The sequence below is a fragment of the Burkholderiales bacterium genome (assembly GCA_036262035.1).
GTDB lineage: Bacteria > Pseudomonadota > Gammaproteobacteria > Burkholderiales > SG8-41 > JAQGMV01.
The window spans coordinates 1-56563 of sequence record DATAJS010000012.1; the positions used below are offsets into that span (position 1 = coordinate 1).

The 56563-nt window shown below is 65.8% G+C and carries 54 protein-coding genes (1 of these 54 cut by a window edge); 30 read left to right on the forward strand and 24 right to left on the reverse strand.

All coding sequences use genetic code 11. The annotated features are described in order from the left end of the window. Positions 1–670 precede the first annotated feature (670 nt). Positions 671–907, forward strand: coding sequence for a hypothetical protein (locus tag VHP37_15170; GenBank protein HEX2827692.1), 237 nt, complete (start codon positions 671–673; stop codon positions 905–907). 136 nt (positions 908–1043) lie between these two features. After that, complete coding sequence (locus VHP37_15175; GenBank protein HEX2827693.1) at positions 1044–1373, forward strand: low molecular weight protein tyrosine phosphatase family protein; 330 nt, start codon at positions 1044–1046, stop codon at positions 1371–1373. Positions 1374–1858: 485 nt separating this feature from the next. Here the strand turns inward: VHP37_15175 and VHP37_15180 are convergent, their stop codons facing one another. Next, a complete protein-coding gene (locus tag VHP37_15180; protein ID HEX2827694.1) occupies positions 1859–3091 on the reverse strand; it encodes an MFS transporter in 1233 nt (410 codons plus the stop codon). Position 3092: 1 nt separating this feature from the next. Beyond that, positions 3093–4001: a LysR family transcriptional regulator gene (locus tag VHP37_15185; protein HEX2827695.1), complete on the reverse strand. Its 909-nt coding sequence runs from the start codon at positions 3999–4001 to the stop codon at positions 3093–3095. Positions 4002–4085: 84 nt separating this feature from the next. Between VHP37_15185 and VHP37_15190 the strand changes: the two genes are divergently transcribed. The 4 genes from VHP37_15190 (at position 4086) to VHP37_15205 (ending at position 8829) form a co-directional block, all read left to right on the forward strand. Next, entirely contained in the window at positions 4086–4634 is a 549-nt protein-coding gene (locus VHP37_15190; protein ID HEX2827696.1) for a carboxymuconolactone decarboxylase family protein, read from the forward strand. Positions 4635–4670: 36 nt separating this feature from the next. Beyond that, entirely contained in the window at positions 4671–6983 is a 2313-nt protein-coding gene (locus tag VHP37_15195) for an amidase family protein (protein HEX2827697.1), read from the forward strand. Positions 6984–7156: 173 nt separating this feature from the next. Beyond that, on the forward strand, positions 7157–7990 hold the full coding sequence (locus VHP37_15200) for a phosphate/phosphite/phosphonate ABC transporter substrate-binding protein (GenBank protein HEX2827698.1): 834 nt from the start codon (positions 7157–7159) through the stop codon (positions 7988–7990). Positions 7991–8187: 197 nt separating this feature from the next. Then, the gene (locus VHP37_15205) at positions 8188–8829 is read left to right on the forward strand and encodes a hypothetical protein (protein ID HEX2827699.1); all 642 of its coding nucleotides are present in this window, start codon (positions 8188–8190) and stop codon (positions 8827–8829) included. Positions 8830–8882: 53 nt separating this feature from the next. Here VHP37_15205 and VHP37_15210 read toward each other — a convergent pair whose 3' ends face one another. Further along, entirely contained in the window at positions 8883–10061 is a 1179-nt protein-coding gene (locus tag VHP37_15210; GenBank protein HEX2827700.1) for a nitronate monooxygenase family protein, read from the reverse strand. Positions 10062–10138: 77 nt separating this feature from the next. Between VHP37_15210 and mnmC the strand changes: the two genes are divergently transcribed. Both mnmC and VHP37_15220 read left to right on the forward strand, forming a co-directional pair. Further along, the gene (gene mnmC / locus VHP37_15215) at positions 10139–12055 is read left to right on the forward strand and encodes a bifunctional tRNA (5-methylaminomethyl-2-thiouridine)(34)-methyltransferase MnmD/FAD-dependent 5-carboxymethylaminomethyl-2-thiouridine(34) oxidoreductase MnmC (protein HEX2827701.1); all 1917 of its coding nucleotides are present in this window, start codon (positions 10139–10141) and stop codon (positions 12053–12055) included. Positions 12056–12376: 321 nt separating this feature from the next. Next, a complete protein-coding gene (locus VHP37_15220; protein HEX2827702.1) occupies positions 12377–12529 on the forward strand; it encodes a hypothetical protein in 153 nt (50 codons plus the stop codon). Between the two features lie 145 nt (positions 12530–12674). On the opposite strand, the gene VHP37_15225 is transcribed toward VHP37_15220, so the two are convergent. Continuing rightward, positions 12675–13136, reverse strand: coding sequence for a hypothetical protein (locus VHP37_15225; GenBank protein ID HEX2827703.1), 462 nt, complete (start codon positions 13134–13136; stop codon positions 12675–12677). On the opposite strand from VHP37_15225, the gene VHP37_15230 reads away from it, so the two are divergent. Next, positions 13135–13404 carry a hypothetical protein gene (locus VHP37_15230; protein HEX2827704.1) on the forward strand — a complete coding sequence of 90 codons (270 nt, stop codon included), beginning with the start codon at positions 13135–13137 and terminating at the stop codon, positions 13402–13404. The two genes, VHP37_15225 and VHP37_15230, sit on opposite strands and share 2 nt — an antisense overlap. A 45-nt stretch (positions 13405–13449) precedes the next feature. On the opposite strand, the gene VHP37_15235 is transcribed toward VHP37_15230, so the two are convergent. Then, positions 13450–14313: a hypothetical protein gene (locus VHP37_15235; protein ID HEX2827705.1), complete on the reverse strand. Its 864-nt coding sequence runs from the start codon at positions 14311–14313 to the stop codon at positions 13450–13452. Positions 14314–14659: 346 nt separating this feature from the next. Here VHP37_15235 and VHP37_15240 point away from each other — a divergent pair, with 346 nt between their 5' ends. Beyond that, the gene (locus VHP37_15240; GenBank protein ID HEX2827706.1) at positions 14660–15823 is read left to right on the forward strand and encodes a helix-turn-helix transcriptional regulator; all 1164 of its coding nucleotides are present in this window, start codon (positions 14660–14662) and stop codon (positions 15821–15823) included. 145 nt (positions 15824–15968) lie between these two features. Here the strand turns inward: VHP37_15240 and xth are convergent, their stop codons facing one another. The 4 genes from xth to VHP37_15260 form a co-directional block, all read right to left on the reverse strand. Then, positions 15969–16739 (reverse strand): exodeoxyribonuclease III, encoded by a 771-nt coding sequence (gene xth, locus VHP37_15245; GenBank protein ID HEX2827707.1) that lies wholly within the window; start codon positions 16737–16739, stop codon positions 15969–15971. 51 nt (positions 16740–16790) lie between these two features. Beyond that, positions 16791–17003, reverse strand: a complete 213-nt coding sequence (locus VHP37_15250) for a hypothetical protein (GenBank protein HEX2827708.1) — start codon at positions 17001–17003, stop codon at positions 16791–16793. A gap of 87 nt (positions 17004–17090) precedes the next feature. Next, entirely contained in the window at positions 17091–18050 is a 960-nt protein-coding gene (locus VHP37_15255; protein HEX2827709.1) for a tripartite tricarboxylate transporter substrate binding protein, read from the reverse strand. Continuing rightward, the gene (locus VHP37_15260; protein HEX2827710.1) at positions 18047–18280 is read right to left on the reverse strand and encodes a hypothetical protein; all 234 of its coding nucleotides are present in this window, start codon (positions 18278–18280) and stop codon (positions 18047–18049) included. The genes VHP37_15255 and VHP37_15260 overlap by 4 nt, the downstream gene beginning before the upstream one ends. 121 nt (positions 18281–18401) lie before the next feature. On the opposite strand from VHP37_15260, the gene VHP37_15265 reads away from it, so the two are divergent. The 3 genes from VHP37_15265 to VHP37_15275 all read left to right on the forward strand — a co-directional run bounded on the left by VHP37_15265 (position 18402) and on the right by VHP37_15275 (position 22467). After that, on the forward strand, positions 18402–19406 hold the full coding sequence (locus VHP37_15265; protein HEX2827711.1) for a tripartite tricarboxylate transporter substrate binding protein: 1005 nt from the start codon (positions 18402–18404) through the stop codon (positions 19404–19406). A gap of 44 nt (positions 19407–19450) precedes the next feature. Then, entirely contained in the window at positions 19451–21187 is a 1737-nt protein-coding gene (locus VHP37_15270; GenBank protein HEX2827712.1) for a carboxypeptidase regulatory-like domain-containing protein, read from the forward strand. 809 nt (positions 21188–21996) lie between these two features. Further along, positions 21997–22467, forward strand: coding sequence for a hypothetical protein (locus VHP37_15275; protein HEX2827713.1), 471 nt, complete (start codon positions 21997–21999; stop codon positions 22465–22467). A 143-nt stretch (positions 22468–22610) separates the two neighbouring features. Here VHP37_15275 and VHP37_15280 read toward each other — a convergent pair whose 3' ends face one another. The 3 genes from VHP37_15280 to VHP37_15290 all read right to left on the reverse strand — a co-directional run bounded on the left by VHP37_15280 (position 22611) and on the right by VHP37_15290 (position 26257). Continuing rightward, positions 22611–23126 (reverse strand): hypothetical protein, encoded by a 516-nt coding sequence (locus VHP37_15280; GenBank protein ID HEX2827714.1) that lies wholly within the window; start codon positions 23124–23126, stop codon positions 22611–22613. A gap of 75 nt (positions 23127–23201) precedes the next feature. Continuing rightward, positions 23202–23660: a hypothetical protein gene (locus VHP37_15285; protein HEX2827715.1), complete on the reverse strand. Its 459-nt coding sequence runs from the start codon at positions 23658–23660 to the stop codon at positions 23202–23204. A gap of 1292 nt (positions 23661–24952) precedes the next feature. Beyond that, a complete protein-coding gene (locus VHP37_15290) occupies positions 24953–26257 on the reverse strand; it encodes an ATP-binding protein (GenBank protein ID HEX2827716.1) in 1305 nt (434 codons plus the stop codon). A 666-nt stretch (positions 26258–26923) separates the two neighbouring features. Between VHP37_15290 and VHP37_15295 the strand changes: the two genes are divergently transcribed. Continuing rightward, the gene (locus VHP37_15295; protein HEX2827717.1) at positions 26924–27118 is read left to right on the forward strand and encodes a hypothetical protein; all 195 of its coding nucleotides are present in this window, start codon (positions 26924–26926) and stop codon (positions 27116–27118) included. A gap of 65 nt (positions 27119–27183) precedes the next feature. On the opposite strand, the gene VHP37_15300 is transcribed toward VHP37_15295, so the two are convergent. Continuing rightward, positions 27184–27768, reverse strand: a complete 585-nt coding sequence (locus VHP37_15300; protein ID HEX2827718.1) for a hypothetical protein — start codon at positions 27766–27768, stop codon at positions 27184–27186. 478 nt (positions 27769–28246) lie between these two features. Beyond that, positions 28247–29239, reverse strand: a complete 993-nt coding sequence (locus tag VHP37_15305; GenBank protein HEX2827719.1) for a cytochrome D1 domain-containing protein — start codon at positions 29237–29239, stop codon at positions 28247–28249. A 75-nt stretch (positions 29240–29314) separates the two neighbouring features. On the opposite strand from VHP37_15305, the gene VHP37_15310 reads away from it, so the two are divergent. The 7 genes from VHP37_15310 to VHP37_15340 all read left to right on the forward strand — a co-directional run bounded on the left by VHP37_15310 (position 29315) and on the right by VHP37_15340 (position 36702). Continuing rightward, the gene (locus tag VHP37_15310; GenBank protein ID HEX2827720.1) at positions 29315–29965 is read left to right on the forward strand and encodes a dihydrofolate reductase family protein; all 651 of its coding nucleotides are present in this window, start codon (positions 29315–29317) and stop codon (positions 29963–29965) included. A gap of 9 nt (positions 29966–29974) precedes the next feature. Beyond that, positions 29975–31213 (forward strand): erythromycin esterase family protein, encoded by a 1239-nt coding sequence (locus VHP37_15315; protein ID HEX2827721.1) that lies wholly within the window; start codon positions 29975–29977, stop codon positions 31211–31213. Between the two features lie 148 nt (positions 31214–31361). Further along, positions 31362–32327, forward strand: a complete 966-nt coding sequence (locus VHP37_15320; protein ID HEX2827722.1) for a tripartite tricarboxylate transporter substrate binding protein — start codon at positions 31362–31364, stop codon at positions 32325–32327. A 39-nt stretch (positions 32328–32366) separates the two neighbouring features. After that, positions 32367–33332 carry a tripartite tricarboxylate transporter substrate binding protein gene (locus VHP37_15325; protein HEX2827723.1) on the forward strand — a complete coding sequence of 322 codons (966 nt, stop codon included), beginning with the start codon at positions 32367–32369 and terminating at the stop codon, positions 33330–33332. Between the two features lie 110 nt (positions 33333–33442). Beyond that, a complete protein-coding gene (locus VHP37_15330; GenBank protein HEX2827724.1) occupies positions 33443–34411 on the forward strand; it encodes a tripartite tricarboxylate transporter substrate binding protein in 969 nt (322 codons plus the stop codon). 48 nt (positions 34412–34459) lie between these two features. Further along, positions 34460–35428 (forward strand): tripartite tricarboxylate transporter substrate binding protein, encoded by a 969-nt coding sequence (locus VHP37_15335; GenBank protein HEX2827725.1) that lies wholly within the window; start codon positions 34460–34462, stop codon positions 35426–35428. Between the two features lie 65 nt (positions 35429–35493). After that, the gene (locus VHP37_15340) at positions 35494–36702 is read left to right on the forward strand and encodes a PLP-dependent aminotransferase family protein (protein ID HEX2827726.1); all 1209 of its coding nucleotides are present in this window, start codon (positions 35494–35496) and stop codon (positions 36700–36702) included. Here the strand turns inward: VHP37_15340 and VHP37_15345 are convergent. Next, a complete protein-coding gene (locus VHP37_15345) occupies positions 36699–38006 on the reverse strand; it encodes a hypothetical protein (protein ID HEX2827727.1) in 1308 nt (435 codons plus the stop codon). The genes VHP37_15340 and VHP37_15345 overlap by 4 nt on opposite strands. 190 nt (positions 38007–38196) lie before the next feature. On the opposite strand from VHP37_15345, the gene VHP37_15350 reads away from it, so the two are divergent. The 5 genes from VHP37_15350 to VHP37_15370 all read left to right on the forward strand — a co-directional run bounded on the left by VHP37_15350 (position 38197) and on the right by VHP37_15370 (position 44685). Next, positions 38197–39909 (forward strand): amidohydrolase family protein, encoded by a 1713-nt coding sequence (locus VHP37_15350; protein HEX2827728.1) that lies wholly within the window; start codon positions 38197–38199, stop codon positions 39907–39909. Positions 39910–40219: 310 nt separating this feature from the next. Further along, a complete protein-coding gene (locus VHP37_15355; GenBank protein HEX2827729.1) occupies positions 40220–40522 on the forward strand; it encodes a Rieske (2Fe-2S) protein in 303 nt (100 codons plus the stop codon). A gap of 63 nt (positions 40523–40585) precedes the next feature. Next, complete coding sequence (locus VHP37_15360) at positions 40586–42301, forward strand: PQQ-dependent dehydrogenase, methanol/ethanol family (GenBank protein HEX2827730.1); 1716 nt, start codon at positions 40586–40588, stop codon at positions 42299–42301. Positions 42302–42319: 18 nt separating this feature from the next. Further along, on the forward strand, positions 42320–43123 hold the full coding sequence (locus VHP37_15365) for an aldolase/citrate lyase family protein (protein ID HEX2827731.1): 804 nt from the start codon (positions 42320–42322) through the stop codon (positions 43121–43123). A gap of 8 nt (positions 43124–43131) precedes the next feature. Continuing rightward, on the forward strand, positions 43132–44685 hold the full coding sequence (locus VHP37_15370; GenBank protein ID HEX2827732.1) for a DHA2 family efflux MFS transporter permease subunit: 1554 nt from the start codon (positions 43132–43134) through the stop codon (positions 44683–44685). Positions 44686–44732: 47 nt separating this feature from the next. On the opposite strand, the gene VHP37_15375 is transcribed toward VHP37_15370, so the two are convergent. The 3 genes from VHP37_15375 to VHP37_15385 form a co-directional block, all read right to left on the reverse strand. Then, positions 44733–45764 (reverse strand): pyridoxal-phosphate dependent enzyme, encoded by a 1032-nt coding sequence (locus VHP37_15375; GenBank protein ID HEX2827733.1) that lies wholly within the window; start codon positions 45762–45764, stop codon positions 44733–44735. A gap of 76 nt (positions 45765–45840) precedes the next feature. Beyond that, entirely contained in the window at positions 45841–46308 is a 468-nt protein-coding gene (locus VHP37_15380) for a cupin domain-containing protein (GenBank protein ID HEX2827734.1), read from the reverse strand. Between the two features lie 12 nt (positions 46309–46320). Further along, positions 46321–47169 (reverse strand): class I SAM-dependent methyltransferase, encoded by an 849-nt coding sequence (locus tag VHP37_15385; protein ID HEX2827735.1) that lies wholly within the window; start codon positions 47167–47169, stop codon positions 46321–46323. Between the two features lie 72 nt (positions 47170–47241). Here VHP37_15385 and VHP37_15390 point away from each other — a divergent pair, with 72 nt between their 5' ends. Next, positions 47242–49209, forward strand: coding sequence for a BTAD domain-containing putative transcriptional regulator (locus tag VHP37_15390; GenBank protein HEX2827736.1), 1968 nt, complete (start codon positions 47242–47244; stop codon positions 49207–49209). 185 nt (positions 49210–49394) lie between these two features. Further along, positions 49395–49706 (forward strand): hypothetical protein, encoded by a 312-nt coding sequence (locus tag VHP37_15395; GenBank protein ID HEX2827737.1) that lies wholly within the window; start codon positions 49395–49397, stop codon positions 49704–49706. Here VHP37_15395 and VHP37_15400 read toward each other — a convergent pair whose 3' ends face one another. Continuing rightward, the gene (locus tag VHP37_15400) at positions 49707–50912 is read right to left on the reverse strand and encodes a vanadium-dependent haloperoxidase (GenBank protein ID HEX2827738.1); all 1206 of its coding nucleotides are present in this window, start codon (positions 50910–50912) and stop codon (positions 49707–49709) included. A gap of 121 nt (positions 50913–51033) precedes the next feature. Here VHP37_15400 and VHP37_15405 point away from each other — a divergent pair, with 121 nt between their 5' ends. Further along, complete coding sequence (locus VHP37_15405) at positions 51034–51930, forward strand: LysR family transcriptional regulator (protein HEX2827739.1); 897 nt, start codon at positions 51034–51036, stop codon at positions 51928–51930. Here the strand turns inward: VHP37_15405 and VHP37_15410 are convergent. The 5 genes from VHP37_15410 to VHP37_15430 form a co-directional block, all read right to left on the reverse strand. Further along, entirely contained in the window at positions 51927–52349 is a 423-nt protein-coding gene (locus tag VHP37_15410) for a pyridoxamine 5'-phosphate oxidase family protein (GenBank protein HEX2827740.1), read from the reverse strand. The genes VHP37_15405 and VHP37_15410 overlap by 4 nt on opposite strands. Then, on the reverse strand, positions 52346–52810 hold the full coding sequence (locus VHP37_15415) for a cupin domain-containing protein (GenBank protein ID HEX2827741.1): 465 nt from the start codon (positions 52808–52810) through the stop codon (positions 52346–52348). The genes VHP37_15410 and VHP37_15415 overlap by 4 nt, the downstream gene beginning before the upstream one ends. Before the next feature lie 102 nt (positions 52811–52912). After that, positions 52913–53875, reverse strand: coding sequence for a tripartite tricarboxylate transporter substrate binding protein (locus VHP37_15420; protein ID HEX2827742.1), 963 nt, complete (start codon positions 53873–53875; stop codon positions 52913–52915). Positions 53876–53991: 116 nt separating this feature from the next. Continuing rightward, positions 53992–54930: a tripartite tricarboxylate transporter substrate binding protein gene (locus VHP37_15425; protein HEX2827743.1), complete on the reverse strand. Its 939-nt coding sequence runs from the start codon at positions 54928–54930 to the stop codon at positions 53992–53994. Positions 54931–55028: 98 nt separating this feature from the next. Then, positions 55029–55985, reverse strand: coding sequence for a dihydrodipicolinate synthase family protein (locus VHP37_15430; protein HEX2827744.1), 957 nt, complete (start codon positions 55983–55985; stop codon positions 55029–55031). An 82-nt stretch (positions 55986–56067) separates the two neighbouring features. Here VHP37_15430 and VHP37_15435 point away from each other — a divergent pair, with 82 nt between their 5' ends. Further along, positions 56068–56563: the 5' portion of a tripartite tricarboxylate transporter substrate binding protein gene (locus tag VHP37_15435; GenBank protein ID HEX2827745.1), read on the forward strand. It continues 464 nt past the right edge of the window; only the first 496 of its 960 coding nucleotides appear in the window; its start codon is at positions 56068–56070; the stop codon falls past the right edge of the window.

Sequence of the window (56563 nt, forward strand, 5' to 3'; positions counted from 1 at the left end):
GTCGTCTGTGCGTCAACGCGGTGTGGCTCGCGCTGCCGTGCGCCGTAGAAATTCCAGGCAGTCTCTCACTGACACAGCGGTTCAGTTCAACGGGTTTTATCCACCATGCTGCCGCATGGCGGATCAAAACCTTCTTCGTTAGACGCGCATGCGAGTTCTGCTATTGCTCCTGCTAGCGCTGACGGGCCTCGCGCCTGCTCTGGCGCACGAGGGCACAAATGACGGGCTCTTGGCACAGCAGGTTGCCGGATGCTACTCGGTTACATTTCACGAGAAGCTCGATACACTCCTTGTCCCTCCGCCGGTGGTGGAGCTTCGCCTTGAGCGAGGCACGGAGATACTTGAACGAGGCCGGTACCTCGCACGCACCAATGGTGAACCCGGCCGTGGCTTCAAACGGGCGTGGTGGGAGCCCACGGAGAGCGGGGGCATATCGCTGGTGTGGACCACAGGATTTACGGGCATTTTCGTGGATCTTGTCAGAGTGGACGAAAATTTGCGCGGCGACGCGTACGTCAAAGGGGACGTTGTTCCACGGCCAGATGCGCCACCACGTCGCCGAGTGTCAGTGGACTTACGACGGGTGCGATGTTCTTGAGTGCATCGGTGTCTAACTCACGTTGCAGCCGACGCGCTGAAGCGCGCGGCTGAACATCGCGTTAGAACGCATATGGACTCACGTGTCGAGCGCGGCAAGGTAAACGTCGAGATTGACGGAGTGCCCCTTTCTCTTGGATACGAGATTTCGAATTTCCGGGAGCACGAATTTGACCTCGTTGTGTGGTACCGCGGCGCCGCGCTCAAGGACCGCGTGCGTTGGGAAATACTGGATCCCCATGAGCAAATCGAGGTATTCGCTCAGATGTTGGTCGAGCAGCATCTCAAGGCCAACGCCAGCTCGAGCTAGTCGTTCGAGTCGGAGCCCGAGGCATATGCGTTCTATTTAGTTCGAGCCGACGCGACGAAGCGTGAGTGGTTTGCCTGTAACGGTGTTGGTATGCGGGCGGCGTCGCGCGCGCGGCTCAACAAGGCGTTAAGTGTCAGTGAAGCGCGTTCTGTTCATCTGTAGCCAGAATAGACTTCGCAGCCCGACGGCAGAGCAAGTCTTTGCCAATCGGCCAGGCTTTGAGGTGGCATCCGCGGGCCTAAACAACGACGCGGAGACTCCCGTGTCGGCCGATCTGCTGGAATGGGCCGATGTGATCTTTGTGATGGAGCGAGCCCACCGTAATAAGTTATCGAAGCGCTTTCGACCTCACCTGAAAGACAAACGAATCATTTGCCTCGATATACCGGATGAGTTTGAGTACATGGATCAGGCGCTTGTTCGGCTACTGGAGACGAAAGTTGGTCCGTTCTTCACGCGCACATGAACTGACACTTAACCATCCGTTGCAGCGGACGCGCCGCAAGCGGCGCGTCGCTGAACGCAATCGTTAAGCAGCCGCGAACTACCGCTTCTGGCCCGACAGCCGCACTTCACTACAAGCGCCTCGGAAGCCGGCGAGCATCCCCTCCCCACTAGGGCAGTCGCCGTATTCCCCACACCCTTCCCGCCCAATCAAGACGAGCGCCCTGCGACGCACGGCAAGGACGGGGTTTCGCCGAGGACTGTCGAGCCGCTCCGGTGGTTCCACGCGTGGCGCTGCCCGCTCGTGACGGGCGGTTGAACGAAGTCGAGTCAGTGCGGCGAGTTCGCAGGCGCCGTCCTTGTCGGGCGTCGCAGGGTTCCGATGCCGCAGCGGCAGCGCAGGCAGCGGCGCGAGGAGGGCGGGAAGGGTGTGGGGGATGCGGCGCGCAGTCCGGTGAGCACGCGGAGCGTTCAGGCGGTGCATCCCCGAGTCCCCGTGATCCGCTGCTACCGCCCCCGCCCCGCCGCCAATGCAGCGATGGCCAGGCACTGCACGAACGCGGCAGCCGCGAAGACCGTCGGCGCTTCGCCCGAGTGCATGCTGACAGGGGGCATCGACTCCCGGAGCAATCCGAACAACGCGGGCGCCAGCGCACCGGCACCCTGCGCGAGCCCGACCATCAGTGCCGCGACGCGCGGCACGTCCTCCTCCGCGAACTCGACCTGTGCGATGAGCGGCGGAAGCGAAGTGGCGTTCCCGAATCCAAGACCGAACAACACGATGCCGGCGAGCAGCAGCGGAACGTTGTTCCCTGCCGCCGCCATGAGAACGAGAGAGCCCGCGGCCTGCATCGCGTAGCCGCCGTAGCCGACCACCCGCCGGTCTGCATGAGCCGGCATCAGCGAGCCCAACAGCGTGCGGCCCGCTATCGCCATGACTGTAATGAGAGCCATTGCGAGCCCGGCGTTCCCTGCGCCGAGCGCCGGCACCAGCAGCGAGTAGAGATGAGCCATCAAGCCGATCTGGGCGAAGAGACCCAGCGCCATCGCGGCCGCCAGCGTGCGGAACCTGCGGTCGCGCCACAGAGCTGCTCCAGGTAATGGCCGCGCGGCGGATGATTTGATCAAGACGGTTTCGATGCCGGGCTCATCGCCATCCGGCCGGACGCCCATGGTCTCGGGTGTCTTCGAGAACACCGCGTGGGCGAGGATCCACACGATGGTCACGGTCACGACCGCGATGAGCGACGTCGCCAGCGGAAAGCCGAGCGCGGTGATGGCCGCCACCCACAGCGGCGAGAAGACGATGCCGCCGACGCTGCCGCCGTTATAGGCGAAACCGAGCGCCGCGGGCCGGCGACGCGCGAACCATGGCGCAACGATGCAGTTGAGCGCGGCCGCGCTCATCGTCCCCCATCCCATGCCGCTGAGCGACGCTGCGGCGAACAGCTGCAACGGCGAGATCGCCATCGCCCATCCGCAGATGCCCGCCGCCATCGCCAGGGCGCCTGCCTGGGTGATCGCGCGCGCGCCGAAGCGCCGATGCAGCGCCGGCAGGTTCGCTCCGGTGAGCGATCCCACCAGGAAATGGAGAGTGATCGCCGACGAGATGAGCGCGATCGACCATCCGCGGGTTTCACGGATGACGCTCAGAAAAACCGGTGGAGCGTAGAAACCGAGCCCCCAGCCGAAGAGGGCGAGAACGAAGCCCGCCTGAGCCACGCGCCATCCGTAGAACATGCTAGCCCGCGAGCTCCTGCGCGAGCTGCTCGCGCATCGCCTCGGCGAAGCGCGCGGCGATCGCGCTGCGCGGGCGATGCTTGGGAAACAGAAGCACCGCGGAATACGGCACCGAGGGCCTGAACGGCCGCACCACGATGCCGGCGTGAAGGACGTCGCGCGCCACCAGCGGGTTGACGATGCTGACACCCAGCCCCAGCGCCACCAGCGAGCAGATGATCGAGCCGTGGGGCGTCTCCATCGTGATCGCGCGCTGCACTTTCGCGTCGGCGAACACCTTGTCGACCTTGCTGCGCGTCACCGCCTCTTCGGCGAACGAGATGAACGGCTCGCCGGCGAGGTCGGCGGGCCGTATGGTCTTGCGCGACGCGAGCCGATGGCCGGGCGGCAGCGCGCACACGCCGTCGATCTCGTACAACGGCTCCACGCGCGTGCCCTCCACGCGACGGCCGCTCATGACGATCCCGATATCGCAGAACTGCGAAGCGGTCCATTGCGCGACCATCGGCGAGGACGCGGTGTGGATGGACAGCGAGACCTGCGGGTGCTGGTCCTTGAAGCGCTTCACCACGCGCGGCAGGAACCCCGTCGCGAGGTTCGCCATGACCGCGATGCGCAGCCGCCCGCTGCCGAAGTGGCGGATGCTCTCCGCCGCCGTCGCCAGGCTTTGCAGCCCGACGAACGCGCGCTGCACCTCGTGGAGGAAAACCGTGCCGTCGTCGGTGGGCACGAGCCGGCCCGGGCCGCGCTCGAAAAGCTGCAACCCCGTCGCGCGCTCGAGCTGAGCGATCAGCCGGCTCACGTTCGGCTGCGAGGTGTGCAGATCGCGCGCCGCGGCGGTCATCGAGCCCGCAAGCATGACCGCGCGAAACGTTTCGATCTGGCTCGAGGTGATGCCGCGTCGTGCCATCCCGCGATGCTCGCACAAATCGTGTAACGCCGCGCCGCGCCCGTTTATCATGAGCGCACAACCCGACGACCCATGGAGGCAGCGATGGCACGCGTACCGTACGTGAACTACGACGAGCTGGATGCCGCAGGCCGCGAGATCTACGACCGCATCCGGCGCGACCGCAACGCCAAAGAGGTCGGCTTCCAGTTCCGCGCGATGCTCCACAGCCCGCAGGCGGCGAGCCACCTCACGTCGATGGGCGCCGAGCTGCGCTTCAAGAGCGCGATCCCCGACGATCTCAAGGAGCTCGCGATCATCGTCGTCGCGCGCGAATGGAGCAGCGACATCGAGTGGACCGCGCACGCGGCGCTCGCCGCCAAGGCGGGCGTGAGCGCCGAGATCATCGAAGCGATACGCACCGGGAAATCCGACGTCGCCCTGAGCGAGCCGCAGCGCGTGGTGGTCACGTTCGTGCACCAGCTCATGCGCGAGAAGACGCTCTCGAACGAGAACTTCGCGGCCGCGCAGAAGCTCCTGGGCACGCGCGGCGTGGTGGACCTCACGCTCACGTGCGGCTATTACACTGCGATCAACATGACGCAGCAGGCGCTGAAGCCGGAGATGGAGGCGGGGAAGGCGTCGACGCTCTGAGAAAACCGGGGTCAGACCCCAGGCGGAGGAGGAAGGATGGACCAGGCAGAGAAGAAGACGTTCGTGCTGGAAGAAGCCGGCATCGCGGACCTGCACGAAGCGATCAAAGACGGGCGCACCACGTGCGTCGACGTCGTGAAGCACTACCTCGCGCGCGCCCGCGCCTATAACGGGGTGGCGAGCATGCTGGTCACGCAGGACGGCAAGGACATTCCGAAAGCGCCTGGCACCCTGCGCGCGCAGGCGCCGATCGACTTTCCGACGCGCACCCTGAAGGCCTCGACGCTCCTGCCCGACCTCGACCGCTACGACGGTCCGCCGCTCGAATTCGGACGCATGGAAGCGACGGCCTCCGATCCGGGCGTGCAACAGCAGTACGGCATGATCGTCGGCATCCCCGACGCGGGGCAGCTCAACGCGCTCGCGACGCTCAACATCCGCGGCGAGCGCTCGGTCACGTGCCGCGGCGATTACGACCGCCATCCGTCCGAAGGTCCGCTGCCGCCCGGCGCGCCGCCGGTGTGCGACGAGTTCCGCCGCCAGCCCGATGCGCTGGAGCAAGCCGCCGCGCTGGACGCGAAGTACGGCCGCAATCCTCCGCTCGACGAGCTGCCGATGTACGGCGTCGTGTTCTCGTTCAAGGACCCGTTCGACACGAAGGACATGCGGACCACCGGCGGCGGCGACGCGCGCTACGACATCGATTTCCCGGCGCGCGATCACGTCACGGTCGAGCAGCTGCGCAACAAGGGCGCGATCATCTACGCCAAAGCGGTGAACACCGAGTACAACGGCCGGCCCGGCGAGTACGCGGCCGGCCATCGTCCTTTGAGCGTGCTGCCTTCGGTGCTCGGCTACCAGCGCAGCTCGTGGGGCGGCAACCCGTCGAACGTCTACGACACCACGCGCGCCGCCTCGCTCGGATCGAGCTCGGGCTCGGGCGTGTCGGTGAGCGCGAACTTGGTGATGGCGAGCCTCGGCGAAGAGACGCGAGCGTCGTGCCGCGGGCCTTCCAATCACAATTCCTGCGCGCTCATCCTGCCGCACAAGGCGATGATCGGCTTCGACGGCGGCGCGATCGGCGCCGACATCTATTGCGACCGCACCGGCATCCTCGCGCGCTCGCTCGCCGACTGCGCGAAAGTGCTCGACGCGCTGAAGGACCCCGAGAACGGCTACTACGACCCGCGCGATCCGTACACCACGGTGCCGCGCTCCTCGGTGCTCGACAGCGGATACGCGCCGCACGTGAAGGCGAACGGCGCGCCGGGCGCGCTCAAAGGCGTGCGCATCGGCATCGTGCGCGAATCGATGCTCAATCCCGGCGTGAAAGCCGCGGAGCCGATCACGACGGCGGCGGCGCAAGAGATCAAGGCGATGCTGGGCCGGCACCTCGGCGCGACGCTGGTCGAATCGACCGACCCGTTATGGAAGCCCGATCCCGACGTCGAGACGATGAGCGTCGATTTTCGCCGCGCGCTCGCGCGCCTGATTCCGGTGTTCATGCCCGACATCCTCTTCAGGCTGGGCGCCGACGGCACGCCGCTCTTCAAGGAATTCGCCGCCGCGATACGCCCCACCGAGTTCGAGCCCGGCAAGGTGTTCGGGACCGGCACGATGCAGCCGATCGACTACTGCGTCGCGCTCGCCGACGGGCTCATCGAGCCGCCGGTCAACCTCGACGTGTCGACGGTGCAGCAGCAGGCGCTCGCGCCGACGTTCCGCTTCCACATCTCTCAATATCTCTCGCGCCGCGCCGCCGACTGGAAAGCGCGCGGGTACGAAGAGACGCTGACCGGCTGGGCGCAGCTCAACGCGCGCTCGAAATTCTGGGGCGACGACCAGCGCGCCGCGTGGAAGAACTGGGAAGAGGTCGCCGATCCGCGCAATCCGCTCGCCGCCCGCCAGGGCGTCAACGAGCGCATCATGCTGCGCGAGCTGCTCCGGCGAGTCGACATGATGGTGATCATCGAGAACAAGCTCGACGCGCTGGTGCGGCTGCACACGCCGCTGCCGCCGGCGAAGATCGGCGGCCCCGAGGTGCCCGGCGTGCTCGGGCGGCTGCGCAACGAGTCCCAGTACGGCCCCAACGCCGGATTGACCGAGGTGCTCGTGCCGGCGGGCTACGTGAGGACCGCGTACGACCCGAAGTTCGCGCTGAGTGCCGACCGCAAGAAGTACGTGGGCGTCGCGAGCGACGAACCGACCGACATCCCCGCGCCGGGACTGCCTTTTTCGCTGGTGTTCCGCGCCGAACCCGGCAAGGAGGACGTGCTCCTGCGCATCGCCTCGGCCTACGAGGCGGCCTCCCGCCGCCGCGTGCCGCCCCCGTCCTTCGGCCCTCTCTAAAAGGAAGGGAGGTTCAAGGAAGGAAACCTTGGTTTCCCTCCTTGGCGTTCTCCGCCCGAGGGTCCCGCAGGGACCCTTTAGAGTTTCCGGTTCGTGCCGTTAATCCGCCCATAAGCAGCATTCCCCGCCCGCCCGCGAGAACCGCGGGCGCCTTTTTTGTCCCGGAGCGCCGGTTGTCCAGGTTCGTCACATCGCTCGTTTGCGCCTTCGCCGCCGTGCTGAGCCCCGCGCTCGCGCACGCGGAGACGTATTCGTTCAACGTGCTCAACCACCGGTCGGTCGCGCTGACGCTCCAGTACTGGAATCCGATCCTCACCTACGTGCGCGAGAAGACCGGCGTCACGCTCGAGCTCAAGCTGAACAAGACCGCGCAGGAGAACACGGCGAAAGCCGAGACCGGGGTCTACGACTTCCTCTACACCAATCACTTCTTCACGCCCGAGCGCGAGCGCCTCGGCTACCGGGTGATCGCCCGACCGGCGGGTCCGGGCATACGCAGCGAGATCGTGGTGAACGCCGACTCGCCGATCCGCGACCTGCACGAGCTCGAAGGCAAGGAAGTCGTGTTCCCCACGCCGGACGGCTTCACCGGCTACTGGCTGCCGATGGATGCCCTGCTCAACGCGGGCGTGCACGTGAAACCCGTCATCTCGGGGAACCAGGAAGCCTCGATCGGACGGCTGCGGCAGGGCGAAGTGCACGCCGCGGGCGTGAACAGCAGCGTGCTGGAAAATTTCGCGCGGCGCACGCATTACTCCTACCGGATCCTGTGGAGCTCGCCGCTCTATAACGATCTCGCCGTCATGGCGAGCCCGCGGGTGCCGAAAGCGACGGTCGCCGCCGTCCGCTCCGCGTTCGTCGGCATGGCCAAAGACCCCAAAGGCCGCGAGATCCTCGCGGCCGGCGCCGATCTGCTGAAGACCGGCGAGCCGACCGGCTTCGTCGCCGCGGACAACCGCGACTACGACAACTACCGCGCGTTCTACCGCCAGACGCGCGTCAAATAGCGCCGCGTCACCCGCGGCACTTCTTCCCCGCCCCGCTTCGATTCTCCTGTTGTCTCGCGCATCGCGCACAGCTATGCTGCATCGTTCATATTTCAAATCCCTTCCAGGGAGGTGAGGCCGGACACAGCGCATACCCACAGTCGACCTTAAGAAGCGTTCGCTCGAGATCCAATACCAAGCTTGCAGAGGAGATCGTCATGACAAGGCCTTTCCGCTTCGCAACGCTCGCATCGATTCCGGCAGCCGTCTTCGCTATCGCGGCGGTATGTCCGGCGTATGCCGCCGATAACGACAACGACAAATTCAAGGTCGACCCCGGCGTGTTCATCGGCAAAGCCGGTGACTGCGGGCCCACACCCGGCAGCAGGATCGTGGGAGCTGCGTGGGTGAAGGACATGGGGCTGCCCGATACGCACGGCATCGACAGCGAAGCGCTGATCCTCTCGAAGAACGGAGCGACGGCGGACTGCTCGGCGGCCGGCGCGAGTCTCAAGGGCGTGAAGGGAATCACGCTCACCGAGATCGGCTTCGACATCCGCAACGGCGGTCATTGCGGCGCCGGCGCACCGCGCTTCAACGTGCAGGCGACCGACGGGTTCCACTTCCTCGGCGGCTGCGCGAACGCGACGCAGACACCGAACACGCCGCAGGCAGGCTGGACCCGCGTGCGCATCGATCCGAGCAATCCCGCGCAGGCCTTCCCGCCGATCGCACCCGGCGCGAAGATCATCAGCATCGACATCGTGTTCGATGAAGGCGTCGACACCGGTCCCGACTTCTCGGGTATCGCGGTCCTCGACAACATCGACGTGAACGGCGTCCTCGTCGGTCGCAGATAAGTCGTAGCGCCGGGAGGCGCATAAGCACGCCGTTGCACGGGGAGGTGCGGCCTTCAGGCCGCACCGACCAGCGGCGTGGATCTTTCCGCGCCCCACATCAGGTAGTCGATCAACTCCTTCACCGGCCGTATGGCGTCGCCGAACGGCAGCGGCTCCGAGCCGCGGAAGAACAGACCTTTCTTCACGTCTCCCCTGAGCGCGTAGCCGAGCCTCGTCAGGATGCAGAACTGGCCTGCGCTCCCGAGGCCGTCGCGCAGACCGCAAACCGTGAGGCAGCCCGCGCCGGGCACGCAACGCCGCGGGTCGGCTTTGGCGTTACGCTGGAGCGCCGCCTCGCGCTTCAGATAGCTGGACAGCCACGGCGTTCGCACCGCTCGTGCCGGCAGTCCGGCGACGCTCATGAACGTCACGAGATCTTCCGCCCTGGCATTCGCGAGCACGCGCTTGAAGTCGAGCGCCGCGTCACCCTCCTCGGTCACGGCGAACGCGGTGCCCACCTGCACCGCCGCAGCGCCGGCTGCGAGCGCCGCACGCAGCTTTTCGTGCGTGCCGATGCCGCCGCCCACGATCACCGGTATGCGCTCGCGCTCGACACCGAGGTCCTTCAGCAGCGCGAAGATGCCTTCGAGCGCCGGCACGAAATCGAAACGCGGATCGTCTAACTCGGAAAGACGCGTCGCGCCGAGGTGTCCGCCGGCGTACCGCGGATGCTCGATCACGATCGCGTCGGGCAGACGCTTCTTGCGCATCCACTTCCTGATCACGACCCCGGCGCCGCGCGCGTCGGAAAGGATGGGAATCAGCGCGACGTCGGGAAAATCGGCGGCGAGATCGGGCAGGTCGAGCGGCAGCCCCGCGCCCATCACGATCGCGTGCGCTCCGCTTTCGCACGCCTGGCGCACGTACCCGGCGTACAGCCCGACCGCTTTCATCACGTTCACCGCGACCGCGCCGCGGCCCTGCGCGAGCGCGAGCGCGGCGGCGACTTCACGGTCGAGCGCGATCAGGTTGACCGCGTCGATCGTCGCCTTGTCGCGAGTGCCTTCCGATCGCTCGAGCAGGTCCGGATGATGCTGTCGCAGATCCACGCTCGAGATCGTGCCCATCGCACCGAGCGCGGCCACGCTCCCGGCAAGCCGATGTGCCGAGATGCCGATGCCCATGCCGCCCTGAACGACGGGCAGCAGGGTACGCCCCCTGAGCTTCCAATGGGAAAGGTTCGAGATACTGATGGCGTGTCCTTTGCTGGATAATCGGTGAGTGTGGCCGCACGCTCGCGCCGCGTCTTTGATAAGCATCAACCGTTGCAATGAGCATCGAACCCGCCGATCTCGCGTACGACGCGAGCGGCACGCCCTACTCGACGCGGTACGGCGACGTCTATCACAGCAGCGATTCCGGCCCCGGGCAGGCTCGGCATGTCTTCATCGACGGCAACGATCTGCCGCGACGCTGGGCCGGCGCGCGGGTGTTCACCATCGTCGAGACCGGTTTCGGCATCGGACTGAACTTCCTGTCGACGTGGCGCGCGTGGCTGGACGATCCGCAGCGCTGCGAGCATCTCCATTTCGTGTCGGTCGAGAAACATCCGCCGGCGCGCGATGCGCTCGCTCGCGTGCACGCGAGCTATGCCGAGCTCGAGCCGCTCGCGCGTGAATTGCGGGATGCGTGGCCGCTGCTCGTGCCGGGCCTGCACCGGCTGCACTTCGAGCGCGGGCGCGTGACGCTCACGCTCGCGTTCGGCGACGCGTCGGAGATCGTGCCGAAGCTCGCCGCACGCGCCGATGCGATCTATCTCGACGGCTTCGCGCCGCTGCGCAATCCGGAGATGTGGTCGGCGCAGCTCATGAAAGCGCTCGGCCGCCTCTCGCAGCCGGGCACCACCCTCGCGACGTACTCCACCGCCGCCGCCGTGCGCGAGCATCTCGAAGCGGCGGGCTTCGCGATCGAGAAGCGGCCGGGATTCGCACGCAAGCGCGAGATGCTCGCGGGACGGTACGCGCCGCGCTGGCCGGCGGCGCGCAAGGCGCTCACCGCGCCTGCACGGCACGCCATCGTGATCGGTGCGGGCCTCGCCGGCGCGGCGGTCTGCGAGCGCCTGTCGGCGCGCGGCTGGCGCGTGGACCTGCTCGAAGCCAGGCCTCCCGCTTCGGATCCTGCGCAGCTCAGATTCGCCGGCGCTTTCCATCCGCACATCTCGGCCGACGACGCGCTGCGCTCGCGCGCGTCACGCGGGGGCTTCCTCTATTCGCTCGCGCGCTGGGATACGCTGGAGAGCGGACTCGAGTGGGGCCGCTGCGGGCTCATCCACGTCGGGTCCGATCGCGATCAGGACAGGCGCTTCGCCGAAGCCAGCGCGGCGCTCGCTTACCCGGCCGAGTACGCACGCTACGTCACGCTCGACGAGGCCGAAGCGCTGGCCGGATGCCGGCTGCGCAGCGGCGGCTGGTGGCTGCCGCTCGGCGGCTGGATGCGCGTTCAGTCGCTCGTCGATGCGCAGCTCGCGGCGTGCGGCGATGGCGTCACGGCGCGCTACGGCGTCGCCGTCGAATCGATACGCGCGGCCGACGACGGCTGGCGCGCCCTGGCCGAAGACGGCTCGGTCCTCGCGAGCGCGCCGGTGATGGTGCTCGCGAACTCTTCGGACGCGCAACGCCTCGCGTCGTTCGGTGACGCGCTCGCGCGCGTGCGCGGCCAGATCACGTACGTGCCCTCGGATCGCACCGTGGCGCCGCACACGGTGGTGACGGGGCGCGGCTACGTGCTTCCCGCGAGCGGCGGCATCGTGGTTGCCGGCAGCACCTACGACGGCAGTGCATCCGATCCGCGGCCGCGGGCGAGCGGGCATGCCACCAATCTCGCGCATCTCACGCGCCTCCTGCCCGATGCGCCCCACGATCTCGATCCCGCGACGCTGGAAGGCGCCGTCGGCTTTCGCTGCGCGGCGCCCGATCGCATGCCGGTGATCGGCGCGTTGCCCGATATGGATGCAGCACGCGCCATGAAAGCGGAGGCCGGCTCGCTACGGCTCGGAGACATCCCTCGGCTGCCGGGGCTTTACAGCGTCACCGGCTTCGCCTCGCGCGGGCTCACGTGGGCGTCGCTCGCGGCGGAGACGCTCGCGAGCCGGCTCGAAGGCGAGCCGCTGCCGGTGGAATCGGATATCGCCGACGCGCTCGATCCGGCGCGCTTCGTGCTGCGGCGGTTGCGCCGCGGCAGGCTGTGACCTTTAAAAGCAGGAGAAGCCGAGTAGGGTGCGTTAGGCGCAGCGCGCCGTAACGCACCGCCGAGACCTCACGGACGATGACCGCACATTTCATCATCGCATCGACGCGTTTGTTGCTCAAAGCAGCGTGATCACCAGCCCGATCGTTGCCATGAAGCTTGCCAACGCCAACGCGCCCACTACGCGTAGGATCCGGGTGTTCATCCGAGTGTCGTCAAGGCTAAGCTGCAGGCGCGTGTCCATACGAAGTCGACTCCGCCGGTTCTCGAACTATTAACGGCGGCAACGGCGAACGCTTGAGCTGTGCACTGATGGCTCGAAATGAAGGACCGTCTGACGATCTACGGCCACGAAAAAGCGGGTAGCGCCCGACTCCAGACCGACGAGCCGCGCCGCCAGTCGATCGGGACTTCGTGGCCGGCGGCGAACTCGTTGTGCTCGATGAGCAAGGCCGGCCGATTTGGGAGCGTCTAAAGGCGCGGTACGCGGTGAAGAGCACGGCACGGGCGCGGCGGCCTGCCGCGGGGCGATCCGGCGGCGCTCTTTGCCTTTGATCTGCTGTGGCCCGACGGACGGACTTCCGGATGCGGCCGCTTCTCGAGCGCAAGGCTGCGCTCTATCACGAATCCCCGACGTTAAAACTTGGGCCAGAGGCTTGTGCTTCTTGCGCAATAGCCGAAGCCGCAAATATCAATTCGCTTATGAGCGTGCTATAGATGTGCACGAACAGCTTCAGCGGCCCCGGTTCGAACTCAATGATCTGAACGTAGACCGTATTCACGTACGGCCCGCTCGACACGGCGACGGACTTGTAGGACTGGTCCTTAGATCCGCGATCGAGCACGCGGAACTCGTTCCAACCTTGGCTACGCCTCAGATCAAATCGAGGGCCGACGATCTCGCCGGTTTCTCTGCTAACCACGAACTTGGCCCCCACGTAATTCGATTTCGCACCAGTCGAGGCCTCGGACGCCGTAACCCATTGGGCCTGCTTTACCTCGCATTCGTACTGGAAGGTTCCGGCAATAGCCGCCGGACAGACGAGTGCCGTCGGCTTTCGCTGCGCGGCGCCCGACCGCATGCCGGTGATCGGCGCGATGCCGGACGTTCATGCGGCGCGCGAAATGGAAGCGAATGGCGGATCGCTGCAGCCGGACGATATCCCGCGGCTGCCGGGTATTTACAGCGTCACCGGTTTCGCGTCACGCGGCCTGACTTGGGCATCGCTGGCGGCGGAGACGCTCGCCAGCATGTTGGAAGACGAGCCCCTGCCGGTGGAGTCGGACATCGTGGAAGCGCTCGATCCCGCACGTTTCGTCTTGCGACGGTTGCGGCGCGGGCGAGCGTGACTCGACGGCGACAGCGGCACATTCGGAGCCCGACTGAGCCGCAGCTCAATGCGCGAGGCGGGCGCCTACCCGCGCCCGAACTGCGCCCAGTCCCAGAAAAGCAATGCTGACAAGCATCAGCGACGTCGGTTCCGGAATCGTGGTCGGCAACGCAGAGGCCTCTGGGTAGTCCGTCCCAGATCCGGCCAGGACGCTAAAGTTCTCCTGATGCGTACCGCCCGGATCGCTGTAAACGAACAATTGCGTCAAGTCGATGGTGCTTCCGAAATCAGCCGTTCCGCTGAAGTCGTAGGCATACAGGCCGCCGATGTCCGACGGGCTGACGAATGCGGAGCTCGTGAGCGTCAAGCCAAATGCCACGCCATACTGGAACGGAATCAATGCTGACGTGAGCGTAGTCGGGCCCGTGAAACCCCAACTGCTCACAGGAGACCCGAGCGGCGTCTCCTCGGGAAAGGCCTTGGCGAATACGGCGAGGGTCCCCTGTGCAACAGGCCCGTCGAGAAGCGCGAGGTCCCCGGACAGTGACGTGGATCCCGTGACATCGAAGACGAGCTTCAGATATCCCGTGCCCGCGCCGCCGGTGATCGTGAGATAGTCGCTTACGGTGCTGTCGGCGCGGGCGGCGTCGTCAAAACCGTATGTACCGCTGTTGTAACCGCTTAACGTGGCGGTAGCAAAGTTCTTCAGCATGCCGAAGTCCGTGACGGCTCTGGCGGAGCCGCTGAAGCCCGGGCCGGTCGCCGTCACAAGTCCGCTATCAGTCGGACCTGCGGTGGCCTGCTGAAAATTGGAGTTCTGCGCGCTGGTTTTAGGGTCTACTGCTGCGGAGGAAAGCAGATACGGCGCCGCTCCGACGAAGTCGCTCGCGAACAGGAGGATGACGATGGCCGCGGGTTTGATGTTCATGCAGAGTCCCTTTGTGTTGTTTTGATGTGCGTATGAACCGTCGTTGACCGCAAGAACCACGCCAGCAACGAGGAACCCGACTGCTTCACTGCGGCGACAGACATGCTGCTCGTCTCGCGGTCTGCGGTGCGTGTAAATGCCACCGACTGCCGGAAAATGGCATGTGCTGGCGAAGTCATCGCGCTCGGCGCAACGCGTATGCTTTTTTGCGAGCTAAAACAGTGGATGGGCGTTGTTTGATGCGATGCCGGACACGATAGGCCGCCATGTCGAGGCGTTTGCCGGCCGTTAAACATGCCGTCTCTCTCAAATGGTAGAAGTCCCACGGTGCCCGAACGGAGCAGTTATGACGCGTGCCTGGAATTCACAGCTCGACCCATTGATAAATCGGCTGTATGACGCCGCGATCGACGAATCCTTATGGACCGGGATGGCGGCAGAGATTGCCACGGCGTTCCGTTCTACCAGCGCGGTTCTAAAAGCGCACGGAGCCGGGAATCACATCGAGCTTGTGGAGGTGACCGAAAATCTCGCCGTCCCGCAAAAAGACACTGCCTGGGCCGATCATTGGCACAAGAATGACCTATGGGTGGAACGGTCGGCCGCTTTCGGGCTGAACCGCGTGGTTACGAGTGACCATTTGCTCCCGGATGCGGAATTCGCAAAGACGGGGTTCTACCAAGATTGGGTGCGCCGGCTGGGCATCTATCACATGATCGGCGCCGTGTTCCCCTTGGCGCGCGACACCATGGGTGTCATCGGTATTCATCGGCCGCAAAGCGGCGGCGCATACACAGGCGATGATGAAATCTTGATGGAACGATTTCTTCCGCACGTCAGGCGCGCGCTTCGCCTGCGCAGCCAACTGGCGGAGGCGTCATTGGTCCGCACGGCATCCCTCGAGGCGCTCGATCGCATCGACACCGCTGTGCTCGTGTTAAACACCAGCGGACACGTGTTATACGCGAACGGATTGGCGGAGGAGATTTTGCGCGCATCATCGGCAGTAAGCGTGTGCAACGGCAAGCTGACCTGCTCCACTTCCAAGCTGCAGGCGGAACTCATGAGGCAGGTAGAAGAAGCCTGCACAGAACGTGACCGCGTTTCGCAGGCACCGCGCGCGGCCATGTTGATTCATCGCTATCCGCGTTTACCGCTGACCTTGCTGGTCAGCCCTCTATCCGGGCGATGGCAGCGTTCGGACACAATCGGTCCTGCCGCGATCGTATTCATCAAGGATCCGGAGCAGGCCGGGCTTGCTCTGGAAACGCTGCGCGAGCTGTTCGGCCTTACTCGGACGGAGGCGGCTATCGCAGCCGCTTTGGCGGAAGGAAAGGACCTGACAGAAATTGCCGCAACGTTTCAGATCGGCATCGGCACCGTACGGTCGCACTTGAAAAAGATGCTCACGAAGACCGGAACCCATCGCCAAGCGCAGATTGTCGCGCTGTTTGCACGCAGCGTGGCAACCGTGGTGCGAACAGCGAAGCATCCAGCGCCTCAGCGGTAGAGGTGGAAGTTGCGCGGATGGCCGCCGCTCGCGGACCGCAAAGCGATCGGCAGCGGAGCAAGGGAGCGTCCGGAGCTTCGACGCATCGTTTGCCCTCGTGTGCCTTCTTTTGTATGCGTCCTTGTTTTGCCCCGCTTTTGAAGCCTCACACATCGAGACGGATCCACACCGGCGCATGATCGCTCGCCTTCTCGCGGCCGCGGAACTCGACATCGACCTCCGCCGCTTCGAGCCGCGGCGCGAGCGCCGGATTCACGAGCAGGAAGTCCATGCGAAAGCCCGCGTTGCGCGCGAAATACGCGTGATTCACCCAGAACGTATAGATGCGCGTCTTCGGGTGCAGGCGCCGCGTGGAATCGATCCAGCCTTGCGCGAGCAGCCGCTCGTACGCCGCGCGCGATTCCGGCTGCATCACCGCGTCCTCGCGCCACGCCCAGGCGTTGTAGATGTCGGAGTTGGTCGGCACCACGTTGAAATCGCCGGCGAGCACGGCCGGCACGTCGGCGTCAACCAGCGTTTGCGCGTGCGCGATCAACCGCTCGAACCACGCGAGCTTGTAATCGAACTTCGGTCCCGGCTGCGGGTTGCCGTTCGGCAGGTAGATCGAGGCGACGCGCAAGCCCTGCACGCCGGCTTCGAGATAGCGCGACTGCCCGTCGCTCGAATCGCCCGGCAGGCCGCGGCGCACTTCGACGGGCCTTTCGCCTTTCGCGAGTATCGCGACGCCGTGGTGCGAGCGCTGCCCATGCCAGATCGCGCCGTAGCCGGCGGCCTCGAAGGCGAGCGCGGGAAACTTCTCGTCGCTGGTCTTGATCTCCTGCAGGCAGACGACGTCCGGAGCGGTCTCCGCAAGCCAGTCGAGGATGCGCGGCAGCCGGCCGTTGACGCCGTTGACGTTGTACGTCGCGACTTTCAACTCGGGATCGGTCGCGGATTGCCGCCCGGGAATTTCGGCACGCGCGGCGCGTCAGCCCGAGCGATCCCAGGCCGCCGGCGCGGAAAGAATGGCGTCGAGCGACGCGATCTGCCGGGTCATCTCGTCGACCGCTTCCAGCAGGCGCAGCTCGCCGTCTCCATCGCCTTTGCCCGCTGCGACCGCAGCCTCGTCCAGTAAACCGAGCCGACGCCTGACCAGCCGGGTCCGTGCGTTCCGGATTGCACTGCGCTTAGCCAGAGTCATCGATCCCCGTCGTGCACTGTGAAAAATTTACAGCGCGCGATTGTCGCAAAAACAATGCCGACGGGATATAGCTTGCGCGCGGGCCGACTACTGCAGCGGTATCCCCGCTGCCTTGATGACGCGCGCCCAGCGCTGCGTCTCCGCGCGTATGAACTGCGCGAACTGCTCGCGGCTCGTCGGCGCGGCTTCGACGACCATGTCGCGCAGGCGCTGCTGGATCTCGGGCGTACGCAGCACGCCGACCAGATCGTCGTGCACCTTATCGACCACCGCGTTCGGCGTGCCGGTCGGCGCGCACAGCCCGTACCACGAGTTCACCTCGAAGCCGGTGACCCCGGACTCGTCCATCGTCGGCACCTTGGGCAGCTGCGGGATGCGCCTGAGGCTCGTCACCGCGAGCGCGCGCACGCGGCCCGCGTCGATCGACGAGATCGCCGCGGGCGCAGTCTGCATGCTCGAAGGGATCTGGCCGGCGACGGTATCGGTGAGCGCCTGCGGCCCGCCTTTGTACCCGACGTGCACCACTTCGATCTTCGCCGTGAGCTTGAGAAGCTCCATCGCGAGCTGCGGCGACGTGCCCGCGGCGGAGGTGCCGTAGGAGAGCTTGCCGCGGTTCGCGCGCGCGTAGGCGATGAACTCTTTCACCGATTTCGCCGGCAGCGACGGGTGCACGACCAGCACGCTCGCGGTCGTCCCGATACGCGTGATCGGCGCGAAATCGCGCTGCTGGTCGTACGGCAGCTTCGCATACAGCGATTCGGCGATCGCGCTGGAGGCGATGTTGCACTGGAAGAGCGCGTAGCCGTCCGCCGGCAGCTTGGCCGCGTATGCCGCCCCGACCGTGCCGCCTGCGCCCGAGCGGTTGTCGACGATGATTTGCTGGCCCCAGCCGCGGCTCAGGCGCTCGGTGAGCACGCGCGCGACGAGGTCCGGCGAAGCGCCCGCGGGAAACGGCACGACGTAACGCACCGGCTTGGTAGGCCATGTCTGCGCCCACGCCGCCGTGCTGACGGCGAGACACGCACCGAGCATCCATCTTGCGATCACGATTTCTGCCGCTCCTCTGGAGACGTTCCCTGCGGGCGCCGCTGCACCGGCCCTGCCTTGTCCATCTGCGCGGCGCGCGCGTAGCACATGACGAGGAACAGCACCGACCACGCGGCGGCCGCGCTCCAGCGCAACGCCGCGTCGCCGAAGTCCAGGAAGGCTCCGACGATCATGCACATCAGCAGGTTCACCCACGCGACGAACCGCAGCTTGTCCGCGCGGCGCCGCATGCCTCTTTGTTGTTCGCGCTCCGTCATCACGAGCGGCAGGGTAACATCTCGCAGTGGCCCGAAACAGGTGGCGGCCGCGCAAGGAGGCATTCGGTAAAGCTCGTTGAATCGAAATAACGCGGTGGAAAGCCGTGCTCTCGAGGAGATCGTGACGATGATCGGACGCTCGATTCGCTGTATCGCGTGTGCTTCACTGATATCGGCCGGCGGTGCAATCGCCCAGGACAAACCCGCCAACTATCCGACCCGGCCGGTGCGCCTGATCGTCTCGGTGCAGCCGGGCGCGGGAGCCGACGCGATGGCGCGCGCCGCCGCGCAGATGCTCACCGACGCGCTCGGCCAGAACGTCGTCGTCGACAACCGTCCCGGCGGTTCCGGCGTCATCGCCGCGGAGACCGTCGCACGTGCCGCGCCGGACGGCTACACCCTGCTCACGCACGGCGAGACGCTGATGATCCTGTCGGCGCTCAAGAAAGTCCCCGAGCTTCTGAAGACGTTCGATCCCATCGTCAGCACCTCGACGCAGCCGTACGTGATGCTCGTGCAGCCCGGACTGCCGGTGAAGTCGATCAAGGAGCTCGTCGCGTATTCGAACACCCAGCGCCTCACCTATTCGGGCAGCGCGGGCGTGGGCAGCGCGGTGCATCTGGGCATGGAGCGCTTCACGCAGCTCTCAGGCGCGAAGCTGCTGTTCGTGCCGTACAAAGGCAGCGCGCCCGCGATCATCGCTCTCATGGGCGGCGAGATACAGGTCGCGCTCGGCAGCGCCATCGCGGCGAGCAACGCGATGCGCACCGGCAAGGTCCGCGCGCTGGCGACGCTGGGACCGGCGCGCATCCCGTCGATGCCCGACATACCGACCGTCGCCGAGCAGGGTTTCCCCGGCTTCAAGATCACCAACCGCTACAACGTGTTCACGCCGGCCGGCACGGCGAAGCCGATCATCAACGTGATCAATCGCGTCATCGGCGAAGGGATGCACTCGCCGCAGATGGCGCAGCGTCTCGCGGCAGACGGCGCCCAACCGGCCGAGCGCATGTCGCCCGCGCAATTGCGCGAGACCATCGCGCACGAGTACGCGGAGATTCAGCAGCAGGTGAAGCAGATGGGCAGCAAGATCCAGTAACGGGAGTGTGGGGCCAGGTCTTCGTCTTTCCAGGGAGGATTCCCATGAAACGACTCGAAGCATGTCTCGTCACCGCAGCGCTCGCGCTGATCCCAACCGGCCCCGCTTTCGCACAACCCTCGGGCTCGCCGAGCGCCGGGATGGCGGGCCTCGCCACGGTCTCCGGCACCGTCACCTCGCCCGCGCCGTTCAAGGCGGCGAAGGTGTACTTCCGCAACGCCGACAAGCGCATGCAGTACATGGTGTACACCGCCGGCGGCAAGTACCAGGCGATGCATCTCTTCCCCGGCAACTACGAGATGCGCGTGGAGGCGCCGGGCCTCGAGTCCGCGGTAACCACGGTGCAGCTCAAGCCCGGCGCGAATCCGCCGGTCAACGCGAGACTCCGCAATGCCGACGAGACCGGCACGCGCGTCGTCACCATGGACGAGATGTTTCCGGCCGGACCGGGGCAGCAGTACGTGAAGGACAACTGCCTCGGCTGCCACAGCCCGGCGATGTTCGGAGCCAAGCAGTTCCCCGCAGTGGTCTGGAACAACTTCGTTCAGTTGATGCTCGACAACAACTCCATACCCGCCGGCTTCAAGTCGCCGCAGGAGCGCGAGGAGCTCGTCGCGTATCTGGAGAAGAACTTCGGGCCGAACGCACAGAAACGCACGGTGCGCTTCCAGAAGGAGACGCCGCTCAACGAAGCGAAGCTCGGCCGCGCGATGTACGTCGAGTACTACCTCAAGCCCAACGACGATGCGGGCAAACGCCGCCGCGGCCAGGACCCGCACTTCGACCAGCAGGGCAACGTGTGGGTGACCGACCGCAACCGGCCGAACCGGCTGACCAGGCTCGATCCGCGCACGGGCGAATGGAAAGAGTGGCTGATGCCGCATCCGGAAGGCGACCTGCACGGCCTGACCATCGATCGCGACGGCACGGTATGGGTGCCGGGACGCATCGGACAGCGCAAGGACAAGGACGGCATACAGCTCATCGGCTTCGATCCGAAGACCGAAAAGTTCGAGCAGTTCCCCGTCAATCCCGGCAACGCCATCAAGGATCGCCTGCAATCGCACACGCCGGTGATGGACGGCGCGGGCAACGTGTGGGTGACGATGATCGGCGGCGACCGCTTCTATAAGTGGAACAGGCAGACGCGCGCGATCGAGATGTTCGAGACCAGGACGCGGCCGTCGGCGCCGTACGGCATCGACATGGACAGCGCGGGCAACATCTGGATGGCGCTCTTCCGCGGCGCGCCGCGCGTGGCGAAGTACAACCCGGTGACGAAGGAGTACACCGAATACAACGCCGCGTCGACGTCGGGCCGCATCCGCCGCGTCAGCGTCGACATCCAGGATCGCGCGTGGTACGGCATACACGACCGCGGCATCCTCGGCTACATCGATCCGAAGACCGGGCGCGCGACCGAGTTCAGGGTGCCGGTCGAGCTCTCGCGGCCCTACGACCCGCAGCCCGATTACGAAGGCAACGTATGGTTCGGCGACGACGGACAGGGCGGCGCCACGGTGCGCTTCGACCCGCGCAACCAGGAGTGGAGCTTCTATCCGTCACCGCAGGTCGCCGATCAGCCCAAGATCGAGATCACGCGCGACGGCGCGGTCTGGTACTGTCCGCGCTCGGGCGCCGTCCCCGGCGTCGGCGTGCTCTATCCGGACGTGACGAAAGTGAAGACGCTGGGCGCGTACTACCACGACTACGATCCGCCGAGCTCGCGCGCGATGCTGCGAAAGAACGGCGGCGCGGTGCGCGAAGCGCGCACGCAGTAGCGCTGGGTCATCGCGAGGCGGCTCCGGAGGAACGCCGCGGCGATCGCGTGGCGCACGCGAGGTCGCAACGCGCCGCCTAAGCGGCTCAAGTGATCATCGCACCGTAGCGCCGAGTCGCGCACGGCCTTCTCGCCCGAATCGGCGTCGCTACTGCGCTGTCGCTGCGTAGCGATTCGCGCGCACGTGCGCGCGACCCTGCGCTGCTCGCCGAGGGCGGCTCCTGCGGAACCGACGCGACGCATGTCGCGTCGTTCCGGACCTGTGCGCGGCAGCGCACGCGATCCGGAATCCATTTTGACTTTGGTCCGTCGAATTCCCGCCCTCGTCTGCGCTGCTCGGGCGCCTCCACGGGCTCAAAGCCCGCGCCCGACCCGGCGCGTGGGCTGGTGAGTGGACATGTGCTGCGCGCGACTTCGGACCGCACCCGGCGCGGCAAGCGGTGATGAACAGCAGCAATCGACCCTGAAGAGACATTCACTACGCCTACGCCGACGTCCGGTATTCGGCCAGTGCTGCCATTCCACCGTGGGCTGTACCGGTCTGCAATGAATTGGTTACCTGCCGTTCCGCCGTTTAATCGATTCGCGCGGCAGCTTCTCGGTTCGGGAACGCGAACTTCCGACGCGAAGCGGTCGTACACACGTCCCGCGTGCCTGACGCGTTTGCGTTTTGTGGTCAGGACGTACTATTCTGCCGAGACGTTTCTGAATCTGTATGACTATTTAGGCGCGTCGTTACAATTCATGCATGTCTGCGACGCTTTAGATTGCGTCGTTTTTAGGATGCGACTTCTAGCTAGACAATAGGACATGGGTGCCGCGACTTCTAAGTTCCTGTCGATCAACCGCAAGGGGACGACGTATCGGGCGCTTTGCGAGGTGATGGACGGCTTGTGGAACGGAACGCTGCACCTCGCTCGCGGGATGTCCATTCGCAAGAACACACCGGCGGCATTTGTCGTAAAGCTCGACACGGGTGCATTTGCGATTGAGTACGACGCGGTGGCTATTCTCAATCTTCCGCCACTGAAGCTCGGCCAGCCTTTTCTGATCCCCCCACAAAGGGTGTTCGCACTCGAATTGAGGCGCACACGCCAGGCGCTCGACCTCGTAGCTATCTGCGCCGGCGCGAGAACGGTCAGCGTCGAAGAAGCTCGGCGATTGGCGCGGAAAAATGCATTGCCACCAGGAATTCACGGTGCTGCTGCATTGACCGTTACTGACGGGGTAAAGCCGCACGAAGTACAGGGCGGTCTGCCGTCCTTGGGCAAACGGCGATGATGAGTACCCTCGATGAGTGTTCTGGTGAAGCAAATGTCTAACGCTCGTTCGGGCGGACGCGTGGCCGGTGATGCCGGCCTGTGCCGCTCAACTCGTTAGAGCGCGCGAGACGCCACGCACCGAAAAGCCGTGGTGCTCGGGCGTTAAGCCTTCTCCAAGCGGAAAATTCGACAGCCGTACTTGGTCCTGCGCAAATCGGCATACACCGCGGTGCCCCACTCTTTGAAGTTCTTCGCCTTCAGGTTCAGCGGTTTCAAGTGTGATTTGCGTCCGAACACAAGCAGCAGCGGTAGAGCATCCGGTTCGCAGTTGCGGAAAGCTTGTAGCTTCTCTATGTCTCGACTAATGCCGAGATTGTTCGACTTCAGCCACTTGACTTCCAAGGCAAAGCGACTGGCTTGTCCAATTACATAGAAATCAAGCCGCTTCTTATCCCCCCGCGACGGCTGTTCTATGCCGGGACATTCGTATTCGCAGTGCACGGTGAAGCGACGCGCCGTAAGTATTCGAAGAATAGGTTCATAGAGCACATACTCACTGAATGCCTGGTTCATCTCGCAAGCAGCGAGATAGCTAACATAGCCACAGAGGCCTCGCTTTACACGGAAAAGCGCATCCCTCGCCTCGCCGTTATCTCGCGTGTCTTTTGAGGAGGCCATGCCGAGGCTCACAGTTCACGTTTGGCGGCGCCGTCGAACGCGCGGCATCCACGTGCAGCCGTGTCCAGCGCGCGGTCAGCCATCGCGTAGCCAAGTTTCGATTAACCGATACGATGCCGAGGATTGCTCGCGCAGCGGCGTGATAGTGGCGGTCATGGTCAAATATTCCCACGCCCGAGCATTCGTGACGAAATCGCCGTAGTAGCGAATGTCGTCGACCTTGCGAAAGTGCCGGAACCAAACGCCGATTTCCGGAGCGGGCTCTCGTATGTAGTTGTACGCGCCAGCAACATGCACGAGCGCAAAGGGGAAATGGTGGGTGAACAACAACACTCTGTCACCCTCGGCCATCTCGTGCGCGAAGCCCCAATAGTAACGTTGGTTTGCCGGAAGCACATCTTGCGTAGTCGTGAGGAGATCTGGCACTTCCTCAGAAAAGTCGAGACCGATATATCCGGCCGTAAGGCATGCAACGGTATGGCGTACCGCACCTTCAGATTCGGCTGGATGTAACTGCATGCGCCAGTAAGTCATAGATTCACGATATCCATTTCAGCAAAGCCGAAACGCACGTGGCGCAAGCTTTGCCGCTAGACGTTGCGACCATCAGTTAAAAGCCGTATTTCTCTTTACGCAATGCAAACGCGGCTTCGCCGCCTTCCATAATCGCCTTGATCGCGTCACGTACGGCCGGGACGTCGATAGCGCCTTCGCCGGCGATGCAGCCTCGCGACTGATCGCCGGCGACGCGGTAATCGCACCAAGCAACCAACTCGGCATCACCGTTAACGACTAGGTTCGCATTATGGCTCGCAAAAATAACCTGGCGCTTTTGCTTCGCCTGCCACAGCTGCGCAACTATCTCAAGCATTACAGGATTGTCCAGATCTTCCTCGGGCTGATCCACGAGGAGCGGCGGGCCGTCCTGATTCAGGAGCGTTTTCAACAAAGCCGTTGCTTGCTGCCCGGCTGAGGCGTTGTTAAACGCGATGTATTCGCCTTCACGGGCGCGGTACTCAAAGATTGGGACGCTTTTGATCGGCATGAGCGACAACGTCAACCAGTCCTCCGTCTTCAACACACGCGCAATGCGATCTAAATCTCCGGCCGAGAGCCCTGATGCATTCAATGTTGGCACCGGCGGCCTTTTTTCCACGGCATCTTGCTCGACGATGAGCTCGGCGAGCTTTTCGAGATCCGTCAGCAGAGCGTTCCACTGCACGGCCGGATCGGCTGCAGCCCGGATGCTTTCGCCAAGCCGCTCAATTTTGGCCCCAGGAACCCGAGAGCCACTTAGCGCCGCCTTAAGAGCTCCTTCGAATGCGGTGCTATCCACGTGCCGCTTTAGCTGCGCACGAATGGATCCGGCCGAGCTTCCCGTCAGCGTCGCACACTGAGCCTCAATCAGATCATCGCGTTGGCGCAAGGCAGACTGCCATGCAGTACGCGCCGCTTGATAGGCGTCGTCGGCCGTCGTAAGCGCATGCAACTCATCTTGAATGCGCGCGGCTTCTCTCCGGCGCGTGCGCAGTTGCTCCTCTATCACGGCCAGCTGCTTGAGCTGGTCCGTCTGTGCCGAGGACCGTTGCACCGCCGCTTGGTAGCGCCCCTTGAAGTCCGCTAGTTTGTCGGACCACTTCTGCCATGGTCCGTCAGGGCTACGGGCACTTTCGGTAACAATCGCATCCGCGCGCGCTATGACTTGATTGGCGCTTGTCTTGGCATCGATCAGGAATGCCAAATATTCCTGGTGCGCGGCGTCGAGAATCGCGTGCTCAGGCGCTGTCGGCGTGCCTTCAGGATGCTCGAAATAGGCGTCGATCGTACTACGCAGCGCAATCGCGCCCTCTTTGACGCTTCGGACGCGATCTTGCCACGTCTGGACAACCGCCTCCGCCGCGTCGAAGCTCTTGCCTTGGTCGAGAAGCTGCCGATCCTCGTCCGAGAGCCCCATGAGCCCGGCGCGCAGGGCATCCCGCCTGCTGCGTCAGCGATTGCTCTTCCAGTTGGTGATTCTGCAAGGCTTGGGTCAGTGATCGCTGCCGCAGGCGAGCGGCATAAGCGCTTCGCACCGCGTCGGCGCGTTCCCGCGCCTCCTGCGCGGTTCGCGCGAGATCGGCTTGGATCGGCACGGTGATAAACCGCACCAACTCATCGATGCGCACGCTCACGTTGCTAAGTTGTTTTTGGCTATATGCCTGGATCGGCAGCAGCGCACGCACGTCGTGCTCGGTACATGGTTGCATGTCGGCACCAGCGATCTTCATCAATAGCGTGCCATCTTGGCTGCTTCGGCGAACAATATGCGATACCCCGTTTACTTCGAAAGCGACTTGTACTGAGGCATTGAGTGGTTTTAGCGTTTGCTCGACCAAGCGCGCGCGACGGGCCTGATAGTTCGGCGTGTCCTCATCAGAAATGGTTGGCGGCTGATCACACAAGGCCCACCGCAGGTATTCGAGGATGGTCGACTTCCCGGTGCCCCGGCCGCCAATTAGCGCGTTGTATTGGGGGTTGAGTTCGAGATCGAAGGGCCCCAAAAAGGCGCTGTTGCTGACGCTGATGCTGCTGATCACCACGGCGGGCAGCTTCGGTGCCGCCTGCATGATTCGGGATTCTTGCGCGAGGCACGCTTGTCGCAACGCCTCCGCGCTTGGGATCGCCCACTTTATCCACGTCGTCCATTTCCCGAGCAAGCGATGATCCGCGAAGCGGTTATCCGACGTTTGGAAGCACGCGATACGTTTGTTGCCCCACTCCTTCACCGTCCCGGCAACGATCGCGGCATTACCTCTGCCGAGCTTGTTTATATCGCCATCGACATAGCCGCCGACGCACGGCATCTCGACGTATTTTTGAGCAAGGCCTTTGCGCAGCAGCGAGAACTGGCCGCTTTCCCCGACATTTGGCAGGATGATGTAACGGCCCTTCAAATAGGCATGCTTATCGAGGGTCGCCTTTAGCTCGCGCAAGGATTGGATGTTCAGCCGCTGAATTTCGGCAGTGCGTTCCTTATCGTGCGCGCTTGGTGTAATCGCCAACGCCGTCATCGCCAGCGAAAATAGATCCTCAGGGAATTCGGCGTCAAAGAGGATCAAGGCTTGGCAAGGAACCGCCAGGGTCAGCTCCATTGCTGGAAACACCACGAGCCTTTCATGCGCCTGCAGCGGTGCCCCGTTGGGATCGGTTTCTTCCTCAGCCGCCCGGCGCACGTACGACACAAAGAGCATGTCGTGGTGATCCGTGATCGCGATACCGTTGATACCGCGTGCTCGACACGCGCCCACGAGCTCTGTCGCGTAGGATCTACGCTCGTCCTCCGTGATGCAGGTTGCCCCGGTCCACTGGAGGTCCCGTGGCGTGTGAACCTGCAGGTCGCAGCAATGGAAGTGTGCGCCTTTATCCATGAGCATCGACCATAGCTATCATCCTCTCGTCTTTCAGACGCGGTAAGGCTGCGTTGTCGAAGCGATGTATATGACGTCTACTCAGCAAAACGGGCAGGGTCATGCCAGCTGCGAGTTATTCGCCACTCGCGCCGGTATTACACCAGCATGACAACACCGTCTACTGTTTTCGCGAATCGCATAGCTTGCGATGGACAAGTCGCGCGCCGCTCAGACCGTTGGCGCCACGGCGTCGATGCGCTCCGCACATAGCCATTAAAAGTCGGCGCCACTGCGTCCGAGTCGGGTCGGAAGTTCGCGTTTGCCCGATCGAGAAGCTGCCGTGCGAATTGATTCACGGGTGAACGGCAGGTAACCCATTCATTGCAGACCGGAACGAGGCACGGCCGAATGGCAGCACTGGCCGAAAAGCGGAAGCTCGGCCTGACGCCCGATGTACTTCTGCCTCTGGCCGGAGGCCGCTATCGTCATCTGCGATTTTCTAAACAGCTTCGGCTGCCTCAGATGGCGCTGCTCGACGTCTCGCAACCTTCGGCGTCTTTCCTTTATGCCCCAGTGGCGACCGAACGACTCCGGCGCGCGTAATCTGAGTCTGATCCCGGACGCCGCGGTTGATGAGTGCGGCGCGGTGAGGTGCGCAGCGCTTTCAGTTACTTAGCCGCAGCCCGCGCGACATCGATTTGGGACTTTGCCTTAGCGATGAGATCCTTCAAGTCTCGAAGATCAGACAGCTTGAAGAATGCGGTCGTTCTGCCGATCCTTCCGCTTGAAATTGCCACGCGAATTTCTTCTCCACGGCTCGACGAAAATGTGGTGATCGCGAAATCCCCCCTCGTGCGGTACTGCGCCTCGAACTCATTCATCGTCGTAACGCTCTTGTCAATTTTTGCGATGTAATCAATACCGCGGATCAGCGAATCGATCTCGTCGCTATCGATATATGAGGTGCTCTCCCGTTCCGAGCGGCCGACTTCTTTGACTGCAATCGTGATTCCATACTCGCGATTTCTGGGATTACTTGCGTCGCGGAATTCGCGTGAGTCGATTGTCACACGACCGGTTCCGATCAGAATCCCCAAGCTCGAATAACCCTTAATCACCACGACACCAGTTCGCGCGGAAAATGCCTCGAGCTTCGTCGTTGGCTGCGCTTTAGCCGGGTCAGGTACGTCTTGCGCGAATGCAGCACCGTATATGAGCGGGATAGCGCTTAAAGCAGCGATGCATTTATTCATTCCCTCTCCCTGATTCGGCGATTGCTAGCGGAACGATAGCTGATCGCGACGCCGCAGCTCTAAGCGCGTCTGAGCTCAGCCTTACCGCGACGCGCCATGGTAGTAGAAAGACGGAGCCTGTCATACTGGAAGTTCTGCCCCTGGCCGACTGCAGCACTTGACGCCGGTCAACGTCATTGCGGCAACGCCACGCGCTGTGCCGTGCACGTCACGGAAGCCCCTGTGGAGCGCCGAGAAGCGCAGACGCGGACGGGGTTGTCGCCGAGCACTGTCGAGCCCTTTAACGTCAGATGGATCCCGGATCGCGTGCGCTCCCGCGCACAGGTCCGGGACGACGCGACTTGCATCGCGTCGGTTTGCGCAGGCGCCCGCCGCGGCGAGCATCGCAGGGAACCGGGGCGAGCGGGACGTGCACGACATAGCAGCGCCTATCGTCGACGACGCCGCTCGCCAAGCGAACCGTCAGGCAGCGCGCGCGTCAGCGCCCGTAACCGATGCCGTCCGGGTCGAGACCGACGTCGATGCTCTGCACCAGCTTGCGCCCGGGCACGTCGATCACCGCGACCTGGTTCGCACCGGACAGCGCGAAGTAGCCGCGGCGCCCGTCGGGCGAGAACACGATGCCCTGCGGGCGTTTGCCGACGCTCACGTTGGCGACGACTTTACGCGTCTTCGCGTCGATGACCGTGAGCTTGTCGTCGCGCACGTGCGAGACCCACACGTCCTTCCCGTCCGGCGTGAAGCGCACGCGCTGCGGCTGCGCGCCGCCCGAGTCGAGGGTCTCCACCACTTCGTCTTTCGACGTCGAGATGATCGCGAGCTTGTTGTCGACCGGCATGCCGACCCAGACCTCGGCGCCGTCGGGCGAGATCGTGATCGCTTCGGCGCCCTTGCCGATCGGTATCACTTTCGCCGCGCCGCTCGCGCGATCGATCGCGGTCACGCTGCCGGACACGGTGTTGGAGACGTAGAACTTCTTCTCGTCCGGCGTGACGACGACGAGGTGGGCGCGCTCCTGCCGGGTCATCCACTGGTTCAAGATCTTGCCGGTCGCCGCGTCGATCTCCAGCAGCGACTGCGGCGTCTCCGACGTGACCCACAGGTGCCTGCCGTCGCGGCTGATGACCGAGCCGTGCTGGCCGGTGTTCGTGCCGTAGTCGTACGTCGCCTTCACCGTGCGCCCGGCGAGATCGATCACCGTGATCGTGTTGCCGGCTTTCTGGCACATCGTGTCGCCGGCCGGGCACGGATTGTTGTAGCGGCCGAAGTTGGAGACGTACGCGGTGCGCCCGTCCGGGCTCGTGATGAGTTCGTGCGGGCCGCGGCCCACCGGCAGCTTGGCGAGCGTCTTGCCGGAGTCGGGATCGATCAGCGTAGCGGTGTGCTCGGACTTGTTGAGGACGACCAGAGTTGCGGCGGGTGCGGAAGCGAAACTTGCGAGCATGAGAACGGCGGCGGCGATGCGTTTCATGTTGGCCTCCTTCGGAAGCGCGCCTGCGTGCGGTGCGCTCGCATAGAATAATCCCGTTCATTTGCGAGGCCCATCATGTCCAGAGTGCGCGTCCAGAGCTTCGGCGTATCGATCGACGGTTACGGCGCCGGCGCCGATCAGAGCCTGCAGAACCCGCTCGGCGTCCGCGGCATCGAGCTGATGCAGTGGTTTCTCCCGACACGCGTGTGGCAGCGCATGCAAGGTAACGAGGACGGCGAGACCGGCGTCGACAACACCATGGCCGAGCAGGGCTTCGAGAACATGGGCGCGTGGATCCTCGGGCGCAACATGTTCGGCCCGGTGCGAGGCCCGTGGCCCGACGAGAGCTGGAAAGGCTGGTGGGGCGAGGAGCCGCCTTATCACGTCCCGGTCTTCGTCCTGACGCACTATCCGCGCGCGCCGCTTGCGATGAAAGGCGGCACCACGTTCCATTTCGTCACCGGCGGCATCCATGCAGCGCTCGAGCAGGCCAAAGCCGCGGCGGGCGGACGCGACGTGCGCATCGGCGGGGGCGTCTCGACCGTACGCCAGTTCCTTCAGGCGCGTCTGATCGACGCATTACACCTCGCGATCCGCCCGGTGCTGCTCGGGGCGGGCGAAAAGCTCTTCGACGGCCTCGACCTGCGCGCCCTGGGCTACGAATGCGGCGAATACAAGCAGGGCGAGCGAGCGATGCACGTGGTGTTGCGCAAGACGGGGGGATGAGGTGAGGAGGTGGAACCTCATTCACACGCAGTAGCGTGCGCGCTCTTCGCGCTGCTCGCGCTCGTCCCGGGTGCCGCGGCGCACGGCGCGCTGCCCGGCGTCACCGAGCTCAGGACGGCGCCCGAGAAGATCGCCGACGTCGTGCTCGACAAGCTCGTCGGTGCGCGCGTCGCAGCGGCGGACGTCGTCGCGCTCGGCGAGACGGTGCACGGCTCGTCCGGGCTCCTGAGAGCGCAGGCGCGCTTCATCCGCTATCTCGTCGAGAAGCACGGCTTTCGCCTCATCGTGTGGGAGAACCCGACCCTGAGGAGCGTCGAGCTCGCGCGCTGGGTCGATTCGTGCAGGAAAGCGAAGAGCCCGCCGCCGCTCGACGTGCTGTACATGCCTACGCCTTCGGATGCGCCGCTCTTCGAATGGATCTGCGACTTCAATCTCGCGCGGCCGGCCGACGCCATCGTCTTTCGCGGCATGGATATCTGGGACCGGCCGTGGGCGCACTACGCGATCGTGAAAGACGCGGCGGCGCTGTGCCCTGCGTATCGCTCGAAATCGTGGAAAGAGGTGGACGAGGTCACCGCCCAGGTCCAGCCGAACGGCACGATGTTTCCCGCTTCGGAGTACGAAGCCTGCCGCGCCGCGCTGGCGAAGGTGATGGACGCCGCAAGACAATCGCGCGATCACGAGCTAGCGCTGTCGGCGTCGACGCTGCTCGGCTGGCTCGGCTTCCATCACGACCAGTGGTCGGACGACGTGCGCTCCTGGAACGCACGCGACGCGGCGCAAGCCCGGAATCTCGAGATCATCATGGAGAAGCACGCCGCGAAGCGCGCGATCCTTTCCGCGCACACCAGCCATGTCTCGCACAACCGCTCGCGCGCCGACTGGTGGGGCTACGGCGATCTGAAGTCGGGCGTGTACTTCTTCGAGGCCGCGACGAAGAGGACAGTCTTCAATGTCGCGTTCACCGCTTACGAGGCGAGCGGGACGCAGGGACCGTGGTCGCTGCCGACCGCGCGCAACTCGATGGACAGAAAACTGCAAGAGGCAGGCCACGCGTTCGCATTCGTGCCCGCCGATGCGCCTTTCCTCGCCGAGCACCCGCGCTGGTGGATGCAGAACCAGAACTACCCCGGACCGTACGAGAGCGGCGTCGAGATCGTGCCTGCCGATCACTTCGACGCCTTCGTCTTCTTCGGCCGCTCGCACCTCGACCGCGCGCTTCCCGCCCGGCCGATGTGGCAGCCTTGATCCGGGGCTTTTCGCGGTGCGTTACGGCTGGCGCCTGACGCACCCTACACCCTTCACCCTTCACCCTTCACGATTGAGCAGGTAAGCTGGCAACCACAAGAGACTGATCCGCCGAGTTTGTGCTTCACCCCTTCTGAGGAGAAACGGCATGAGCACGATTCGAGCAATCAGCGCGTGGTTCGGTCTCTTCGTCCTTGCCTGCGGCGCGGCGTGGGCGCAGCCGTATCCTTCCAAGCCGGTCCGCGTCGTCATCGTCTTCCCGCCCGGCGGGGCCACCGACGTCGTGGGGCGCATCGTTTTCCAGAAGGTCGGCGAGCAGCTCAATCAGCAGTTCATCATGGACAACCGAGTCGGCGCAGGGGGAACCATAGGCGCGGCGAACGTCGCCAAGAGCCCCGCTGACGGCTACACCCTGATGGTGTACTCGACGACGCTGCTCGCGAACGCGCACCTCTACCGCAAGCTGCCCTACGACGCGCTCAAGGACTTCGTCGGCCTGACACCGGTCGCGCGGCTCGTCGCCGCGCTCACCGTGCATCCGTCGATGCCCGTGAAAACGGTGAAAGACCTGATCGCGCTCGCCAAGGCGCACCCCGGTCAGATCAGCTACGGCTCGGCGGGCGTGGGCGCGCTCCAGCACCTGTCGACGAGCCTGTTCACGCAGATGACCCACATCAACATGGTGCACGTCCCGTACAAGGGCGGCGGCCCGGCCGCGATCGCCGCCGCCGCGGGCGAGATCCAGGTTCTGCTGACGCCGGCCTCGGAGGTCATGGCGTACATCCAGAGCAAGCGCGTGCGCCCCATCGCGGTGTCTTCGAGCACGCGCATCTCGCAGCTTCCCGACCTGCCGACGATCGCCGAGACCGTGCCGGGCTACGAGCTGACCTCGTGGATGGGCACCTTCGCGCCGGCGGGTACGCCGCAGCCGATTCTCGAGAAGCTCAATCTCGAGCTCAAGAAAGCGGTCGCCGATCCCGCGGTCGCGCAGAATCTCTCTTCGCAGACGCTCGACCCGATGTACCTCACGCTCGACGAGTACGCGAAGCTGCTCAAGGCCGATTACGACAAGTTCGGCAGGATCATCAAGATCTCCGGCGCGCGTCTCGACTGATTCGCCGGTTTTCCCGCTGTCCAATCGATACGAGGAGGCATGAGCATGCTACGTGCGTTGTCGCAGGTGCTTCTCTTCATGATCGCGTGCGCCGCAGCCTGGGCGCAGCAGCCTTATCCCTCGAAACCGGTGCGCGTGGTCATCGTCTTCCCGCCGGGCGGCGCGACCGACATCGTCGGGCGCATCGTGTTCCAGAAAGTCGGCGAGCAGATGAATCAGCAATTCGTGATCGACAACCGCGCGGGCGCCGGCGGAACGATCGGCGCAACGATGGTCGCGAAGAGCCCGCCGGACGGTTACACCCTGATGGTGTACTCGGCGACGCTCGTCGCGAACGCGCACCTCTACCGCAAGCTGCCGTACGACGCGCTGAAGGATTTCACCGGCATCACGACGGTGTCGAGGCTGGTGGGCCTGCTCACCGTGCATCCGTCGATGCCGGTGCACACCGTGCCGGACCTGATCGCGCTCGCGAAAAAGCGTCCCGGCGACATCAGTTACGGCTCGGCCGGCGTCGGCGCGTTCCAGCACCTGTCGACGAGCTATTTCACCCAGATGGCGAACATCAGGATGGTCCACGTGCCGTTCAAGGGCGGCGCGCCGGCTTCGGCGTCGCTGGCCGCGGGCGAGATACAGCTCATCCTGACGCCGGTGTCCGAAGTGCTGCCGCACATCCAGTCGCACCGCGTGCGTCCGATCGCGGTGTCTTCGGACAAGCGCATCACGCAAATGCCCGAGATACCGACGATCGGCGAGACGGTGAAAGGTTACGAATTCACCTCGTGGTTCGGCACCTTCGTCCCGGCAGGGACGGCGCGACCGATCATCGACCGGCTCAATGCGGAGATCCATAAGGCCCTCGCCGATCCTGCGGTCCTGTCCAACCTCAACGCGCAGGTGCTGGATCCGATGTACCTCACCGCCGACGACTTCGCGAAGAAGCTCAAGGCGGAATACGACAAGTACGAGCGCGTCGTGAAGGACTCGGGGGCGCGGCTGGATTAGCGCTTTTGTAAGCTCCCGTGTCTCCTCCCGGTCTTATGTCGCGCGGTGCCGTTTGCCGCGCGACATAAGCTGCACCCGTTGCTGATCATCAGACTCCGAGGAGACGCGAGATGAAAGATCGAGCCGTTGCCGTTGCACTGACCGCATTCGTCGCAGCCTTCAACCCTTTAACGGCCGCCGCGCAGCAGCCGGACAAGCCGGTGCGTATCTTGGTGCCTTTCGCGCCGGGCGGCGGCACCGACATCCAGGCGCGGGTGCTCTCGACCGCGTTCAACAAGAGCACCGGCCTCAACTACGTCGTCGACAACCGCACCGGCGCCGGCGGCCTGATCGCCGCGCAGCTCGTCGTGGATTCCCCGCCGGACGGCAACACGATACTCTTCACCTCGGGCAGCATATCCGTCGTCGTCACGCTCTACGCCAAACGCATGACCTTCGATCTCGAACGCGACCTGATGCCGATCAGCTGGATCTCGTCGACACCGCTGGTGCTGACGGTGCATCCGAGCGTGCCTGCGAAGTCGGTCAAGGAGCTCGTCGCGCTCGCGAAGCAGCGCCCCGGCGTCTTCAACGTCGCGGGCAACACCGCGGGCAGCACCAGTCACCTGACCGCCGAGATGCTCAACCAGGTCGCGGGCCTGAAGACCACGGTGCTCAACTATCGCGGCGGCGGACCGGCGGTGCTGGCGCTCGTCTCGGGCGAGGCCGACTACATCTTCGCGACCGCACCGTCGATCATGCCGTTCCTCAAGCAGGGCCGCGCGCGGGCGCTCGCGGTGACGACGCCCAAGCGCTCGTCCGCGCTGCCCGACCTGCCGACGATGAACTCGATCTATCCGGGCTTCGAGTCGGACAACTGGTACGCCATGTTCTTCCCGAAAGGAACGCCCAAGGCTACCGTCGACAAGATGAACGCCGAGATCCGCAAGGCGCTCCAGACGCAGGAAGTCAAAACGTTCATGCCGCGCGAAGCGCTCGACCCGGTCGGCAGCAGCCCCGAAGAGCTGGCGGCGCTGCTGAAGCGCGAGATTCCGAAGTACGCGAAAGTGATCAAGTTCGCCCACGTGCGACTCGATTAGCAGTGCCGCGCCATCCGGCGTGCGTCCAACAACAGGAGGAGTAACTCGGTGAAGGCTCGCATCACACGCTGCATCCTGATCTCGGCTCTTTTCATCTTCACGGGCGCCGCCGCCGCCGCGGATTACCCGTCCAAGCCCGGACGGCTGATACTGCCGTTCGGCGCGGGCGGGTCGACCGACGTCATCGGGCGCATCTTCGCGCAGGCGTTCAGCGAAGCGTGGGGGCAGACGCTCGTCGTCGACAACCGCGCAGGCGCCGCCGGCATCCTCGGCACCGACATCGCGGCGCACTCCCCGCCGGACGGCTACACGATCCTCACCTACGGCATCAACCAGGCGATCACGCCGTGGCTCCACAAGAAGCTGCCGTACGACCACCTGCGCGACTTCACCCCGATCTCGCTCTACGCGACGATGCCCAACATCCTGTGCGTCACGAACTCGCTGCCGGCCAAGAACGTGGCGGAGTTCATCAAGCTCATGAAGGCGAGCCCGGGCAAGTACAAGTTCGCCTCATCGGGTGTCGGCGCGTCGCCGCATCTGACGATGGAGTACCTCAAGTCGGCCGCCGGCATCGACTTGATCCACGTGCCTTACAAGAACTCTTCGCAGGGTTATGCCGACACCATCAGCGGCGAGATCCAGGCGTTCTTCTTCAACCTGCCCGGACCGCTGCCGCACGTGAAGGCCGGACGCCTGCGCGCGCTCGCGGTGACTTCGGCCAAGCGCGCACCGCAGGTGCCCGACCTGCCGACGATGATGGAAGCCGGCGTTCCCGGTTTCGAAGTGACCGTGTGGCAGGGTTACGCCGTCACCAAAGCCACGCCGAAGCCGTTCGTGCAGAAGATCCACGCCGCGATGATGAAAGCGCTCGCGGTGCCGGAAGTGCAGAAGAAGTTCTTCGACGCCGGCGTCGCCGCGGCGCCGCAACAGCCCGCCGAATTCGTCAGGTTCATCGAGATGGAAACGGCGAAGTGGAAGAAGGTCGTTGCGGCCTCGGGCGCGAAGATCGAGTAATACGCCGGCACGTGCAAGAATAAGGACGCCGCTCGCCACGAAGCGGCGCACCCGAAAGGAAGGCGATGGACTCCGCACGTTTCGATTTCGCGCCGCTGCTGCCGGCGGGATTACCCCCCGCCGCCGCGCGCTGGACCGGCCGCGTCAAGTTCGATTTCACCGGCGGCAACAACGATCCCGACCGCCTGCCGCTCGAAGGCTTGATCGACGCGGCGAACGCGGTGCTGAAGCGCGAGGGCCGCACGCTCTCGACCTACGGCCTGAACAGCGGGCCGCAGGGTTACCGGCCGCTGCGCGAATTCCTCACGGGCAAGCTCAAGGCCGACGCCGCGATCGATTGCGTGCCCGAGGACATCCTCATCACGTCCGGCTCGCTGCAGGCGCTCGATCTGGTCAACGCGACGCTGCTCGAAAAAGGCGACACGGTCCTCATCGAGGAAGACTGCTACCAGGGCTCGATCAACCGCCTGCTGCGCCTCGGCGTCACGCCGATCGGCATCCCCCTCGACCAGCACGGCATGCGCATGGATGCGCTCGCCAGCGCGCTCGAGGACCTGAAGAGCAAAGGCGCGAAGCCGAAGTACATCTACACCATACCGACCGTGCAGAACCCGACCGCGACCATCCTGCCGGTCGAGCGCCGCCAGGAGATGCTGCGCCTCGCGCAAGCGCACGGCGTGCCGATCTTCGAGGACGACTGCTACGCCGACCTGGTGTGGTCGGGACAGCGCCCGCCCGCGATCTACGCGATGAGCGATCGCGGCGGCGTCATCTACATCGGCTCGTTCTCGAAGTCGATCGCCCCGGCGCTGCGCGTGGGTTACATCGTCGCGCCGTGGGACGTGATGAAGCACACCCTCGCGCTCAAGACCGACGGGGGCTCGGGCGCGCTGGAGCAGATGGTGCTCGGGGAGTATTGCGCGAGGAACTTCGCGAAGCACGTCCCCGAGCTGCGCCGCGGCCTGCGCGCGAAGCTCGAGACGCTGATGGAGTCGCTGCGCGAGCACTTCGGCGACGCCGCCGAGTTCTCCGATGCCCAGGGCGGCATCTTCCTGTGGGTGAAGCTCCCCGACGGCGTCGACGCGATGAAGCTCTACGAACACGCGCTGGCCGCGGGCGTGGCGATCAATCCCGGGCCACAGTGGTCGGTCAACAAGGCGCACGCGGCGAGCCGGCTGCGGCTATGTTTCGCGAGCCCCTCGCACGAGGAGATCCATCAGGGCGTCGCGAAGCTCGCCGAAGTGTGCCGGCGCGAGTTCGGCGTGAACGCCTAGCGCCACGCCAGCGCGGCGTGCACGTCGCCGCGCTTCGACTCCGCGCGGCGCGGTGCGCTCGGCATGACCGGGGCCTTGTACAGCGTGACGATCGCCCGTTCGATCTCGTGGCGCAGCGCCATGACCGGCGCGATCGGCAACTGCGTGCAGAACCGCGCGTGCTCCAGCGTGTCGGTGTCCAGGGGATCGGCGATCGCGACGTAGAGCTGCGCGTCCATCCAGCACAGCGGCAGCATCCGGTATTGCCGGGCCGAGCGCTCGGGCATGAAGTCCAGCATCGAGCGGTCGACCTGGAACCTGTCGAGGTCGACAATCGGGATGCCGAGCTGCTCGCAGACGACCTGTCTCAGGTGCGCCTCCGACACGAAGCCGAGCGCGGTCAGCACCTGCCCGAGGTGCAGGCTCGAGCGCGCGCGCTGCACGTGCAGGGCACGATCGAGCTGTTCCCGGGAGAGGAGTCGCAGCTCCACCAGTCGTGCACCGAGCTTGCTCATCGCGGCGTCGCGCATGCGTGACACGCGCGCGCGCAGCTGCTCGGGCGAGGCCGCTCTCTCGACCACCGCCGGCTGCAGCACGGGGCGGTGCGCGGCGTGCATGCGGCTCTGCACCGGGCGCGCGCCTGAAGCGTAGGCTCCGCGGTTCTGGTTGGCGTGCGGCGGCGCCGCGCGCGGCGGCTGTGGATCGCGAGCGGCTTCGGCATCGCGCGGCGCGAGCGCCGGCGCGGGGCGCGATGCCGCGCCGCGCGTGCGGCCGTAGGCGATCGCGCCGTAGTAGTACAGATTGCCGATGGCTTCAAACACCTGCTGGCGCAGCGCCATCACCGGCATCACGGTCATGCGCGCACAGAAGCGCGCGGCCTCCAGCGCCTGGAGGTCGAGCGGGTCGGACATCGCGACGAACAGCCGCCCGTCGATGCGGCACAGCGGAAGCATGCCGTGACGCCTGGCGCATTGCTCGGGCAGCAGGGGAAGGACCGCATTGCGGTCGATCGGAAAGCTCTCGAGATCGACGAGGGGGATGCCGAGTTGCTCGCAGACCACCTGCGCAAGGTGAGCCTCGGACACGAAACCCAGATCGACGAGCAGGTGCCCGAGCCGCACGCCGGACACCGCCGATTGAAGCTGCAAGGCATGCTCGAGCTGTTCGGGCGTGATCAGCTCGAGCTCGACCAGCCGCGCGCCGAGCTTGCGGATCGCCGCCGCGTTGATGCTGTGCACGCGCTCGCGCAATTCGTCGGGCGAGCCCACCGCGTCGACGACCACCGAGCGCAAAGCGCGATATCGATTGAGCTGTGCCTGGGGCATGTCTTCTCCTCTCTTATTATCTGTCGCTGCCGTACGAGGCGCATGATCGGTTTTACTACACAGTAACCATAAGATGTCAAGCAGTCCGCATTCCGGACCGTGGTCTCTGCGGACGCGCGCGAGTAAGCTTGATGGTCCGCTACGAAAACCACGGCGGGGTAAACCCCGCCCAACGATGGGAGAACCGCACATGTACGATCTCGTGATCCGTAACGGCACCGTCGTCGATGGAACGGGCTTACCGTCGTATCGCGCCGACGTCGCGGTGAAGGACGGCCGCATCGCCTCGATCGGCCGCATCCGCGAAAAAGGCAAGGAGGAGATCGACGCCACGGGCCATGTGGTCACGCCGGGCTTCATCGACGGCCACACCCACATGGACGCGCAGGTCTTCTGGGATCCCATCGGAAGCTGCTCGTGCTGGCACGGCGTGACGACGACCGTCATGGGCAACTGCGGGTTCAGCCTCGCGCCCGGCTCCGCCGAGCAGAGCGACATGGTCCTCTCCAACATCATCCGCGCCGAGGACATCTCGCCCGAGGCGATCGGCGCCGCGGTGAAGTGGAGCTGGACGACGTTCCGCGAATACATGGACGTCGTCGACAAGCTGCCCAAGGCGATCAACTACGCCGCGCAGATCGGGCACTCGGCGCTGCGCACCTACGTCATGGGCGAGCGCGCGTTCTCGCAAGCCGCGACGCACGACGACCTCGGCGCGATGGAAGCCGAGCTGCTCGACGCGATGGATGCTGGCGCGATCGGCTTCACGAGCTCGCTCTCTACGGGACATCGGCTCCCCGATCCCGACGGCCGCCCGGTGGCGTCCAACCACGGCACGTGGGAAGAGCTCTCGCAGCTCGTATGCGCGGTCGGCACGACCGGACGCGGCATCTTCGAGTACGCGCGCGAGCGCGAGTCGCGCTCGAAGGATCCCGCGGTGCGCAAGCAGTACAACGACCGTCTGCGCGATCTCGCGGTGAAGAGCGGCGTGCCGATCACCTTCGGCATTCCCGCCGGCAGCCCCGGCACGCGGGACGCCCTGAATCTCCTCGACGACACCGCCAGGGCCGGCGGACGCATGTTCGGCCAGACCCACACGCGCGGCATCTCGCACATGCTGTCGTTCAAGGGACGGCTGCAGTTCGACGACTTCGAGGAGTGGGCGAAGATCCGCGAGCTGTCCATCGAAGAGCAGCGCAAGGCGTTCAAGGATCCGGAGACGCGCAAGCGCCTCATCGAAGCGACCCGGAGCGGCAAGTACCGCACCGGCGGCGGCGAGCCTCGCGCGCCGCAGTACGACAACATGTACGTCTTCAAGAGCGCGGTGTCCAGGAACCCGACCGTCGCGGATCTTGCAAAGCAAAGCGGCAAGGACCCGGTCGAGGTGATGATGGACCTCGCGCTCGAGTCCGACTTCAACCAGCTCTTCATGCAGTTCGACGAAGCGACGGTGCCCAAGAACGACACCGAGGCGCTGGCGACGCTCAAGCACCCGCGCACCGTGATGACCTTCTCCGATTCGGGCGCGCACGTCTCGCTCATCATGGATTCGTCGATCCACACGCACCTGCTCGCCTACTGGGTGCGCGAGCGCGGCGAGTTCACGCTCGAGGAAGGCGTGAAGATGATCACGCTGACACCCGCGGTCGCGTGGGGCTTCAAGGACCGCGGTCTGGTGCGCCAGGGCGCGATCGCCGATCTCAACGTCTTCGATCCGGCGACCATCGCGCCCGAGATCCCGACGATCGAGCACGACCTGCCGACCGGCGCGCGCCGTCTCAAGCAGAAGTCCAAAGGCATCAGGGCGACGGTGATCGCCGGCAAGATCGCGTTCAGGGACGGCGAGCATACCGGCTCGCTCCAGGGCAAGCTCCTGAGATCCACCGCCGCCGGCGTGCAGTAACAAATTGGGGTCAGGTCCGAATTTCGGAAATCCGGACCTGACCCCAATAAACGCCATGTGTCCGTGCTCGCGACGGGACGTGCTCAGGGCCGCGCTTGCGTTGAGTCTCGCGCCGTCTCTCGCGTCGGCACAGTCCGCCGATCCGCGTAACGCTAGCCCGCAACCCGGCGATCGCCTGGTTCATTCCACCGGACCGAACAAGGGCAAGCCCATAGCGTCCGGCGACCTTCCGCTCGGCGGGCCGCACATCACCGCATACGCGCAGCATCGCGACTCGAACGTTATCCGCGACGGATCGCGTTTGAACGAAGTGCTGCTCCTGCGGCTCGATCCCCAGGACCTGAGCGCGGCCGCGCGCGCGAACGCGCCGGAAGGCTATCTCGCTTTCACCGCCATCTGCACCCACGGCGGCTGCAGCGACTGGGCGTGGGACAAGGACAGGAAGATGTTGAAGTGTCCGTGTCACGACTCGCAGTTCGACCCGAAGGACGACGCGCGCGTGGTCGACGGCCCCGCGACGCGCCGGCTCCCGCGCTTGCCGGTGAAAGTCGAGAATGACGCGCTGGTCGTCGCGGGAACGTTCGTGGGAAGGGTCGGCGCGGACTTAACCTAACTGCTCGGGGTCGGACCCCGGCTTCTTGGGGTCTGACCCCGGTTCGATCCGGGGGGATCCGACATGCATCGCCACACCATCGCAGCTTGCCTCGCTCTCTTCACCGGCATCGCCGCAGCACAAGCCGCAACGACATACTCGCCGGTCACCGAAGACCGCCTCCTCAAACCCGAGCCGCAGAACTGGCTGCACTACCGCGGCAACTTCGAAGGCTGGGGCTACAGCCCGCTCGAGCAGATCACCGCGCGCAACGTGCGCCGGCTCCAGCCGGTGTGGACGCTCTCCACCGGCACGGTCGAAGGCCACCAGGCGCCGCCGTTCGTCAACAACGGCATGATGTTCGTCTCCACGCCCGGCAACCAGGTGCTGGCGCTGGACGCGAAGACCGGCGACCTCATCTGGCGCTACAAGCGCGACCTTCCCGAAGACGTCGTGCAGTGGCATCCGACGAACCGCGGCGTCGCGCTGTACGAAGACAAGGTGTATCTCGCCACGCTCGACGCGTTCGTCGTCGCGCTCGACGCGAAGACCGGAAAAGTGCTGTGGGAGAGCCGCGTCGACGATTACAAGCGCGCTTATTACTTCACGCTCGCGCCGCTCGTCGCCAAGGGCAAGGTGATGGTCGGCACCTCGGGCGGCGAGTTCGGCATCCGCGGTTACGTCGCGGCGCTCGACGCGCAGACCGGCAAGGAAGTCTGGCGCACCTACACGATCCCCGCGCCGGGCGAGCCCGGCGCCGACACGTGGAAGCGCGAAGACCAGTGGAAGACCGGCGGCGGCTCGGTGTGGATCACCGGCCACTACGATCCCAAGCTCAACCTCGCGTACTGGGGCACCGGCAATCCAGGCCCATGGATCGGCGACATGCGGCCCGGCGACAGCCTGTACACCGCGTCGGTCATCGCGCTCGACGTCGACAACGGCAAGATGCGCGCGTATCACCAGTACACGCCGAACGAAAGCTGGGACTGGGACGAAGTCTCGACGCTGCTCCTCATCGAATACAAGCGCAACGGCCGCAGCATCAACGGTCTCGTGCACCCCGGCCGCAACGGCTATCTGTGGCTGCTGGAGCGCCAGCAGGATGCGATCCGCTTCGTCGACGCCAAGCCTTTCGTGAAGCAGGAAGTGTTCACCGCCATCGACCCGAAGACCGGACGCCCGAGCTGGGACGAATCGAAGAAGCCCGGCATGGGGCGCTCGGTCACCTTCTGTCCGTCGCACTGGGGCGGCAAGGACTGGCCGCCGGCGGCATGGAACCCCAAGACGCGGCTGCTCTACGTCCCCGCGCAGGAGAACCTCTGCGCGACCCTGAAAGGCGAGGACAAGCCGCCGACCTACGAGCCGGGCAAGCGCTTCGTCGGCACCGACGCCAACGCGACGCGCGTCTTCAGGCGCGAAGGCGCGAAGCACATCGGCGAGCTCCAGGCGTGGGACCTCGACACCGGGAAGAAGGTGTGGACCTTCGAGTACCCGCACGTCAACTGGGGCCCGGTGCTCACCACCGGCGGCGGGCTCGTCTTCGCCGGCGGATCGAGCGACCGCATGTTCCGCGCCTTCGACGCCACCAACGGCAAGGTGCTGTGGGAGTTCAAGGCGAACTCGGGCATCACCGCCGTGCCGATTTCGTATATGGTCGACGGTGTGCAGTACATTGCGGTGCACGCGGGCTGGGGCGTCGACGCGCAGAAGATGATCACGCGCCTGGACCAGACCATGAAGACGAGCACCTTCGTCCCGCAGGGCGGGGTGATCTGGGTGTTCGCGGTTAAAGACTGAAAACCGAAGGAAGAGGACATGCGATTCAACAGGCTCAAGAAACTCTGGCGCGAAGGCAAACCCGCGGTCGGCGGCTGGTGCTCGATCCCGCACGCGAGCACCGCCGAGTTCATGGCGCACACCGGGCTCGACTGGCTGTGTGTGGACATGCAGCACGGCATGATCGATTACTCCGACGCGGTCAACATGCTGACCGCGATCTCGACGACCGACGTGACGCCGATCGTGCGCGTGCCGTGGAACGAGCCGGCGATGATCATGAAGGTGCTCGACGCGGGCGCTTACGGCGTCATCGTGCCGATGGTGAGCAACCGCGCCGACGCCGAGCGCGCGGTGGCCGCGTGCCGCTATCCGCCGGCGGGCATGCGCAGCAACGGCCCCAACCGCGTGCTGCTCTACGCGGGCACCGACTACCAGAAGCACGCCAACGAAGAAGTGGCGTGCGTGGTGATGGTCGAGACCGCCGAAGGCATCGAGAAGCTCGAGGAGATCGCGAGCACGCCCGGCGTGGACGCGATCTACATCGGACCGACCGATCTCGCGCTCGCGCTCGGCCTGCCGCCGGTGATGGACAACGACGAGCCGAAGCACGTCGAGACGGTCAACCGCATCCTCGACGCGTGCAAGCGCCACGGCAAGATCGCCGGCATCCACACCGCCTCGTCCAAGTTCACGCAGCGCTACATCGACCAGGGCTTCAGGATGGTGATGCTCGGCACCGACCGCGCGGCGATGGTGAACTTCATGAAAGCGGAAGTCGGACGGCTCACCGGCTGGACGCCGATGAAGCCGGTCGGCGGCCCCGACAGAGGCGGCTACTGACGCGCCGCATGTCGGCGCCCGTCGAGACCTCCGAGGTCCTGTTCGCCCGTTACGGACCGCGGTACCGTATCTACGTGACCGTGGTCGCGCTGCTCGGCACGATCTCGGCCATCCTCACCACGACCACGGTCAATGTCGCGCTGCCCGACATCATGGGCTCATTCGGCATCGGCCAGGATCGCGTGCAGTGGATCTCCACCGGCAATCTCGCCGGCACCACCATCGGCCAGCTCCTGAGCGCGTGGCTGATCGACCGCTTCGGGCAACGCAGGACGTTCGTCGTCGGGCTGTGCGTGTTCGTGGTCGCGCTGTTCGTCGCGGCGTTGAGCCCCAACGAGATCGCGCTCGCCGGCGCGCGCGTGATCCAGGGCCTGATGGCCGGGATCCTCCAGTCGCTCACGATGTACACGCTGTTCAGCGTGTTCCCGCCCGAAAAGCGCGGCATGGCGATGGGTTTCTTCAGCATCAGCGTCATCCTGGGCCCAGCCATCGGCCCGACGCTCGGGGGCTTGCTGATCGAGGCGTTCGACTGGCGCGCGATCTTCTACCTGTCGCTGCCGTTCAGCGTGCTCGGCATCCTCTTCGGCAGCCTGTTGATGCCCGAGCGCGAGCCGGGCTCGCGGCGTCCGGGTTTCGACTGGCTCGGCTTCGTCCTGCTGTGCATGACCATGTCGTCGCTGCTGACCGCGCTGTCGAGCGGCCAGCGCGAAGGCTGGGACTCGCGCTTCATCATCGAGCTGCTCGGCGTCGCCGCGGTCGCGGGAACGGCGTTCCTCGCGTGGGAGCTCAAGGTCGCGCAGCCGCTGGTGAACCTGCGCGTGCTCGGCACCGGCCAGTTCGCGGCGGCGGCATGTGTCGCGTGCGTGTTCGGCATCGGCCAGTTCGGCACGACGTATCTGATCCCGCTCTTCGTGCAGACCATACAGGGGCTCACGCCGCTCGACGCGGGATTGATGCTGGCGCCGGGCGCATTGCTGCTCGGGCTCTTCATGCCGCTCGGCGGCTATCTCTGCGACCGTCTGCCGGCGCGCAGCCTGCTCGTCACCGGGCTCACGGCGTTCGCCGCATCGACGTGGTGGATGCGTGACGTCGACGTCAACACATCGTACTTGGGCCTGCTCGTATGCGTAGTGGTCAGCCGCGTCGGGCAGGCGCTGATCAATCCGACGCTCTCCGCCACCGCGATGCGCTCGCTGCACACCACGCTGCTCCGGCAGGGTGCGGGCATGATCAACTTCTTCCGGCAGCTCGGCGGCGCGTTCGGCGTGTGCATACTGTCGCTGTCGCTCGACCGGCACACCGCCTTCTACGCAAGCGAGCTCACGAGCGTGGAGACGCCGGGCAACACCGCGACGGCCGAGCTCCTGCACAAGCTCGAAAGCGTGCTTCAGCTCGCAGGCGCGCCGCCGGAGCTGCAATCCGCCGGCGCCCTGCACTTCCTCGGCGACGTGGTGTACGCCCAGGCGTCGACGCTCGCGTTTCGCGACTGCTTCGTGATCGTGGCGGCGATCTTCGTGGTGTCGCTGGTCCCGGCGTGGCTCGTCGGCCGCAAGCGCCGTTAAATGGGGTCAGGTCCACATTTCGACTCGAAATGTGGACCTGACCCCGATTAGCCTGGCGTCGAGCGCGAGATCGCGAGCTCTTCCTCGGTCATGTCCGCGGGCACGTTGGCGAAGAGCGGCGTGCTGAGGTAGCGCTCGCCGGTGTCCGGCAGCATGCACAGGATGGTGGAGCCCTCGGCCGCTTCGCTCGCCACGCGCAGCGCGCCCGCGAAGGTCGCGCCGGCGGTGATGCCGACGAATATCCCTTCCTTGCGCGCGAGCTCGGCGCTGCAGCGCATCGCTTCGGCGGCGGGCACCGCGACGATGCGATGGATCGTTCCGCTCGCCACCGCGTCGGCGGTGAGCTTCGGGATGAAATCGGGCGTCCAGCCCTGCATCGGGTGCGGCTTGAACGCCGGGTGCGGCGCGGCGGGCGAGCCGTCCGCATTGCGCTGCTGCGCGACCTCGCTCGCGAGCAGCGGCGCGTCTTCGGGCTCGCACACGACGATCTTGGTCTCCGGCCGTTCCCTGGCGAGCACGCGCGCGACGCCCTTGAGCGTGCCGCCGGTGCCGTAGCCGGTCACCCAGTAGTCGAGACGCTCGCCTTTGAAGTCGTCGACGATCTCGCGCGCCGTCGTGCGCGAGTGCATGTCGGCGTTGGCTTCGTTCTCGAACTGGCGCGTGAGAAACCAGCCGTGCGCCTCCGCAAGCTCGATCGCCTTGTTCACCATGCCGACCGCACGGCCCGCCGCGGGTGTCAGCACGACTCGCGCGCCGAGAAAGCGCATGAGCTTGCGCCGCTCGACGCTGAACTGCTCGGCCATCGTGACGACCAGCGGATAGCCTTTCGCCGCGCACACCATCGCGAGCCCGATGCCGGTGTTGCCGCTCGTCGCCTCGATCACGGTCTGGCCGGGCTTCAACGCGCCGGCACGCTCCGCGGCTTCGATGACGCCGAGCGCGAGCCGGTCCTTCACCGAGCCCAGCGGATTGAACGCTTCGACCTTCGCGTACAGGTTGACGCCCGCCGGAGCGAGCCGGTTGATCCTGACCACCGGCGTGTTGCCGACGGTCTCGAGTATGCTCGCGAACCTCGCCATCGCTGCCTCCTCCGGTCGTGACGCGCCAGTGTGGCCGCGACGCGAGCCGCGGACAAGCCGGCGCGCCACCGGCAGCTCATTGCGCGCGCGGATCGTCGGCGGGGTTGATGTACGTGACGTCGAAAGGACCGACTCCGTTGATCTGCACGATCGTCTCGACCTCTGCGTGCGCGTAGTGCGGCATGCCGGCCGGCAGGTGCACGAAGCTGCCGGCGGGCAGTCCCTTCAGCGGGGCGCGATCGAGCTTCTCGCCGTGGTTCACCGCGAAACGGCCCGCGATCACCGTCACGAACTCGTCCTTGGAGTGCCGGTGCGGCGGAACGGTAAAGCCCGCAGGGAACTTCAGGCGCAGCACGAACGGTCCCTCCTTGCCCGGATGCCCGAGCAGCGCGGCAGCCTGCGCGCCCGGCGGCAGCGACGGCGGCGCGGGACCCCATTTGACGGCGTCGGCGGCCACCACGGTGTGATGCGTATCGGCGCTCCACGCCGGCGCGGTTGCGGCAAACAGCGCGATCAACAGTGCGGCTTGCGGGATGCGTTTCATGGCGATCTCCGGTCAGTGACGCGTGATGACGACTTCGAGGTACTCGCTCGGCACGACCATCGAGTCGCTGCCGGCGCGGTTGAAGCGCTGGACGAGCGCGACTAGATCGCGCTCCAGCGCCTGTCGCGCATCCGGCGCAAGCGCGGCGAGCGTCCTGAGCACCGGCCCGTAGTACGTCCCGAACACGTGCAGCCAGTGCTCGGGCGAGCGATAGCGGAAGACGAAGTGCCGCTGCGCCGAGCTGATCGACACCGCGTGCGGCTCGAAAAGCTGCGAGAGCCGCGCGCGCGTGCCCCACAGCGCCGGCGAGGCGGTGCCGGGCGGCGGCAGGTATTGGGCGATCGTCCTGAAGACCTGCCCGATGAAGCCTTCGGGCGTCCAGTTGGCGAGGCCGATCTTGCCGCCGCGTTTGCACACGCGCACGAGCTCCGCCGCCGCGCGCTCCTGGTCGGGCGTGAACATGACCCCAAACGTGGACAGGACGGCGTCGAACGCGCGATCCGCGAACGGCAGCGCTTCGGCGTCGCCGTGCCGGAAGTCGATCTCGAGGCGCTCGGCCTGCGCGCGCTCGCGCCCTCGCTCGAGCAGCCCGGGCACGTAATCGGTCGCAACGACGTGGCACCAGCGGCGTGCGGCCGCGAGCGACGCGTTGCCGTTGCCCGCCGCGACGTCGAGCACGCGCTGGCCCGCGCGCACGTCGAGCGCTTCGCACAATTCCTCGCCGACGATCTGCAGCGTCGTGCCGACGACGGCGTAATCGCCGGACGACCATGCGCCCTGCTGGCGCGCCTTGAGCGCCGCGAGATCGGGGATGGGACGGACCTGCTCGGTGTCGCGCGCGGCGGCGCTGGTGCTCGTCATACGGCCTCCTGGGTCGGGGTTGGCTGATATCCTGTCGCGAGCACAGTCTGGAAGGTGACCGTGGAGACGAGCGTGGGTACCGCCGTGGGAATTCCCGCTGTCGAGGCGCGGCTGCTCGGGCCGCTGTCGGTCGCCCGCGCCGGCAGCGCGGTGGTCCTGCCCGGGTCGCGCAAGCTGCGCGCGCTGTTCGGATATCTCGCGCTCGCGCCGCAGCCGGTGACGCGCTCGCATCTCTGCGAGCTGTTCTGGGACGGCCCCAGCGACCCGCGCGCGGAGCTGCGCTGGTGCCTCAGCCGAATTCGGGGCATCGCCGACACGGCGGAGCGCCGGCGGGTCCTCACGCAAGGGGACACCGTCGCGCTCGATCTCGCCGACTGTTTCGTCGACGCGCGCGAGATCGCGCGAGCCCTGCAGGACGGCGTCGAAGCGCTCGCGCCCGAGCGGCTGCGCAGCTTGAGCGCGCTGTTCGCCGGCGACCTGCTGGACGGCCTCGACATCGAAGGCAGCCCGCTGTTCGGCGGCTGGCTGGTGGCGCAGCGCCGGCGTTTTCGCGGCTACCACGCGGCGATCCTCGAGCGTCTCGTCGGCGCGTCGGACGACGAGCAGGTGTTTTCGTATCTCGACGCGTGGCTGCGGCTCGCGCCGTTCGATCTGCACGCGCACGCGGCGCTGCTGCACGCCCTCGCGCGACGCGGCCGCGTGCGCGAAAGCGAGGAGCACGTCGCGACGGCCGCGCGTCTCTTCGATTCCGAAGGTCTGGACGCGACGCCGCTGCACGAGGCCTGGCAGGCCGCGCGGTCACGTGCGGAAAGCGCGCCGCAGGTGCGGGTCGAATGGCCGTCCGAGACGCTGGAGCCGGGCGCCGCCGGCGAGCCGCGCCGCGCGTCGATCGCGGTGATGCCGTTCAACGAAACGGGCGACGCGCCCGGCGGTTTCGCCGACGGGCTCGTTCACGACATCATCACGCGCCTGGCGAAGCTGCGCAGCCTGTTCGTGATCGCGCGCGGCAGCGTCTTCGCACTGCACGAGCGGAAGGTGTCGCCCGAGGAAGCAGGGCGTGCGCTCAACGTCGATTACGTCGCGAGCGGATCGCTCCGGCGCCGGGGCGATCGCCTCGTGCTGTCGGTGGAGCTCGCCGAGTCGCGCACCGCGCGCATCGTGTGGGCCGAAGTGTTCGACCAGAAGACGGCCGAAGCGCTTGCCGTCCTCGACGACGTCGGCAACCGCATCGTCGCCTCGATCGCGCACGAGATCGAGACCATCGAGCGCAACCGCGCGCTGCTGCGGCCGCCGGGCTCGCTGGACGCGTGGCAGGCGTATCACCGCGGCCTGTGGCACATGTACCGCTTCAACACGAGCGACAACGAGCGCGCGCAGCACTTCTTCAGGACCGCGGTGCGGCTCGACCCGACCTTCGCGCGCGCGCACGCGGCGCTGTCGTTCACGCATTTCCAGAATGCGTTCCAGGGCTGGGGCCCGCGAGCGCCCGAGATCGAGCGCGCGTACGCGGTCGCCGGTCACGCGCTCATGGCGGACGATCTCGATCCTGCCGCCCACTGGGCGATGGGCCGCGCGCTCTGGCTGCGCGAGAGCCAGGATCAGGCGATCGTCGAGCTCGAGCGGGCGATCGATCTCTCGCCCAATTTCGCGCTGGCTCACTACACCCTCTCGTTCGTGCAGTGCCAATCGGGCGATGCGCGCGCCGCGATCCGCGCCTCCGACCACTCGCGGCATCTCAGCCCGTTCGATCCGCTGCTCTTCGCCATGCTCGGCGCGCGCGCGATGGCGCTGGTGCGCCTCGGGCGCTTCGACGAAGCGGCGGAATGGGCTGCGAAAGCCGCGGCGCGCCCGAACGCGCACGCGCACATCCAGGCGATCGCCGCATACAGCCTCGCGCTCGCCGGGCGCGTCGACGACGCGCGCGGCTATCTCAAGGCGCTTCCGCAGTACCGCATCGAGGACTTCCTGACCGCGATGCGCTTCGACGACGCGGGCGCGAAGCTCTTCCGCGAAGCCGCGAAGCGCATCGGACGGCCGTAAGCCGACTGCCGCATTTGGTCACCTGCGTCGCCGGCAGGCGACGGACGCCGGCGGGTCGACCGGCAGCGCGTTCTGGTAAGCCGTTCATCCACAAGGCCTATGCAATCCGGAATGCCGCTGGCATGGTTCGTGCGAAGCGCAGCGCCGAAGCGCGTTTTGCGCGATCGAGCACGAGGAAGCGAACGGTGAAAAGGCTCTGGTCACTCGCAGCAATGGTTCTCGCGTGCGGCATCGTCTCCGGCGAGGCCGCCGCCGCAGGGAACGCCGACGAGCTCGACGCGCGACTCGAGCGACGGATCCGCACGCTCGCGCCCGAGGAACAGCAGCACCTGCGCTCGCTGCTGCTCGCTTCGGCATCGAACGACGCCGAAGCGAGCTATCGCCTCTACCGCTACTACCTCGACCGCGGCCTCGACCGCGAGGCGATCTACTTCGAGACCCGCGCGCTCGACCAGGGCTACACGCCGCCGCTCCGGCTCACGCACCGCCGGGGCTGATCACAGCGGTTTCATGTAGTCCTGCACCGCCAGCTCGCCGATCTTCCGTCCCATATCCGCACCGACTCGCGTCGAGAAACGGTAGTGCACGCCCGCATACACGCGCGCGTCGTTCACTTCCTGCATGTAGTCCTCGATGCTCTCCCACTTGCGCGTGACGCCGGGCGCGGTCGGGCTCGTCATGCTCACCGAGATCGGGCGGTCGCGCAGCACCGACGCGAGCACGGTGCCCACCGCGCTCGACGAGATGCAGTGCGCGCACGGGTATTCGGGATGCATCGGCGTGTCGATGAGCGGCAGCCACGCCGCTTCGCGCGCGATCTCGCCGTTGCCGTGCTGGTCGCCGTTGCGGATCGCGGTGATCGGCCGCCACAGGTTGTAGGCGTACTTGGCGTCGAACACCGAGATGAACGAATCGGTCGCCGCCATGTTCACCAGTGCGAAGAGCCGCGCGTTGTCGACGAGGTCGAGCTTCGCGGACGACGAGAGCGAGCGCACGATCGGATTCCAGCTCGGCACACCGGTGAGCGCCCAGAAGCGTCCGATGTCGGTCTGCTCCTGCGTGCGCGCGCTGCTCTGCCGGCCGCCGATGCGCTGAATCTCGTTGAGATCCTTCGCCCACTCGGCGCTCTTCAACGCGGGCGGCGGCGCGGGCCGGAACTGCGCCGGCTCCTTCATGAAGAACGGCTTCACCTGCGGCCATTCGGCGCTCACCGGCACCATCGTCGGCACGTACACGCCCGGGGAAGCCGTCGGCCGGTAGGCGAACGAAGCGCCCGCGCCGTCCTTCTCGCGCATCGCGATGCATTGCGCGCCGACCTGCTCGCCGAGCGCGATGCCGGTGTCCCTGGCCGCACCCGCCGGAATCGAAGCGAGCGACGCGGCGTACGCTTTCTCGATCGCGTCGCGCTGGTCGGGATACAACTTCAGCAGCACCGTCCTCGCCGCCGCGACGCCGGCCGCGTCGGCCGACGCACCCGCGGGCGCCTTGCCCTTGAACGCGTACGGCGTATAGCGCGGCTGCACCGCGTTGATCGCATCGAACATGGCGACGTGCACCATCGCCATGGCGCGCGAGCCGTCGGGCGGAAGCTGGCGCGCGGCGGTGCTGCGCGCGAGCGCGACCTCGTTCCAGTCGGTGACCACGTCGGCACGGGCGCCGGCGCAAAGCGTGAGTGCTGCGAGCAACGTGAGCTGCGTCTTCATCGAAGCCTCCGCTGAAAGAAGCCGATCGATTTCGGCACGGTCATTCTCGGCACTGCGTTTTCCGGAATAAATGGGTTGCATCGCATAGGACTATTCCGGTCGATGGAGTAATCTCGCGCGCATGGACAAGCTCGCCGCGATGGGCACGTTCGCCGCGATCGTCGACCGCGGCAGCCTCACCGCCGCGGCGGACGCCCTCAACGCCTCGCTGCCGACGGTCGTGCGCACGCTCGCCGCGCTGGAGAAAGAGCTGGGCGTGCGCCTCCTCAACCGCACCACGCGGCGCATCGCGCTGACCGAGGAAGGCCGCTATTACCTCGAGCGCTGCCGGCGTGTGCTGGCGGAGATCGACGAAGCGGAGCTCGGCCTCTCGGCGCAGCAGAAAGAACCCAGCGGCACGCTGTCGGTCACCGCGTCGGTCATGTTCGGCCGCATGCACCTGGCGCCCGCGGTGACCGCGTTCCTGAAGCAGTTTCCGGCGACTCGCGTCGAGATGCTGCTGCTCGACCGCGTGGTGAGCCTCGTCGAGGAAGGCATCGACGTCGGCGTGCGCATCGGCGCGTTGAGCGATTCGTCGCTGATCGCGATACCGGTCGGCAAGGTGCGCCGCATCGTGTGCGCGAGCCCGGCGTTGTTGAAGCGCGTTGGGACACCGAAGCATCCGAAAGAGCTCGCATCGCTCGACTGCATCGGCTTCACCGGCTTAGCCAACGGACCGCAGTGGAGCTTCGTCGAGAACGGCCGGACCGTCGCGGTGCCGGCGAAGACAGTGCTCACGTGCAACCAGGCGTACGCGTCGATGGATGCGTGCGCGGCAGGACTCGGCTTCGGCGTCTTCCTGTCCTACATGATCAGGCCGCTGGAGCGCGAGAAGCAGCTGAAAGTGGTGCTGGCCGAATTCGAGCCGCCCGCATTACCGGTCAACGTGGTGTATCCGCACGGACGGCTCGTCTCGACGCGCGTGCGAGCGTTTCTCGACTCGCTGGCGAAGCAGCTGCCAAAGGCGCTCGCCGACTAAGCAGGAACGAGCCTCGGAATGTGCCGCGAGCAGTTCCACTCCCAGGACGAGAGCGTGAAGACGATCGCGTGCTCGACCGTCGCGTCGTATTCGCGGTCGACGACGCGTTTCAGGAACTCGGCATCGTCGACCACCACGCGCGCGCGTCCCCACAGCTTGAGCCGCCGGCCGGCGGCGTAATCCATGAGGAACATGAACGCGCGCTCGTTGCGCGCGAGATTGCCGGTGGTCACGTACTGGCGATTGCCGGCGTAATCGGCGAAGGCGATGGTGCGGCCGTCGAGCACGCGCAGGAAGCCCGCGGGCCCTCCCCGGTGCTGGACGTACGGCTGGCCTTCGGCGCTCGCGGTGGCGATGTAGGCCGAGTTGCGCGCGGCGATGAACGCGACGGCGTCGGCGGAAAGCGCGCGCTCGGTCATTTACCTCTCGGGTCGTCGGCGGGATTCACGTAGGTGACCGTCCACGGCCCCATCACGTTGAGCTGGAAGATCACCTCTTCCTTCGCGATCGCGAAGTGCGGCTGCTTCGGCGGCATGAGGAGCACCGTGCCCGGCGGCATCGCGGTGGCTTTCTGCGGCTCCCACTTGTCTCCCATACCGATGTAGAGCGTTCCGGAGAGGATGGTCGAGCGCTCGACCGTGCCGTGATAGTGCGGCGCGACCTTGTAACCCGCCGGCAGCTTGATCCGTATCGTGACGAAGCCTTCCTTGTTCGGATCGCCCTCGATGACGGCGACCTTGGCGCCCGGCGGCAGCGACTTCACGTCCATCCATTTGAGGTCGGACGGCCGGACGATGCGATGGTGGTCCGCAGACGCTGCGTAGGCCGAGGACGCCGTCACCGCGAGCAGCACGGCCGTTGCGATAGCTCTGATCGTCATCGACATCTCCGTGGTTGAGCGCCGTGTTCGCAGTGTGGCAGCGGCATCGGGCGGGATAAAGGACACCGGCGGCAACGCAGTACTGCGCGTAATGCAATAGTTTCAATCCGCGCGGATGCTCGCGGCCTTGATCACCGCGCCCCAGCGATTGATCTCCTCCTCCAGGAGCCTGGCGGCCTGCGCCGGCGTATTGCCGACGGGGTCGAGCGCCATGTCGGCCAGGCGCTTTTTCATGTCGGCCGCGCGAAGCGACGCGGTGACCTCGCGGTTGAGCCGCTCGACCACCGGCTGCGGCGTACCCGCCGGCACCGCGAACCCCATCCAGTAGAGCATCACGAATTGCGGCAGGCCGGCCTCGGGCGCGCTCGGGACATCGGCCAGCGCCGCCGAGCGCTTGTCGTCGGTCACCATCAGCGCGCGCAGCTTGCCCGACTTCACGTGCGGCAGCGTGGTCGTCACCGCGCTGACGAGCATCTGCACCTGTCCGGCGATGAGATCGGCGAGCACCGCGCCCGCGCCCTTGTAGGGAATGTGCACGATGTCCACGCCGGCGAGGCTCTTGAAGAGCTCGCCGCCGAGGTGCGTGTTGGTGCCGTTGCCGCCTGAGCCGTAATTGAGCTTGCCCGGCTGCGCCTTCGCGAGCGCGATCAGCTCCTTCACGCTCGAAGCTTTCACCGACGGGTTCACCACCATCACGTGCGGCACCGATATCGCGGTCGTCACCGGCGGCAGCGCCTTGCGCGGATCGAACGGCAGCGTGGTGATGAGCGTTGCGCCGATGGCGTACGACAGCTCCTGCGCCAGCACGGTATAGCCGTCGGGCGCGGCGCGCGCGACCGCGCTCCAGCCGACGACGCCGCCCCCGCCGGTGCGGTTGTCGACGAGCACCTGTTTGCCGAGCGATGCCGTGAGCTCGTGCGCGATGAGGCGCGACACGATGTCGGTCGTGCCGCCGGTCGCGTAAGGCACGACGATCGTCACCGATTTGGTGGGGTAGGCCTGCGCGAAAACGCCGGCGGCATACAACGACGAGACCGCGAAAGCGATCACCCTGGCGATATGCATTGCGAACCTCCCTCATCCAGTCATTCCCGACCCGCGGCAGCGGAAGTGATCGGGAATCCATGTTGACTTTGACGATCCTGAAGATGGATTCCCGCCTGCGCGGGAATGACGAACTCTCAGTGCGTCTTCAGCTTCGCGTAAGCGACGACCTTTTCCCATTTCTCGAGGTCGTGCTTGAGCAGATCGAAGAAGCGTGACGGCGGGCCGCCGCCCGCATCGACGCCGTCGGCGGCCAGCCGCGCCTTGATCTCGGGAAGCTGGAGTATGCGGTTGGTCTCCGCGTTCCAGCGGTTCACGAGCGACTGCGGCAGCGCTTTCGGTCCGATGAACGCCTGCCACGCGTAGGTCTCGTAACCGGGCACGGTTTCGAGGAACGTCGGCACTTCCGGCATCGCGCTCGATCGCTTCGCGCTCGTCACCGCGAGCGCGCGCAGGCGGCCCGCCTTCACGTGCGGATAGATCACCAGCGGACTCCCCAGCAGGAGCTGGATCTGGCCGCCGATGAGGTCGTTCAGCGCCGGGCCCTGCCCCTTATAGGGAACGTGCGTCATCCGCGTGCCGGCCATCATGTTGAAGAACTCGGTCGAGAGGTGCACGCTGCCGCCGGTGCCCGACGAGCCGTAGTTGAGCTTGCCGGGATTGGCCTTGGCGTACGCAATGAGCTCCTGCACGCTCGTGACCGGCAGCGACGGATGCACCGCCGCGAGCTGCGGCGAGATCGTCACCAGCACGATCGGCCTGATGTCGTTCACCGGGTGGTAGGGGAGCGTGAGCGTCGACGCGCTCGCCGAGTAGCTGCTCGACACCATGGTGATGGTGTAGCCGTCGGGCGCGGCGCGCACGCCCGCCTCGATGCCGATCAGCCCTGCGGCGCCGGATCGATTGTCGATCACCACCGATTGCTTGAACGCCGCGCTCAGGTGCGGTGCGATGATGCGCGCCATCGTGTCGACCGGCCCGCCGGCCGCGAACGGCACGATGAGCCGGATGGGCTTGGTCGGGTAGCTCTGCTCGGCTGCGTAGACGCCGCCGGCGGCGAGCAAGCCCACGGTCATTGCGAGCCGCAACGCGGCGAAGCAATCCCGGAGCGTCCGTTTAGCGTGCGCCACGAGATCGCTTCGTCGCGCTGCTCCTCGCGATGACATCGGAAGGCCTACAGGAGTTCGAGCTTGTTCATCAGCGCCCGCACGCCGTCGCGCTCTTCCTTCGGCGCATCGACATCGGGCGGCCGCACGCGCGGGTTCGAGAAGATCCCCTGCGCCACCAGCGCTTCCTTGATGAACGAGGTCGTGGAGCCGACGTGGTGCTTGCGCGTCGCCCGCAAGGGCGCGCCGAAGATGTGGTCGGCGATCGGCGCGCACTTCTCGATGTAGACGTTGCGCGCTTCGGTGTACTTGCCTTCGAGGCAGTGGCCGATGAAGCGCGTCCAGTTCTGCCGCCCGAGCGCCATGATGCCGGCCTGCGCGCCGTCGGAGCCGATCATCATCATGCCGAGCATGTCGACGGTGTCGCCGCCGGTGACGAAGATCGAGAGCTTGCCTTTGAGGCGGTTCCACACCTGGTAGTAGTCGGCACACGTGAAGCACGAAGTCTTCATCGCGACGATCTGCTCGATCTCGTCGGCCATCTTCGCCAGCGTGTCGTTCGAGTACGCGAGCCCGCGCTCGGCCGAGTACTTGAACACCGAGATCGGCATGTTCACTTCTTTGGCGAGCTGCTTGAAGAACTGGAAGGGCGCCTCTTCGCGATCCATGAGGCGCCGCATCCACAGCACGTCGAAAGGCGGCATGACTTCGATGATGTCCGCGCCGGCTTCCTTCGCCTCGTGCGCGGACTGCACCATCTCCGACATGCGGTTGCCGATGACGCCGGACATGATGGGAATGTGCGCGGGCGCGGTCTGTCTCGCGAGCGTGATCAGCCGCCGCTTCTCCTCGGGCTCGAGCGCGTAGACCTCGCCGACGAGCGCATTGACGTAGATCGCGCACAGCCGGTCGGCGCTGCTGACCTCTTTCACGTGCTTGACGTACTCCTGCTCGTTGATGGAGAAGTCCGCGTTGTACGGGACCAGTGCGCTTGCGATGTATCCGGTGAGGCGCGGATCTTTCACGACGACTCCCTTCGAGCATGAGCAGGATGTGATAGCTTTGGATTCTAGCTGCCGTCAACGACAAGGTCGAACGAGAGACCGCATGCTGATCAAAACTTGGAGTGTCGCGCTTCTCGCGCTGCTGCCTGCGATCGCGAGCGCGCAAGCGTATCCGGCGAAGCCGATTCGCATCGTCGTGCCGTTCCAGTCGGGCGGCAGCGTCGAGCCGCTGGTACGTGTCGTCGCGCAGAAGCTGACCGCGGTTTACGGCAAGCCGGTCGTCATCGAGAACAGGCCGGGCGCCGGCGGCATGACCGGCACCGAGTACGTCGCGAAGACGCCGGCCGACGGCTACACGCTGCTCGCGACGCCGAGCGCGTTCGTCATGAACGCCGCGCTCAACCACAACGCGGTCTACGACCAGGTGAAGGATTTCGACGCGGTCGCGGGACTCGCGGCGTATCCGCTGCTGCTCGCGGTCCATCCGTCGCTGCCGGTGCACTCGGTGACAGCGCTCGTCGCGCTCGCCAAAGCCCAGCCCAGCGCACTCAACTACAGCTCCGGCGGCGTCGGCACGAGCAATCACATCGCCGCGGAGC

Coding starts and splice junctions, on each gene's coding strand:
- VHP37_15320 (HEX2827722.1), top strand. CDS start 31,362: ATGAGCACGATTCGAGCAATCAGCGCGTGGTTCGGTCTCTTCGTCCTT.
- VHP37_15185 (HEX2827695.1), bottom strand. CDS start 4,001: ATGGCACGACGCGGCATCACCTCGAGCCAGATCGAAACGTTTCGCGCG.
- VHP37_15405 (HEX2827739.1), top strand. CDS start 51,034: ATGGACAAGCTCGCCGCGATGGGCACGTTCGCCGCGATCGTCGACCGC.
- VHP37_15230 (HEX2827704.1), top strand. CDS start 13,135: ATGCCGGTGATCGGCGCGATGCCGGACGTTCATGCGGCGCGCGAAATG.
- VHP37_15250 (HEX2827708.1), bottom strand. CDS start 17,003: ATGACTCTGGCTAAGCGCAGTGCAATCCGGAACGCACGGACCCGGCTG.
- VHP37_15280 (HEX2827714.1), bottom strand. CDS start 23,126: ATGGCCTCCTCAAAAGACACGCGAGATAACGGCGAGGCGAGGGATGCG.
- VHP37_15190 (HEX2827696.1), top strand. CDS start 4,086: ATGGCACGCGTACCGTACGTGAACTACGACGAGCTGGATGCCGCAGGC.
- VHP37_15420 (HEX2827742.1), bottom strand. CDS start 53,875: ATGCATATCGCCAGGGTGATCGCTTTCGCGGTCTCGTCGTTGTATGCC.
- VHP37_15195 (HEX2827697.1), top strand. CDS start 4,671: ATGGACCAGGCAGAGAAGAAGACGTTCGTGCTGGAAGAAGCCGGCATC.
- VHP37_15275 (HEX2827713.1), top strand. CDS start 21,997: ATGGGTGCCGCGACTTCTAAGTTCCTGTCGATCAACCGCAAGGGGACG.
- VHP37_15235 (HEX2827705.1), bottom strand. CDS start 14,313: ATGAACATCAAACCCGCGGCCATCGTCATCCTCCTGTTCGCGAGCGAC.
- VHP37_15285 (HEX2827715.1), bottom strand. CDS start 23,660: ATGACTTACTGGCGCATGCAGTTACATCCAGCCGAATCTGAAGGTGCG.
- VHP37_15340 (HEX2827726.1), top strand. CDS start 35,494: ATGGACTCCGCACGTTTCGATTTCGCGCCGCTGCTGCCGGCGGGATTA.
- VHP37_15290 (HEX2827716.1), bottom strand. CDS start 26,257: ATGGAGCTGACCCTGGCGGTTCCTTGCCAAGCCTTGATCCTCTTTGAC.
- VHP37_15295 (HEX2827717.1), top strand. CDS start 26,924: ATGGCAGCACTGGCCGAAAAGCGGAAGCTCGGCCTGACGCCCGATGTA.
- VHP37_15300 (HEX2827718.1), bottom strand. CDS start 27,768: ATGAATAAATGCATCGCTGCTTTAAGCGCTATCCCGCTCATATACGGT.
- VHP37_15365 (HEX2827731.1), top strand. CDS start 42,320: ATGCGATTCAACAGGCTCAAGAAACTCTGGCGCGAAGGCAAACCCGCG.
- VHP37_15220 (HEX2827702.1), top strand. CDS start 12,377: ATGAAGGACCGTCTGACGATCTACGGCCACGAAAAAGCGGGTAGCGCC.
- VHP37_15415 (HEX2827741.1), bottom strand. CDS start 52,810: ATGACGATCAGAGCTATCGCAACGGCCGTGCTGCTCGCGGTGACGGCG.
- VHP37_15425 (HEX2827743.1), bottom strand. CDS start 54,930: ATGACCGTGGGCTTGCTCGCCGCCGGCGGCGTCTACGCAGCCGAGCAG.
- VHP37_15180 (HEX2827694.1), bottom strand. CDS start 3,091: ATGTTCTACGGATGGCGCGTGGCTCAGGCGGGCTTCGTTCTCGCCCTC.
- VHP37_15240 (HEX2827706.1), top strand. CDS start 14,660: ATGACGCGTGCCTGGAATTCACAGCTCGACCCATTGATAAATCGGCTG.
- VHP37_15345 (HEX2827727.1), bottom strand. CDS start 38,006: ATGCCCCAGGCACAGCTCAATCGATATCGCGCTTTGCGCTCGGTGGTC.
- VHP37_15330 (HEX2827724.1), top strand. CDS start 33,443: ATGAAAGATCGAGCCGTTGCCGTTGCACTGACCGCATTCGTCGCAGCC.
- VHP37_15385 (HEX2827735.1), bottom strand. CDS start 47,169: ATGACGAGCACCAGCGCCGCCGCGCGCGACACCGAGCAGGTCCGTCCC.
- VHP37_15225 (HEX2827703.1), bottom strand. CDS start 13,136: ATGCGGTCGGGCGCCGCGCAGCGAAAGCCGACGGCACTCGTCTGTCCG.
- VHP37_15310 (HEX2827720.1), top strand. CDS start 29,315: ATGTCCAGAGTGCGCGTCCAGAGCTTCGGCGTATCGATCGACGGTTAC.
- VHP37_15325 (HEX2827723.1), top strand. CDS start 32,367: ATGAGCATGCTACGTGCGTTGTCGCAGGTGCTTCTCTTCATGATCGCG.
- VHP37_15350 (HEX2827728.1), top strand. CDS start 38,197: ATGTACGATCTCGTGATCCGTAACGGCACCGTCGTCGATGGAACGGGC.
- VHP37_15260 (HEX2827710.1), bottom strand. CDS start 18,280: ATGCGGCGCCGCGCGGACAAGCTGCGGTTCGTCGCGTGGGTGAACCTG.
- VHP37_15375 (HEX2827733.1), bottom strand. CDS start 45,764: ATGGCGAGGTTCGCGAGCATACTCGAGACCGTCGGCAACACGCCGGTG.
- VHP37_15205 (HEX2827699.1), top strand. CDS start 8,188: ATGACAAGGCCTTTCCGCTTCGCAACGCTCGCATCGATTCCGGCAGCC.
- mnmC (HEX2827701.1), top strand. CDS start 10,139: ATGAGCATCGAACCCGCCGATCTCGCGTACGACGCGAGCGGCACGCCC.
- VHP37_15305 (HEX2827719.1), bottom strand. CDS start 29,239: ATGAAACGCATCGCCGCCGCCGTTCTCATGCTCGCAAGTTTCGCTTCC.
- VHP37_15380 (HEX2827734.1), bottom strand. CDS start 46,308: ATGAAACGCATCCCGCAAGCCGCACTGTTGATCGCGCTGTTTGCCGCA.
- VHP37_15360 (HEX2827730.1), top strand. CDS start 40,586: ATGCATCGCCACACCATCGCAGCTTGCCTCGCTCTCTTCACCGGCATC.
- VHP37_15170 (HEX2827692.1), top strand. CDS start 671: ATGGACTCACGTGTCGAGCGCGGCAAGGTAAACGTCGAGATTGACGGA.
- VHP37_15400 (HEX2827738.1), bottom strand. CDS start 50,912: ATGAAGACGCAGCTCACGTTGCTCGCAGCACTCACGCTTTGCGCCGGC.
- VHP37_15410 (HEX2827740.1), bottom strand. CDS start 52,349: ATGACCGAGCGCGCGCTTTCCGCCGACGCCGTCGCGTTCATCGCCGCG.
- VHP37_15370 (HEX2827732.1), top strand. CDS start 43,132: ATGTCGGCGCCCGTCGAGACCTCCGAGGTCCTGTTCGCCCGTTACGGA.
- VHP37_15270 (HEX2827712.1), top strand. CDS start 19,451: ATGAAACGACTCGAAGCATGTCTCGTCACCGCAGCGCTCGCGCTGATC.